General features: G+C 70.7%; 50 protein-coding genes and 1 pseudogene. 24 read left to right on the top strand and 27 right to left on the bottom strand.

The window, feature by feature from the left end; genetic code table 11:
- The first annotated feature begins 92 nt into the window (after positions 1–92).
- Positions 93–1,193 carry a pyridoxal phosphate-dependent aminotransferase gene (locus AC1U7O_RS13540; RefSeq protein WP_479895329.1) on the top strand — a complete coding sequence of 367 codons (1,101 nt, stop codon included), beginning with the start codon at positions 93–95 and terminating at the stop codon, positions 1,191–1,193.
- Entirely contained in the window at positions 1,190–2,290 is a 1,101-nt protein-coding gene (locus AC1U7O_RS13535; protein ID WP_479895328.1) for a DUF2252 family protein, read from the top strand. Before AC1U7O_RS13540 ends, AC1U7O_RS13535 begins: the two co-directional genes overlap by 4 nt.
- Before the next feature lies 1 nt (position 2,291).
- Here the strand turns inward: AC1U7O_RS13535 and AC1U7O_RS13530 are convergent, their stop codons facing one another.
- Positions 2,292–3,314: an AAA family ATPase gene (locus AC1U7O_RS13530; protein ID WP_479895327.1), complete on the bottom strand. Its 1,023-nt coding sequence runs from the start codon at positions 3,312–3,314 to the stop codon at positions 2,292–2,294.
- A gap of 124 nt (positions 3,315–3,438) precedes the next feature.
- Here AC1U7O_RS13530 and AC1U7O_RS13525 point away from each other — a divergent pair, with 124 nt between their 5' ends.
- Complete coding sequence (locus tag AC1U7O_RS13525; RefSeq protein ID WP_479895326.1) at positions 3,439–4,797, top strand: APC family permease; 1,359 nt, start codon at positions 3,439–3,441, stop codon at positions 4,795–4,797.
- 9 nt (positions 4,798–4,806) lie between these two features.
- Here the strand turns inward: AC1U7O_RS13525 and AC1U7O_RS13520 are convergent, their stop codons facing one another.
- A complete protein-coding gene (locus tag AC1U7O_RS13520; protein WP_479895325.1) occupies positions 4,807–4,977 on the bottom strand; it encodes a hypothetical protein in 171 nt (56 codons plus the stop codon).
- 203 nt (positions 4,978–5,180) lie between these two features.
- Here AC1U7O_RS13520 and AC1U7O_RS13515 point away from each other — a divergent pair, with 203 nt between their 5' ends.
- Positions 5,181–5,354, top strand: a complete 174-nt coding sequence (locus tag AC1U7O_RS13515; RefSeq protein ID WP_479895324.1) for a hypothetical protein — start codon at positions 5,181–5,183, stop codon at positions 5,352–5,354.
- A gap of 58 nt (positions 5,355–5,412) precedes the next feature.
- Entirely contained in the window at positions 5,413–5,754 is a 342-nt protein-coding gene (locus tag AC1U7O_RS13510) for a hypothetical protein (RefSeq protein WP_479895323.1), read from the top strand.
- Between the two features lie 149 nt (positions 5,755–5,903).
- Here the strand turns inward: AC1U7O_RS13510 and AC1U7O_RS13505 are convergent, their stop codons facing one another.
- From AC1U7O_RS13505 to leuC, 4 genes are all read right to left on the bottom strand, one after another.
- Positions 5,904–6,227 carry a hypothetical protein gene (locus AC1U7O_RS13505; protein ID WP_479895322.1) on the bottom strand — a complete coding sequence of 108 codons (324 nt, stop codon included), beginning with the start codon at positions 6,225–6,227 and terminating at the stop codon, positions 5,904–5,906.
- Entirely contained in the window at positions 6,224–7,015 is a 792-nt protein-coding gene (locus AC1U7O_RS13500; protein ID WP_479895321.1) for a 3'(2'),5'-bisphosphate nucleotidase CysQ, read from the bottom strand. Before AC1U7O_RS13500 ends, AC1U7O_RS13505 begins: the two co-directional genes overlap by 4 nt.
- Positions 7,016–7,076: 61 nt before the next feature.
- On the bottom strand, positions 7,077–7,694 hold the full coding sequence (gene leuD / locus AC1U7O_RS13495; RefSeq protein WP_479895477.1) for a 3-isopropylmalate dehydratase small subunit: 618 nt from the start codon (positions 7,692–7,694) through the stop codon (positions 7,077–7,079).
- A gap of 5 nt (positions 7,695–7,699) precedes the next feature.
- Entirely contained in the window at positions 7,700–9,103 is a 1,404-nt protein-coding gene (leuC, locus tag AC1U7O_RS13490) for a 3-isopropylmalate dehydratase large subunit (RefSeq protein ID WP_479895320.1), read from the bottom strand.
- Between the two features lie 233 nt (positions 9,104–9,336).
- Between leuC and AC1U7O_RS13485 the strand changes: the two genes are divergently transcribed.
- The 3 genes from AC1U7O_RS13485 to AC1U7O_RS13475 all read left to right on the top strand — a co-directional run bounded on the left by AC1U7O_RS13485 (position 9,337) and on the right by AC1U7O_RS13475 (position 11,303).
- Positions 9,337–10,062, top strand: a complete 726-nt coding sequence (locus tag AC1U7O_RS13485) for a dioxygenase family protein (RefSeq protein ID WP_479895319.1) — start codon at positions 9,337–9,339, stop codon at positions 10,060–10,062.
- Between the two features lie 383 nt (positions 10,063–10,445).
- Positions 10,446–10,847 (top strand): DUF3568 family protein, encoded by a 402-nt coding sequence (locus AC1U7O_RS13480; protein ID WP_479895318.1) that lies wholly within the window; start codon positions 10,446–10,448, stop codon positions 10,845–10,847.
- Between the two features lie 12 nt (positions 10,848–10,859).
- Positions 10,860–11,303, top strand: coding sequence for a GNAT family N-acetyltransferase (locus tag AC1U7O_RS13475; RefSeq protein ID WP_479895316.1), 444 nt, complete (start codon positions 10,860–10,862; stop codon positions 11,301–11,303).
- On the opposite strand, the gene AC1U7O_RS13470 is transcribed toward AC1U7O_RS13475, so the two are convergent.
- The 5 genes from AC1U7O_RS13470 to AC1U7O_RS13450 form a co-directional block, all read right to left on the bottom strand.
- Positions 11,300–12,454: a RuBisCO large subunit C-terminal-like domain-containing protein gene (locus tag AC1U7O_RS13470; RefSeq protein ID WP_479895314.1), complete on the bottom strand. Its 1,155-nt coding sequence runs from the start codon at positions 12,452–12,454 to the stop codon at positions 11,300–11,302. The genes AC1U7O_RS13475 and AC1U7O_RS13470 overlap by 4 nt on opposite strands.
- Positions 12,455–12,757: 303 nt before the next feature.
- Positions 12,758–12,961: a hypothetical protein gene (locus AC1U7O_RS13465; protein ID WP_479895313.1), complete on the bottom strand. Its 204-nt coding sequence runs from the start codon at positions 12,959–12,961 to the stop codon at positions 12,758–12,760.
- Between the two features lie 94 nt (positions 12,962–13,055).
- Entirely contained in the window at positions 13,056–13,190 is a 135-nt protein-coding gene (locus AC1U7O_RS13460) for a hypothetical protein (RefSeq protein ID WP_479895312.1), read from the bottom strand.
- A 49-nt stretch (positions 13,191–13,239) separates the two neighbouring features.
- Entirely contained in the window at positions 13,240–13,368 is a 129-nt protein-coding gene (locus tag AC1U7O_RS13455) for a hypothetical protein (RefSeq protein ID WP_479895311.1), read from the bottom strand.
- A 382-nt stretch (positions 13,369–13,750) separates the two neighbouring features.
- Positions 13,751–13,966 (bottom strand): DUF1653 domain-containing protein, encoded by a 216-nt coding sequence (locus AC1U7O_RS13450; RefSeq protein ID WP_479895310.1) that lies wholly within the window; start codon positions 13,964–13,966, stop codon positions 13,751–13,753.
- A 51-nt stretch (positions 13,967–14,017) separates the two neighbouring features.
- Between AC1U7O_RS13450 and AC1U7O_RS13445 the strand changes: the two genes are divergently transcribed.
- Complete coding sequence (locus AC1U7O_RS13445) at positions 14,018–15,472, top strand: TldD/PmbA family protein (protein WP_479895309.1); 1,455 nt, start codon at positions 14,018–14,020, stop codon at positions 15,470–15,472.
- Entirely contained in the window at positions 15,469–16,812 is a 1,344-nt protein-coding gene (locus AC1U7O_RS13440) for a TldD/PmbA family protein (protein ID WP_479895308.1), read from the top strand. The genes AC1U7O_RS13445 and AC1U7O_RS13440 overlap by 4 nt, the downstream gene beginning before the upstream one ends.
- Here the strand turns inward: AC1U7O_RS13440 and AC1U7O_RS13435 are convergent.
- The 3 genes from AC1U7O_RS13435 to AC1U7O_RS13425 all read right to left on the bottom strand — a co-directional run bounded on the left by AC1U7O_RS13435 (position 16,790) and on the right by AC1U7O_RS13425 (position 18,921).
- Positions 16,790–17,344, bottom strand: coding sequence for a sirohydrochlorin chelatase (locus AC1U7O_RS13435; protein WP_479895307.1), 555 nt, complete (start codon positions 17,342–17,344; stop codon positions 16,790–16,792). The genes AC1U7O_RS13440 and AC1U7O_RS13435 overlap by 23 nt on opposite strands.
- 71 nt (positions 17,345–17,415) lie before the next feature.
- Positions 17,416–18,189 (bottom strand): exodeoxyribonuclease III, encoded by a 774-nt coding sequence (gene xth, locus AC1U7O_RS13430; RefSeq protein ID WP_479895306.1) that lies wholly within the window; start codon positions 18,187–18,189, stop codon positions 17,416–17,418.
- A 9-nt stretch (positions 18,190–18,198) separates the two neighbouring features.
- Positions 18,199–18,921: an SDR family NAD(P)-dependent oxidoreductase gene (locus AC1U7O_RS13425; RefSeq protein ID WP_479895305.1), complete on the bottom strand. Its 723-nt coding sequence runs from the start codon at positions 18,919–18,921 to the stop codon at positions 18,199–18,201.
- Positions 18,922–19,081: 160 nt separating this feature from the next.
- Between AC1U7O_RS13425 and AC1U7O_RS13420 the strand changes: the two genes are divergently transcribed.
- Positions 19,082–20,284 (top strand): hypothetical protein, encoded by a 1,203-nt coding sequence (locus AC1U7O_RS13420; RefSeq protein ID WP_479895304.1) that lies wholly within the window; start codon positions 19,082–19,084, stop codon positions 20,282–20,284.
- Positions 20,285–20,396: 112 nt separating this feature from the next.
- On the top strand, positions 20,397–23,645 hold the full coding sequence (locus AC1U7O_RS13415) for a hypothetical protein (RefSeq protein ID WP_479895303.1): 3,249 nt from the start codon (positions 20,397–20,399) through the stop codon (positions 23,643–23,645).
- 13 nt (positions 23,646–23,658) lie between these two features.
- Here AC1U7O_RS13415 and AC1U7O_RS13410 read toward each other — a convergent pair whose 3' ends face one another.
- Complete coding sequence (locus tag AC1U7O_RS13410) at positions 23,659–24,255, bottom strand: DedA family protein (RefSeq protein ID WP_479895302.1); 597 nt, start codon at positions 24,253–24,255, stop codon at positions 23,659–23,661.
- A gap of 101 nt (positions 24,256–24,356) precedes the next feature.
- On the opposite strand from AC1U7O_RS13410, the gene AC1U7O_RS13405 reads away from it, so the two are divergent.
- Complete coding sequence (locus tag AC1U7O_RS13405) at positions 24,357–27,170, top strand: ATP-binding protein (RefSeq protein ID WP_479895301.1); 2,814 nt, start codon at positions 24,357–24,359, stop codon at positions 27,168–27,170.
- 4 nt (positions 27,171–27,174) lie between these two features.
- On the opposite strand, the gene AC1U7O_RS13400 is transcribed toward AC1U7O_RS13405, so the two are convergent.
- Positions 27,175–27,936 (bottom strand): sulfite exporter TauE/SafE family protein, encoded by a 762-nt coding sequence (locus tag AC1U7O_RS13400; protein ID WP_479895300.1) that lies wholly within the window; start codon positions 27,934–27,936, stop codon positions 27,175–27,177.
- 135 nt (positions 27,937–28,071) lie between these two features.
- On the opposite strand from AC1U7O_RS13400, the gene AC1U7O_RS13395 reads away from it, so the two are divergent.
- The gene (locus tag AC1U7O_RS13395) at positions 28,072–28,308 is read left to right on the top strand and encodes a hypothetical protein (RefSeq protein ID WP_479895299.1); all 237 of its coding nucleotides are present in this window, start codon (positions 28,072–28,074) and stop codon (positions 28,306–28,308) included.
- Between the two features lie 6 nt (positions 28,309–28,314).
- Here the strand turns inward: AC1U7O_RS13395 and AC1U7O_RS13390 are convergent, their stop codons facing one another.
- The 9 genes from AC1U7O_RS13390 to AC1U7O_RS13350 all read right to left on the bottom strand — a co-directional run bounded on the left by AC1U7O_RS13390 (position 28,315) and on the right by AC1U7O_RS13350 (position 38,364).
- Complete coding sequence (locus tag AC1U7O_RS13390; protein ID WP_479895298.1) at positions 28,315–28,806, bottom strand: DUF7974 family protein; 492 nt, start codon at positions 28,804–28,806, stop codon at positions 28,315–28,317.
- A gap of 104 nt (positions 28,807–28,910) precedes the next feature.
- On the bottom strand, positions 28,911–30,164 hold the full coding sequence (locus AC1U7O_RS13385; protein ID WP_479895297.1) for a S8 family peptidase: 1,254 nt from the start codon (positions 30,162–30,164) through the stop codon (positions 28,911–28,913).
- A gap of 1,064 nt (positions 30,165–31,228) precedes the next feature.
- On the bottom strand, positions 31,229–32,704 hold the full coding sequence (locus tag AC1U7O_RS13380; RefSeq protein ID WP_479895296.1) for a proteasome accessory factor PafA2 family protein: 1,476 nt from the start codon (positions 32,702–32,704) through the stop codon (positions 31,229–31,231).
- Between the two features lie 22 nt (positions 32,705–32,726).
- Entirely contained in the window at positions 32,727–33,533 is an 807-nt protein-coding gene (locus AC1U7O_RS13375; protein ID WP_479895295.1) for a proteasome subunit alpha, read from the bottom strand.
- On the bottom strand, positions 33,526–34,305 hold the full coding sequence (locus AC1U7O_RS13370) for a proteasome subunit alpha (RefSeq protein WP_479895294.1): 780 nt from the start codon (positions 34,303–34,305) through the stop codon (positions 33,526–33,528). Before AC1U7O_RS13370 ends, AC1U7O_RS13375 begins: the two co-directional genes overlap by 8 nt.
- A gap of 146 nt (positions 34,306–34,451) precedes the next feature.
- Positions 34,452–34,628, bottom strand: coding sequence for a ubiquitin-like protein UBact (locus AC1U7O_RS13365; protein ID WP_479895293.1), 177 nt, complete (start codon positions 34,626–34,628; stop codon positions 34,452–34,454).
- A 101-nt stretch (positions 34,629–34,729) separates the two neighbouring features.
- Positions 34,730–36,265 carry a proteasome accessory factor PafA2 family protein gene (locus AC1U7O_RS13360; protein WP_479895292.1) on the bottom strand — a complete coding sequence of 512 codons (1,536 nt, stop codon included), beginning with the start codon at positions 36,263–36,265 and terminating at the stop codon, positions 34,730–34,732.
- Positions 36,266–36,284: 19 nt separating this feature from the next.
- Positions 36,285–38,033 (bottom strand): AAA family ATPase, encoded by a 1,749-nt coding sequence (locus AC1U7O_RS13355; protein WP_479895291.1) that lies wholly within the window; start codon positions 38,031–38,033, stop codon positions 36,285–36,287.
- A gap of 115 nt (positions 38,034–38,148) precedes the next feature.
- Positions 38,149–38,364: a hypothetical protein gene (locus AC1U7O_RS13350; RefSeq protein ID WP_479895290.1), complete on the bottom strand. Its 216-nt coding sequence runs from the start codon at positions 38,362–38,364 to the stop codon at positions 38,149–38,151.
- Between the two features lie 687 nt (positions 38,365–39,051).
- Here AC1U7O_RS13350 and AC1U7O_RS13345 point away from each other — a divergent pair.
- Entirely contained in the window at positions 39,052–39,606 is a 555-nt protein-coding gene (locus AC1U7O_RS13345; protein WP_479895288.1) for an arylesterase, read from the top strand.
- A 91-nt stretch (positions 39,607–39,697) separates the two neighbouring features.
- Here AC1U7O_RS13345 and AC1U7O_RS13340 read toward each other — a convergent pair whose 3' ends face one another.
- Positions 39,698–39,880: a hypothetical protein gene (locus tag AC1U7O_RS13340; RefSeq protein ID WP_479895287.1), complete on the bottom strand. Its 183-nt coding sequence runs from the start codon at positions 39,878–39,880 to the stop codon at positions 39,698–39,700.
- 330 nt (positions 39,881–40,210) lie between these two features.
- On the opposite strand from AC1U7O_RS13340, the gene AC1U7O_RS13335 reads away from it, so the two are divergent.
- The 9 genes from AC1U7O_RS13335 (at position 40,211) to AC1U7O_RS13295 (ending at position 54,727) form a co-directional block, all read left to right on the top strand.
- Positions 40,211–40,423 carry a hypothetical protein gene (locus tag AC1U7O_RS13335; protein WP_479895286.1) on the top strand — a complete coding sequence of 71 codons (213 nt, stop codon included), beginning with the start codon at positions 40,211–40,213 and terminating at the stop codon, positions 40,421–40,423.
- A gap of 151 nt (positions 40,424–40,574) precedes the next feature.
- Positions 40,575–41,192, top strand: coding sequence for a hypothetical protein (locus tag AC1U7O_RS13330; protein WP_479895285.1), 618 nt, complete (start codon positions 40,575–40,577; stop codon positions 41,190–41,192).
- Between the two features lie 10 nt (positions 41,193–41,202).
- Positions 41,203–42,378 (top strand): L,D-transpeptidase family protein, encoded by a 1,176-nt coding sequence (locus tag AC1U7O_RS13325; RefSeq protein WP_479895284.1) that lies wholly within the window; start codon positions 41,203–41,205, stop codon positions 42,376–42,378.
- A 20-nt stretch (positions 42,379–42,398) separates the two neighbouring features.
- Positions 42,399–43,043: a L,D-transpeptidase gene (locus tag AC1U7O_RS13320; RefSeq protein ID WP_479895283.1), complete on the top strand. Its 645-nt coding sequence runs from the start codon at positions 42,399–42,401 to the stop codon at positions 43,041–43,043.
- A gap of 83 nt (positions 43,044–43,126) precedes the next feature.
- Positions 43,127–43,744: a hypothetical protein gene (locus AC1U7O_RS13315; protein WP_479895282.1), complete on the top strand. Its 618-nt coding sequence runs from the start codon at positions 43,127–43,129 to the stop codon at positions 43,742–43,744.
- A gap of 304 nt (positions 43,745–44,048) precedes the next feature.
- Positions 44,049–51,758 carry an RHS repeat-associated core domain-containing protein gene (locus AC1U7O_RS13310; RefSeq protein ID WP_479895280.1) on the top strand — a complete coding sequence of 2,570 codons (7,710 nt, stop codon included), beginning with the start codon at positions 44,049–44,051 and terminating at the stop codon, positions 51,756–51,758.
- A 429-nt stretch (positions 51,759–52,187) separates the two neighbouring features.
- Complete coding sequence (locus AC1U7O_RS13305; protein ID WP_479895279.1) at positions 52,188–53,036, top strand: RHS repeat-associated core domain-containing protein; 849 nt, start codon at positions 52,188–52,190, stop codon at positions 53,034–53,036.
- A 673-nt stretch (positions 53,037–53,709) separates the two neighbouring features.
- Positions 53,710–54,213 carry an IS630 family transposase gene (locus tag AC1U7O_RS13300; RefSeq protein WP_479895278.1) on the top strand — a complete coding sequence of 168 codons (504 nt, stop codon included), beginning with the start codon at positions 53,710–53,712 and terminating at the stop codon, positions 54,211–54,213.
- Positions 54,197–54,727, top strand: coding sequence for a transposase (locus AC1U7O_RS13295; protein ID WP_479895476.1), 531 nt, complete (start codon positions 54,197–54,199; stop codon positions 54,725–54,727). Before AC1U7O_RS13300 ends, AC1U7O_RS13295 begins: the two co-directional genes overlap by 17 nt.
- Positions 54,728–55,537: 810 nt before the next feature.
- Here AC1U7O_RS13295 and AC1U7O_RS13290 read toward each other — a convergent pair.
- Positions 55,538–56,645: pseudogene (locus AC1U7O_RS13290) on the bottom strand (IS3 family transposase).
- Positions 56,646–56,702: the final 57 nt, after the last annotated feature.

Below are 56,702 nucleotides of genomic sequence, written 5' to 3'. Positions count from 1 at the left end.
GTGGACAGCCTGCATCCGGTTCGGTATCCTGCACACCCATGCGCGACTGGAGCCGAAGAACCGCAGGGCTGGAGCAGTCCGAGATCCGGGCCATGACCATCGCGTGCGACCGGGTCGAGGGCATCAACATGGCCCAGGGCGTCTGCGACACCGGCGTGCCCGAGGCCGTGCGGCGGGGGGCGCAGCGCGCGATGGACCGCGGCCTGAACACCTACTCCCGCTTCGACGGCCTCGCCGAGTTGCGCGAGGCCATCGCCGAGAAGGCGGCGGCCTACAATGGCCTCCGCGTGGACCCCGAGACGGAGATCACGGTCAGCGCGGGCGCGACTGGAGCCTTCCACTGCGCCTGCCTCGCCCTCTTGAACCCCGGCGACGAGGTCGTCCTCTTCGAGCCCTACTACGGGTACCACGTCAGCGCGCTCCACGCAGTCGAGGCGGTGCCCCGCCTCGTGCCGACCCGTCCGCCCGGCTGGACCTTCTCGCCGGCCGACCTTGACCGCGCGATCACGCCCCGCACGGCGGCCATCGTCGTCAACAGCCCCGGCAACCCCTCCGGCAAGGTGTTCGGCCGGGAGGAGCTGGAGGCGATCGCCGAGGTCGTACGCCGCCGCGACCTGCTCCTCTTCACGGATGAGATCTACGAGTACTTCCTCTACGACGGCCGGACCCACGTGAGTCCCGCGTCGCTCCCCGGCATGGCCGAGCGCACGATCACGATCTCGGGCTACTCCAAGACCTTCGCGATCACGGGCTGGCGGATCGGCTACAGCCTCGCGCCGGCGCGCTTCGCCCGGGCCATCGGCGCGATGAACGACCTGCTCTACGTCTGCGCCCCCACGCCGCTCCAGGCGGGGGTGGCGGCCGGCATCCGGGAATTGGGCCCGGACTTCTACCGCGCGCTGTCGGCGGACTACCAGCGGAAGCGGGACCGGTTTTGCCTGGCGCTCCAACGGGCCGGCCTCCCGCCGCTGGTGCCGCAGGGCGCCTACTACGCGCTCGCCGACGTCTCGCGGTTGCCCGGCGTCACCGGCCGGGAGCGGGCCCTGCACCTCCTGACGGAGACGGGCGTCGCCGGCGTGCCCGGGGAGGCCTTCTACGCCGGCCCCGAGGGCGCGCGCCTCCTCCGCTTCTGCTTCGCGAAGACCGACGCGGACCTGGAGGAGGCCGCCCGGCGCATCGAGAAACTCGGATGAGCCCACACGACGCCCCATCCATCACCTTCGGCGAGACCACCCGGCGCTACGAAGCCTGGCTGGCCAAGCAGACGCCGCTCCTGCCCGCCGACGTGACCCTCAAGCACCAGCGGATGAAGGAGGACCTCTTCGGGTTCTTCCGCGCCACGTTCTACCGCTGGATCCAGGTCTGGCCGGAGCTCGGCGCCGCGCTCGCGGCCGCGCCGGCCGTCCTGGCGGTCGGCGACCTGCACGTCGAGAATTTCGGGACCTGGCGGGACGCGGAGGGACGGCTGAACTGGGGCATCAACGACTTCGACGAAGCCTACCCGCTCCCCTACACGCAGGACCTCGTGCGGCTGGCGGCCAGCGCCAGGCTGGCGATCAAGGCGGATCATCTGCAGACCCAGCCCAAGGAGGCGTGCGACGCCGTCCTGGAGGGCTACACGGAGGCCCTCGCCCACCAGGGCCGGCCCTACGTGCTGGCGGAGAAGCACGCCTGGCTCGGCGCCATCGCCAACAGCAGCCTGCGGGACCCGGTCCGCTTCTGGCAAAAACTGGAGGGCTTCCCCGTCATCGTGGGCCAGGCGCCGCCGGAGGTCGCCAAGGCCGTCGAGCAGCTCATGCCGGAGCCGGGGCTGAGCTACAAGTTCCGGCACCGCGTGTCGGGGCTCGGCAGCCTGGGCCGCCCGCGGTACCTGGCCGTGGCCGACTGGCACGGCGGGAAGATCGCGCGGGAGGCCAAGACGCTCACGCCGTCCGCCTGCGTCTGGGCGCAGAACGGAACGGGCTCGACGAAGATCTTCTACCAGAACGTCCTGGACCGCGCGGTGCGCTGCCGCGACCCCTTCGTCCGGCTCTGCGGGCAGTGGATCGTCCGCCGGCTCTCGCCCCACTGCTGCCGCATCGAGCTGACCTCGCTGCCCAAGGAGCGGGACGAGCTGCGGATGTTCTACGCCATGGGCTGGGAGACGGCGAACATCCACCTCGGGAGCCCCGACGCGATCGAGGCCGTCCGCCGGGACCTGGCCAAGCGGCCCCCCGACTGGCTGCGCGCGGCCTCGAAGGCGATGGTGGAGCAGACGGTGCGGGATTGGGACGCCTGGCGGGCGGAGTGACCTACGCCTTGTCGACCGCGGGAGTGCTCCGCCCCGCCCGGAGCTGGAGGGCTCGCCGGGAGACGTAGCGCCGGAGCGCCTGCCGGATGTCCTCGGTCGTCACCTGGCCCACGCCCCGGAGCGCGCAGACCTTGCGGATGGACAGGCACACCCGCTCCGCGTCGGCGAAGGAGCCGGCGCCGAGCGCGTGCGCGATCGCCACCACCTGCTCCTCCCCGTGGAGCAACGGCTGGAGCTGGTGGCGGATGAAGGCCCGCTGCTGCTCCACCGTCGGGCGCTCGAACCGGATCACCTCGTCGAAGCGCGTCCAGAGCGCCTGATCCAGCCCCTCCTCGAAATCCGTGGCCGCGATCAGCAGGGCCTGTTCGTGGAAGTCGTCGAGCAGCTTCACGCAGGCGTTGACCACGCGCTTGTGGTCGCCGAGCTCGGTCGGATCGTCGCGCGATCGGCCCAACGCGTCGAACTCCTCGAACAGCACGACCCACCGTCCCCGCGCCGCATAGGCGAAGACCTTCCGCAAGTTGTTGACGGTCCGGCCCAGGCTCGTCGCGAGCAGGGCGTCGAGCCGGACGGTGACGAGCGGCGTCCCCAGGGCGTTGGCCAGCGCCTCCGCGGCGGCCGTCTTGCCACAGCCCGACGGCCCGCAGAACAGGACGCGGTGCAGGGGGGACAGGCCGGCCCGCGCGAGCACGTCGCCCCCGCGGAATTCCGCCACGAGCCGGTCGAGCGCGCTCCGGGTCTCCTCGCGCAAGATCAGGTCGTCGAGGGACCGCTGCGGCCTCGACAGGTCGAGGAGGGCACCCTTCGTCTGGGGGTCCAGCGGGGGCGGCGGCAGGTCGGCCGGCGGCGCAGGGGGCGGCTGGACCGCGACGTCCCGGAGAATCCCTTCGAGTTCGCGGGCCAGGGTTTCGTCCCCCTGGTTCCGCACCTCCTGGATCAAGCCCCTGGCCGCGGCGAGGACGGCCGACTCGTCGCGGCGCCGCACGCCCAGGAAGAGTTGCTTGAGAAGCTCGGACGCCGACATGGGCTTGCCCCCCGCGCGCGGTCCGTGCCCATCTTAAACCACTGCGCTCCCCCTGTTAAGCCCTAATTTCCTCCTACCGCTCGGCATTTGACGCGACGGCCGCCCCCGTTGTTCACTCGGGACGATGAGGAGCCAGCCGACACCGGCGAGCGGGGAGATCGTGCCGCAGATCGGCGGCTTCACCGCCGCCTGCGTCCTGGTCAGCAACGTCGTCGGGAGCGGCATCTTCAGCACGACGGGCTTCCTGGCCCGGGACCTCGGCGATCCCGCGCTCATCCTGTCGTTGTGGCTGGTCGGCGGCCTCTTGGCCCTGGCCGGCGCGATGTCCTACGGCGAGCTGGGCGCGGCGCTCCCCCAGGCCGGCGGCGACTACGTCTATCTCCGCGAGGCCTACGGGCCGCTGGTCGGCTTCCTGAGCGGCTGGGCCTCCTTCACCGTGGGGTTCGGCGCCGCGATGGCGGCCGCCGCCGCGAGCTTCTCCTCCTATGTCCTGCAGCTCGTCCCCCTGGCGCCGGAGTCCGGTCCCGCCGCCAAGGCGGTCGCGATGGCCCTGGTCTGGGGGTTGACCGCCGTCCACGTCGCGGGCGTCGGGCCCGGCGGCTTCGTCCAGCGCCTGCTCACCTCGTCGAAGGTGGCGGCGGTGCTCCTGCTGATCGTGGGCGGGCTGGCCTACGGGGAGGGAAGCTGGGACCACCTGGCGGCGGCAGGGCCCTCGGCGGGACCGGGCGCGCCGGTCGTGGGACTGATCTTCATCCTCTACGCCTACACCGGGTGGAACGTGGCCGGCTACATTGCGGGCGAGGTGGCGGAGCCCCGGCGCCTCCTCCCGCGCATCATGGTCGGGGGCACGCTCTTCGTCATGGCGCTGTACCTCGCCCTCAACCTGCTCTATTTCTACGCCCTGCCGGTGTCCGGCCTCGCCGCACCGCCGCTGCTGCCGGTCGCGGAGAAGGCCGCCTCGGCTCTCCTGGGCCGGCCCGGCGCGCTGCTGGTCGGGGTGACGCTCTGTGTCTCGATCGCCGGGGCCGTGAGCGCGATGGTGTGGGCGGGACCGCGGGTCTACCTGGCGATGGCGCGGGACGGGCTGTTGCCGGCGGCCTTCTCGCGCACCGGCCGGACGACGGGGGTGCCGGGCCGGGCGATCGTCCTGCAGACGGCCTGGACGACGGTGCTGATCCTTTCGGGGACCTTCGAAGAGCTCGTGGTCTACAGCGGGGTGGTGCTGGCGGCGTTCGGCGCGTTGACCGTGGGCGCCCTGATCGTGCTCCGGCGGCGCCGGCCCTCGCTCCCCCGGCCCTACCGGGTGCCCCTCTATCCCTGGGTGCCCGGCCTCTTCATCGCCGCCTGCCTGGTGATCGTGGGCTACAGCCTGGTCGCGCGGCCCGGCGAGGCGGCGCTCGGCGCCGCGACGATCCTGGCGGGCCTGCCGCTCTATCTGGTCTGGGGCCGGCGGGGGAGAACCAGCCCGCCGGCGTCGGAATGAGGCCCCTTCTCAGAGCCGAGGCCGGCGCGGCGCGGCGCCGGCCGCCGCCAGCTCCCGATTCTTACGGATCAGATCGTCGAAGATCCAGCCGCAATTGACACACCGCCAGACGCAGGCGTCGTCGAGGGACTCGAAGAACCATTCGGCGACCATCAGGCCGCGGCAGCGTCGGCATTCCATGGTGGCCTCCATCCTCGGAGAGGAGTCGCGCGGGGCCGAAGGTCCGTTCCCGCCCGTCGGTCCCCGTTGCACGGGCTGACGGTAGCGCCCCGGGATGAAGGATGGGTTAAGGCAGGATTAAAAGTTCCTTACGCGCGGCGGGCTCAGGTCCGGTTCCGAATCGGCCGATACACCGGACAGAGGCGCGGGAGGGAGGAGCGGACGTGGAGATGCAGTTCCTGGTCAGACCGGCGCTGGACGCCTTCCTGGAGTGGCGGAGCGGCATCCTCATCACCCCGACGCGCACGATCCGGCTCACGGACTCGCACAAGCGGGAGGCCGCCTGGTTCTTCTCCGCTCCGGCCCTCTTTCCCGACCTGCCCATCCCGGAGGAGTAGCCGGGTCCTCGTGGCTTTCCTGCCCGGTTTTCCTGCCATAGGGCCGCCGGGGAGCCCGATGCCGTCCGTCACGGAAGACGAAGTCCGCCCGCTCATCCACGCCCGGGGCCGCCTTCAGGACGATCACGCCGGCCCGCCGGCGTTCCTCCCCATCATCGCGGAAGAGGGGTTCGAGCTCCGGTTCGGGGACAACCGCTGGCTGGGCGACGCGGGCCTGGAGGGACACCAGGAGTTGAAGCGGCGGTTCTTCGACGAGACCCACATCTACCAGTGGATCGACGTGCGGACGTCGGAGGAGCAGGCGGAGGCCACGTCGGTGATGCAGTGGGGGGAAGCGTCCGCGAGCCGCCGGCGCCGCGCAGCACACGGATCAAGACGGTCCTGCACCATTCCTGGCTGATCAAGCGGTCGCCGCGGACCGGCAAGCCGGTGATCGTCCGCCGCGTCGTGGACTCGTTCAAGGACGTGCCGGGGTTCGAGCCGGGCCCCCTCTCCGAGCCCGCCCCCCACCTCGCGCCGCCGAAGTGACGACCGCACGCCCTCCGGCCATCAGTCGCAGTCCTGCTGCTTCCAGTCGGTGAGGACCCGCCGCTCGTCGAAGGTGAGCAGGTATTCCGAGCAGTCCGGGTTCTTCCCGGCCACCTTTCCCTCCACGATCTCGGTGTAGAACTTCCCGGCGAACGAGTGATAGAGCCACTCGCTGCCGCCGTCCTCCAGGGTGCGGGTCAGCGTCGGCGTGCCGAGCCGCTCCCGGACGTCGGCCTGGGTGGCCGTGTTGACGTTGGCCTTCAGGTAGTCCGCCGGCCAGGGCGAGCAGGCCGCCTCGCAGAGCAGCAGCCCGGCCGTCATCATCACGAGCGCTCGTCTGCTCACGCGCCCCTCCCTCCCCGGCCCACGCGGGCCAGCAACGCCTCGACGAGCGGCCACCGGCCCGGTCCCGCCGCCAGGACTCCGCGGAGCCCCGGGTCCGGCCGATTGAACCGGAGCGGCTCGCCCCCGCCGCCCGCGGCGACGCCGCCCGCCTCCTGGACGAGCAGGACGCCCGCCGCCACGTCCCATTCGCTCAGCCGCTCGAAGTTCACCGTCGCGTCCGCCCGCCCCGCCGCCACCAGCGCGAGCGTGTAGGCGATGGAGCCCATCGGCCGGCAGTCGGCGTGCGGCGCGTAGGCCGCGAACGTCCCCCGCTCCAGGGCCGGCGGGTTGACGAGCACGACGAGCCGCTCGCCCGCCGGCGGCGGGACCGGCACCCGCACGCCGTTCAGCCTCGTGCCCAGGCCCCGCGCCGCGCCGAACAGCTCGTCGGTCGCGGGGTTGAAGACCGCGCCCGCGACGACCGTGCCCTCCTGCACGAGGGCCGCCGACACCGCGAACTGGGACTCGCCCCGCATGAAGTACTTGGTGCCGTCGATCGGGTCCACGACCCACACGCGCTTCTTCTCCAGCCGGATCGGATCGTCCGCGGTCTCCTCCGACAGCCACCCGTCGTCCGGGAAGGCCGCGAGCAGCGCCTCGCGCAACATCCGGTCCACCGCCAGGTCGGCCGTTGTCACGGGTGAGCGGTCCGGCTTGATGAAGGTCTCGAAGCCGTCGCGGCGCAGTTCCATCGCACGCAGGCCGGCGCGCCGGACCGCCTCGCAGAGTAGGGTCAGTTCTCGTTCCATGCGTCCGTGGGAAGGAGGCGCCCGCTTTCGGGCGGTGATGGGCGGCGGGCCGGCCGCCGGCTCACCGGTCGGTGAAGAGCCACGGCGCCTCGGCCTTGCGCCGCGCCTCGTAGGCGGCGATGACCGGCTCGTGCTGCAGGCTGAGCCCGACCGCGTCGAGCCCCTTGAGGAGGCAGTCCTTGCGGAAGGGGTCCACGTCGAAGCGATAGACGGCGCCCTCCGGCGTCGCGACGGTCTGGGCCGCCAGGTCCACCGTCAGCCGGTAGCCCTCCCGCGCGGCCACGGCCTGGAACAGGGCCTGGACCTCGTCGGCCTTCAGCACGACGGGCAGGATGCCGTTCTGGAAGCAATTGTTATAGAAGATGTCCGCGAAGCTCGGCGCGATGACGCAGCGGAAGCCCTGGTCGAGCAGGGCCCAGGGGGCGTGCTCGCGCGAGGAGCCGCAACCGAAGTTGTCCCGCGCCAGCAGGATCGTCGCGTCGCGGTAGCGCGGCTGGTTCATGAAGAAGTCGGGGTCGGGCGTCCCGTCCCGCCTGCGCCGCCAGTCCAGGAACAGGCCTTCCTTCAAGCCCGTGCGCTGCAGGGTTTTGAGGAACTGCTTGGGGATGATCTGGTCGGTGTCCACGTTGACCCGATCCAGCGGCGCGACGAGTCCGGTCAATGTCGTAAAGGGTTGCATGCCGCTCACGCCCACGTCCTGATGTCCACGAAACGGCCCTCGACCGCGGCGGCGACGGCCATGGCCGGGGACACCAGGTGCGTCCGGCCGCCCTTGCCCTGCCGCCCCTCAAAGTTCCGGTTGCTCGTCGAGGCGCACCGCTCGCCCGGCTGGAGCACGTCCGCGTTCATCGCGAGGCACATGCTGCAGCCGGCCTCCCGCCACTCGAAGCCGGCGTCCTTGAACACCCGGTCGAGCCCCTCCGCCTCGGCCTGCAGCTTGACGAGCCCGGAGCCCGGCACGACCATCGCGTGCACACCCTTGGCCACCTTTCTGCCCTTCAGGTACCGCGCGGCGAGCCGCAGGTCCTCGATGCGGGAGTTGGTGCAGGAGCCGAGGAAGACCCGGTCGATCCGGATCTCCGTGATCGGCGTCCCGGGCTTGAGCCCCATGTACTCCAGCGCCTGCTCGGTCGCCCGCCGCGTCTTCTCGTCCGGCATCTCGCACGGGTCCGGCACCCGGCCGCCCACGCCGGTCACCATGCCGGGGCTCGTCCCCCAGGTGACCTGCGGCTCGATCGCGGCCGCGTCCAGCGTCACGACCGCGTCGTACGCGGCGTCGGGATCGGTGCCGAGCGTCTTCCAGGCGGCGACCGCGCGCGCGAACAGCTCGCCCTTGGGCGCGAGGGGCCGTCCCTCCAGGTAGGCGAACGTCCGCTCGTCCGGCGCCACCATCCCCGCGCGCGCTCCGCCCTCGATGGACATGTTGCAGAGCGTCATCCGCCCTTCCATCGTCAGCGCGCGGATCGCCGCGCCGGTGTACTCGACCACGTAGCCCGTGCCACCGGCCGTGCCGATCGTGCCGATGATCGCGAGGATGATGTCCTTGGCCGTGCAATGGGGGCCGAGCGCGCCGTCCACGCGGATCTCCATCGTCTTCGGCCGCTTCTGGAGCAGGCACTGGGTCGCGAGCACGTGCTCCACTTCGCTCGTGCCGATCCCGAAGGCCAGGGCGCCGAACGCGCCGTGCGTCGAGGTGTGGGAGTCGCCGCAGACGATCGTCATGCCCGGCAGCGTGAAACCCTGCTCGGGGCCGATCACGTGGACGATGCCCTGGCGGACGTCGTTCATGCGGAAGATGGGGATGCCGAACTCGGCGCAGTTGTCCTCCAGCGCCCGGACCTGCCGCGCGCTGATCGGGTCGGCGATGCCGAGGCGGCGGTCCGTGGTCGGCACGTTGTGGTCGGGCACGGCCAGCGCGGCCAGGGGACGGCGGACGCGCCGCCCGGCGAGCCGCAGCCCCTCGAAGGCCTGGGGCGAGGTGACTTCATGGACCAGGTGCCGGTCGATGTACAGGAGCGTCGTGCCGTCCGGCTCCTCGCGGACCACGTGCGCCTCCCACACCTTGTCGAACATCGTCTTCGCCGCCATGCCGCCGCTCCGCGAATTGAAGGCGGCATTATACCAGGCCGGCCCGCGATTCTGCACCCGGCCGGCGGTGGGCCGTGGAGCCCCGGGCAGGCGGCCGGGACATGGGACCGCCCCGCGCCGTGGAGGCACCGAGTGTGGGCATGGCGCTCCCCCTCCTGTTCCTGGGCCCGGGGCCGACCCGCCGTGAGCCGAGCCTAGTGTATGATGGAGCCGCCAGCCGGACGGAGCGCAACGTGAACGAACGGCGTCTCGCCCAGGCCCGATCCGAACTGCCGAGGCTCGCGGCGGAATGGCGCGACGCCGCGCCGCGGTCCCGGCGGCAGCTCTTGATCTCGCTCGCCGGCATGGTCTGGGGCCTCGCCGTCCCGCGCGCCCTCGTGCAGCCCGCGCAGGACGCCTGTCTGCTGACGCCCGCGCAGACGGAGGGGCCCTTCTATCCGGTCCGCGACCAGGCGGACAAGGACAACGACCTGACGCAGGTCGCCGGGGCCTCCGGCCGCGCCGAGGGGCCGGTCATCGTCATCACGGGCCGGGTCCGCGACCTCGCCTGCCGCCCCGTCGCCGGCGCGCTCGTGGAAATCTGGCAGGCGAACGCGAAGGGCCGCTACCACCATCCCGACGACGCCCGCCGCGACGCCCCCCTCGACCCGAATTTCCAGTACTGGGGGCTGCACCGGACCGACGCGGAAGGCCGGTATCGGTTCATCACCGTCCTCCCCGCGCCCTACCCCGCCGGCTTCCTCTGGACGCGTCCGGCCCACGTTCACTTCAAGGTGCGCCGGGCCGGCGCACCGGTCCTCACGACGCAGATGTACTTCGCGGGGGATCCCTACCTCGCGCAGGACCGGATCTTCCAGGCCATCCCGCCGCCTCAGCGGCCGAGGGTCGTCGTGGCGCTGGAGCCGTCCCCGACGGAGCCCGCCCGCCGTCTTTGCCGCTTCGACATCACGGTGGGGTAGGATCGTGACCGAGATGGGGAGGAGGACGTGATGATGTGGCCGGACGGGCAGGCGGCCCGGCTCACGCCGGGCCGCCCGTTCCCCCCGGGCCCCAGAGGGGGTTGCTCTGCACAAGCCCGGAGGAGACTGTTGGGATCGCCCCATTCCCTACGGCATCCGCCCTGCCACGGCAAGCGCGAAAAAGCGAGGGCGCCGATGGGTCTGACGGAAAGCGGCCGGGGCAGATGTCCCTTCCACCTGTCCCTTGAGACCTCGGGCCGGGCTTCACCCGTCCATCCCGACGGCAGCCGGCCGCCGCGGTCGAAGGCCGGCGAGCCCCCATGCCAAGGTTGTGATGGTGCCCTGGGCGCCAGGCGGTGCGATTGACCGGATGAGGTGATCCGATGCCACACGCCCGAGCCCTGCTGTTGATCCTGGCCCTCGCCGGCCTGACCGGACCCCTGGCCGGCTGTCTCCTGCTGTGGGCCGGCGCGGCGGGTGGTACCGCGGGCATCGTGTACGTGAACGGGCGGCTGCAGGAGGAATTGGACGCGACCGTGCCCGCCCTGCACCGGGCCGCGATCGCGGGGCTCAAGGAGATGGGCTTGCCGGTGAAGGAGGAAAAGGGGGACACGCTGAGCGCCCACGTGCACTCGGAGCTGTCGAGCGACACGAAGGTCTGGATCACGATCGAGTCCCTGACCGACGCTCGCTCCCGGATCACCATCCGCGTCGGCGTCATGGGCGACGAGGCGAAGTCGCACCGGATCCTCGACGCGACGAAACGGCACCTCGCCCCCTCGTGACCGAGGACCCCGATGTCCGGCGAACCGGCCTGGCTGGTGGAGCTGCTCGACTGGGCGACCGCGTCGCCGCTGGCCCGGCCCATCCGCGAAGCGGTCTTCATCCGCGAGCAGGGCGTCCCCGTCGAGCTGGAATGGGACGAGGAGGATCCCCGCTGCCTGCACGCGGTGGCCCGGTCGTCGGACGGGACGCCGGTCGGCACCGCGAGGCTGAAGCCGGACGGCACGCTCGGCCGCATGGCCGTGCTCAAGAAATGGCGCCGGCGCGGCATCGGGAGCACGCTGCTCGGAGCCCTGGTGGCGGAGGCGCGCCGCCGGGGGCTGGCGTTCGTCCGGCTCTCGGCCCAGACCCACGCGCTTGCGTTCTACGGGAAGCGCGGCTTCACGGTGACGAGCGACGTGTACCTGGACGCGGGCATTCCCCACCGCGCGATGATCCTCGACCTGACCGACGTCTAGCCACCGGCCGCGCGGGCAAACCGCCGGCAGTTCTCGATCAGGTCCGGCCCCGCCAGCCGCAGCCGGCTCCCGATCAGGAAGACCACGTCCCGCCCGTAGAACTCGCGCAGCTCCGGCAGCCGGTCCAGGCCGATCCCGCCCCCGGCGACGGGAAAGCTCGGCCGGCAGGACCCGAGCGGCTCGCCGGTCCCCTCCACGATCTCGCGGCAGTCTTCCCGGCCGAAGGCGAAGCGTCCGCCGAAGGTGGGAAAGATGACGGCGTCGGCGCCGGCCAGTCGGGGGAGCCGGCCGAAGAGCAGGCCATGGGCGAGGCCGTGTCGCCGGTCGGCGACGAAGGTCCCCAGGAGCGCCGGATGGCAGAGGACCGGCAGGCCAGGCCGCGCCGCCGCCGCCAGCTCCCGCAGTGCGTCCCAGCCCGCGAGGCCGGGGCTGACGACGAGCCCGCCGGCGCCCGCCGACGCGGCCGCCAGGGCCCGGGGCAGCGCCTGGCCGGAGGGCGCGGTGACGTTGGCGATATAGAGGCTCCGGCGGCCGGTCTCGCGGTTGGCCTTCGCGACCGCCTCGGCGCAGCGCGCCACCCGCTCCGCGAAGGGCGAGCAGGCCTGGTCGGCCAGGCCGTGGTCGTCCTTGATGAGGTCGATCCCGCCGACGGCGAGCTGGTAGGCCATCGCCGCCAGGTCCTCGGGCGCCAACCCCATCGGCTTCAAGGCCGAGCACAGGAGCGGCCGGTCCGCCGCGCCCACGAGGGCGCGCAGCCCCTCGCGCCCGAATCGCGGCCCCGGCAGCCAGGCGAAGCCGCCGGGCGGCGGCTCGACCCGCGCGACGCGGACGCCGGGGATCAGGCTCGCGTTCCCGAAGACCACGTTCAGCAGTTGCGGGAGCTCCGCCCCGGCCGTCTCGACGGCGAAGCTGATCGCGGCCGCGAAGGCGCCGGAGGACTCCGGCTCGAAGCGCTCGACCCGGCCGACCAGGTGGTCGCGGATCGGCCCCGGCGGCACCACCTCGCGGTGCACCTCGACGGTCTGCTCGTAGCAGAGGTCCTCGGCGAGCGCACGGGCCCGCGCCTCGGGCCCGCTCACGTGGTAGGTGACGGTGAACCGGCGGCCGGAGGGCTCCGCTCTCGCTGTGTCGCGGCTGGTATCGGCGGGCAACGACGGCCTCGTCGGAATTGGGCCTGAGGCTAGCATCGGCCCGAAGGAGCGTCAATGGCGGGGGTCGCGGCGGCGGCGAAGGGGAAGGCCCCGGCGTCATTCGGGGATGCCGCCACGACGGGGCACCACCGTCCACTCCTGACTCGCCCGCAGCGGGGGACCGGCCTCATCGGCCGGTCCCCCGCCCGGCAGCGCCTCCGGTGGTCGCGCGGGCCGGCTATCCCCGTCGCCGTTGCCTGGGGGGCCTGGCGCCGAGGCGGCTCGCCCGCGCCCGGATGCCGGCGCGCGCCGCAAACGGACCGCTCAGGCGATCCGCGTCGTCTCGCCTTCGGACAGGGACTTCGTCGCCTCTTCCCGCGCCATCGCCTCCGCATAGGCCAGGGCCTGGCTGGTGATCGCCAGGCCGCAGTGGTCGCAGGTGGAAAAGGCGCCGGTCGGATGCAGGACACCCCGCCGGCAACAGGGACAGGACCGCCGGCGTCCGCCCTCATGTGGCTTTCGGTTCATCGTCGCCTCACCCGGCTTCGCAGGGCCGGGCGGAGGCTCCTAGGAGGTGGAGCCCCCGCCCATCGGACGGGCGGCACAGACCCGTCCGCCCCGCTTAGGCCGCCTTCTTCATCTCACGCTTCGACGTCCCGTCGGCCTCGGTCGTCTCCGACTCCATCTTCACCGAGGCCACGAACAGCGCGAGCATCCCGAACAGCGTCACCGCCGCGATGAGAATTCCCCACGCCATGGTCCAGCCCTCCTCTGATGCGGAGCGGATCGTCCGTGCGCCCCTCCGGTTACGCCGCCTTCGTGAATTCCCGCTCGACCGTGCCCACCGCCTCGGTCGTCTCCGACTCCATCCGGAGCGACGCGATGAGCAGACCCAGCATCCCCAACACCGTGACCGCCGTCATCATGATTCCCATGGCCCCGCCCTCCTCGGTGATTGATGGTTGGTGAACCGACCGTCCTTCCCGTCTTGTCCGTTCTCTTTCCGTCCGTCGTTCACGCTCCTCCTGTTGAGCAACGGCGATACCAGGACGGACCACGGCCGTGCCGGCTCATGCCAGACGCGCGCAATCCATTGATCTGCAACGAATTGTTCTCGCCGATCCTGGGAGGACTCGCCCGGGGCGTCATCGGGCCGGGGAACGGACACCTATCTGGAAGGATAGGTCGGCCTATCCGGGAAGGCCGCTTGACAGCCCCTTCGCCGATGGATTAAGCGTGGGCCCGCCGGGAGCGGGAAACGGAACGGCAGGAGACGCGGGCACCGCGCCGCCGTGCCGAGGGGCAGCCAGGGCGGGGCTAGCCGGCGGGCTCGATGAGCGCAAAGCGGGGCACGCGCCGCCCCTCAACCAGGACCGACTCCAGGAACATCGCCGTGGGTCGAACCCAGAGGCCCCGCTCCCCGTACAGGGCCCGGTACACGACGAAGTCTTCCTCGGTCTCGCTGTGCCGGGCGCAGCCGATCACCTCGTACTCCCCGCCCTTGTCATGCCGATACCGACCCGGTGTGACCATGGCGCGGCACTATAGGACCGGCGCTTCCCGCGCGCACGGGCGGTCCCCAGCGTGAGCCCCTGGGACTGGGACGAGCTGGCCGAGGCCGCGCTGGCCCGCCTGCGCGCCGCGGGGGCGGACTACGGCGACGTCCGGTTCCTGACCGGCACGACGCAGGTCGTCCGCGGCGAGGACCGGCGGATCGCGGCGATCCGCGACGGCGTGGACAGCGGCTTCGGCGTCCGCGTCCTCTACCGCGGCGCCTGGGGCTTCGCCGCCAGCGCGATCATTTCGCCGGAGGAGGTCCCGCGCGTGGCGGACCTCGCGGTGGAGCTCGCCAGGGGCGCGGCCGCCCTCGCGCACGAGCGGGTCCGCCTCGCGCCGGAGCCGGTCCATCGGGACACCGTCGTCACCCCGCGCCGCCTCGATCCCTTCGCGGTGCCGCTCGACGAGAAGACCGGCCTCCTGCTCGACCTGATGGAATACGTCCAGCGGCAGCCCGGCGTCGTCCGCAGCGCGGCGAGCCTCTGGGCCCGCCGCGACCTCAAGCGGTTCGTCTCGACCGAGGGCACACGGCTCGACTTCGACCTGCTCGCGGTCCACGGCGAGTTCGAGGCGACCGCGGTCCGCGACGGTCGCGTCGCCGTGCGCCGTTGCTCGCTGCCCCCGCTGCGCCGCGGCTACGAGCTGATCGAGGAGGCCAATCTGCCCGCCGAGGCGCCGCGGGTCGCCGCCCAGGCGGTGGAGAAGGCCATGGCGCCGCCGGTGGAGCCGGGCCGCTACGACCTCATCCTCGACCCGGAGCACCTCTGCCTGACCATCCACGAGACCTGCGGCCACGCGAGCGAGCTGGACCGGGCCCTGGGCTACGAGGCGAACGACGCCGGCACGACCTTCCTGACCCCGGAGAAGCTGGGCGCCTTCCGCTACGGCTCGCCGCACGTGACGCTCATCGCCGACGACACCGAGCCGGAGACGCTGGCCGCCACCGGCTACGACGACGAGGGCGTGGCCTGCCAGCGCTGGGACATCGTCCGCGAGGGGCTCTTCGTCGGCTACTCGACGAGCCGCGAAGTCGCGCCGCGGATCGGGGAGGGGCGCTCCCGCGGCTCCTGCCGCGCGGACGGCTGGGCGCACGCGCCGATCGTCCGGATCGCCAATGTCGGGCTGGCGCCGGGCCGCGGCTCGCTGGACGACCTGCTCGCCGGCGTCGAGCGCGGGCTCTACATCGAGGGGCAGGGCTCCTTCAGCATCGACCCGCGGCGCGAGAACTTCCTGTTCGGCGGCGACGCCTGCTGGCTGATCGAGCGGGGCCGGCGCACGCACATGGTCCGCGACGTGATCTACCAGGGCCACACGCCGGCCTTCTGGGGAAGCTGCGACGGCGTGGCGGGACCGCAGACGCGGCAGCGCCACGGCCTCCTCACCTGCGGGAAGGGCCAGCCCGGCCAGTCCGGCTGGACGACGCACGCCGCCTCGCCGGCCCGCTTCCGGGGCGTGACGGTCCTCCGGGGGGCGGCCGGATGAGCCTCGACCGCCCCGACCCGACCGCCACGCTCACGAGCCGCGACGAGTTCCGCTTCCTCGCGGAGCTCATCCTCGCGCATGCGACCGGCGACCACACCCTGGTCGCGCTCCACGACCGGCGCGGCGGCACGACGCGCTTCGCGAACGACGCGATCGTCCAGAACGTGGACCAGCGCCGCGTGACGCTCGCCGTGACCGCCGCCTTCGGCCGACGGCAGGGCACGGCGACGACGAGCGACCTGACGGTCGGCGGCGTACAGGACGTGCTCAAGCGCGCCGAGGCCGTCGCGCGCCTCTCCCCGCCCGACCCCGACGCGCTCCCGCCCCCCGAGCCGCAGGACTACCCGGTCCTCCCGACCTGGCGCGCGGACACCGCGGCGGCCGGGCCGGCCCGCCGCCTCGAAGACGCCCGCGCGGCGATCGAGCGGTGCGCGGCGCGCGGCTGTACGGCCGCCGGCTTCGTCGCCTCCTCGGTCGCGACGGTCGGCCTCGCGGCGGACACCGGCCTCTTCGCCTTCGAGCCGAGGACCGAGGCCCGGTTCAGCCTGACCGCGACCAGGGGGAAGGCCACCGGCTGGGCCGCCTCGGCCCACCGCTCGATGGACGGTCTCGCCGCGGCCGAGCGGACCGAGGCGGCGATCGCCAAGGCGGAGCGCGCCGGCGAGCCGAGGGAGCTGCCGCCCGGCCGCTATACGGTGATCCTCGAGCCCGCCGCCGTGGCGGGTCTGTGGAGCTGGGTGCTCCACCACCTGGAGGCGAAGGCCTACGAGGCGGGCGCGAGCCCGCTCGCCGGGAAGCTGGGCCGGCCGGTCGTGGACCGGCGGCTCTCCCTCCGCAATCAGCCGGACCATCCCGATCTGTTCGGCGTCGGTTTCACCGGCGAAGGGCTGCCGACCCGGCCCTCGACCTGGATCGAGGCGGGCACGCTGCGGCAGTTGCGGTACGATCGGTTCACCGCCAAGCGACGGGGCGTCGAGCCGATTCCCACGCTGGACGCACCGATCCTCGCGGGCGCGGCGCCGACCGCGGGCGGGATCGAGGACCTGATCCGCGCGACGAGCCGCGGCGTCCTCGTGACGAACTTCTGGTCCATCAGGCCGGTGACCCAGTCGGACCTGACGCTGACGGGGGTGACGCGGGACGGCACCTTCCTCGTGGAGGACGGGCGCGTGACGGACGCGGTGCGGGACTTCCGCTTCCACGAAAGCCCGCTCGCGGCCTTCACCCGACTGGAGTCCTACACGCCCCCGAGGGAGGCGCAGACCGCGGAGGGCGGCAAGCTGCTCGTCCCGGCCGTCACGCTCCGGGACTTCCCCTTCACGAGCGTGGCGGGATTCTGACCACGCCCTCGAACCGCGCCACCTGCTCGGCGAGCAGGCGGGCGACATCGGCCGGGTCGAAGGGCCAGGCGTAGCCGATCTCGACGGCGGGATGCATGGTCCGGAGTCGATCCAGGATGGCGGGAATCTCCTCCTGCGAATGGCTCCCGCCCGGCGTGAGCATCGAGGGCACGACGGTGAGCCGGGTCACGCCGGCGGCGATCAGCCCCTCCACCGCCTCCTCGACGTCCGGCGCGCAGAATTCGTTGTAGGCCAGGGCGAAAAGCGCGCCGTGGAGGTGGGGCCGAAGCGCCGTGGCCAGCGCTTCCAGGCCCGCCTGGTAGGGATCGGTGTCGGGCGTCCGCGGCCAGGTCCGGAGCAGCCGGTCGAGCTCGATCTCCTCGGCCGAGGGGCCGCGGCCGGTGCCGCGGCGTTGCGCCTCCAGCGCCTTGAGCCTGGCCAGCCGCTCGCGGGGAAAATCCTTCGGCACGCCCCCGTGCCCGACCAGGACCACGCCCCGCCGCGTCGCCGCTCTCTCCTCTTCCCTCCTCACGCCTTCCGTCTCACGGTTCACGTTTCCCGTCTCACCCCTTACTCCTGCCCCCCCGCCTCACGTTGCCCGTCTTACGCCTTGAACTCCGCCCAGAGCACCGTGTGGTCCGAGGGGTTGGGCCCGCGCCGCGGCTCCACGTCCACGTCCGCGGCGATGCAGCGCGCGGCGAGCGGCGGCGTGGCGAGGATGTGGTCGATCCGCCACCCCTTGTTGGCCTCCAGCGAGCCGGGCGCGCGGTAGTCCCAGAAGGTGAACTGCTGCCGGTCGGGGTAGAGCTTGCGGAAGACGTCCACGAAGCCCCAGGCGACCGTCTCCTTGTAGGCCCGCCGGGCGTCCTCGTGGAAGCAAACGTGGGTGAGGTGCTTCTCCGGGCTGTGCACGTCGATCGGCTCCGGCGCCACGTTCACGTCCCCGCACCAGACGGCGGGCTTGTCCGGCGAGAGGTGGCGCTCGAAGTAGCGGCGCAGCCGCTTATACCAGTCGAGCTTGTAGGCGTACTTGGGCGACTCGATGAGGTAGCCCTGGGGCACGTAGGTGTTGACGATGGGGATGCCGTCGATCACTACGCGGATCAGCCGCGCCTCGTCCGGCTCGCCGCCGTCGTCGAACCCGTAGAAGGCCGCCTCGGGGGCCTTCCGGCTCAGGACCGCGACGCCGTTGTAGGCCTTCATGCCGCGGAAGGTCACGTGGTAGCCCGCGGCCTGGAGGTCGAGGAGGGGAAAGTCCCGGTCCTGGATCTTGGTCTCCTGCAGGCAGAGCGCGTCGGGCTTGTGCCGCGCGAGCCAGTCGAGGACCACCGGCAGCCGGCGGCGGATCGAGTTCACGTTGAAGGTGGCGATCTTCATCCTGCTCCCTTATGACCAGTCGGCGCCCAGCCGGTCGAGGACGACGCGGTGAACGACCGTGTTGGGCCCGAGCGTGGCGAGGTAGACCGCCGTCTCCGCCACGTCGAAGGGGCTGATCTTCCCGCTCCGCTCGATCTCGGCCGGCGTCGCGTCCACCAGCTCATCGGCCACGCCGCCGGGACAGATCGCGGAGACCTTGATCCCGCAGGACCGCCCCTCGTCCGCCAGCGCCTTGCTGAGCGCCAGGATGCCGTGCTTGGACGCGCTGTAGGCGGCCGTGCCGGCCCAGGCATCCACGCCCGCGACGCTCGACATGTTCAAGATCACGCCGCCGCCCTGCCGGGCCATCTGCCGGAAGCCGGCCCGGCAGCAGAAGAAGGTCCCGCGCAGGTTCGTGTCGAGGACGCGGTCGAAGTCCTCGGTGCTCATGTCGGCGACCCGGCCCCCGCCGCCGATGCCCGCGTTGTTCACCAGGATGTCCAGGCGGCCGAAGCGCCGGACGGTCTCGGCGATCAGCCGCTCCACCTGCGCCTCGTCGGTCACGTCCGTCGGCACGGCGACGGCCTCCCCGCCCCCCTCGCGGATGCGCGCCGCGACCCGCTCGCAGAGGTCGGCGCGGCGCGCGGCGACCACGACGCGCGCGCCCTCCTCGCCGAAGCGCAGCGCGATCGCCTTGCCGATCCCGCTGCTGCTCCCCGTGACGATCGCGACCTTGCCGGCCAGACGTGCCATCGCGCGGGAGTATAGCAGAACGGCCGGGCATCAGCTCCCATTCCAGGGCCCGCTTCCGATCACGCACATTGTCCGGCTTGTGCCGTCGCGAGGAGGGCCGTACGGTTCGCGCGCTGGTCCAGACCCTCCACCGCCAACGCTCCAGGGAAGGAGGACGGCCATGACGCACCATCGGCGTGACGGCGACGCGAAGCAGGACCGACGAGGACGGAACAGGAAGGGGACGGGCGCCACGTCGAGACGGGCCTTTCTCCTGGGCCTGGGAGGCCTGGGCGCGGCCGGCGCCGCGGCGACGCTCGGCGGCCTGCTCCGGCCGGCGCACAGGGCGGAGGCGGCTCCCTCCCCGCCCGGCTGCATCCACCATTCGGGACGGGTCCGGATCTTCGAGGGCGACGCCCGCGAGCTGGAGCCGGTCCTCGCGCAACTGGCACAGGACCCGGAGGTCCAGGCCTTTCTCGACGAGATTCGACCCCTCCTACGCGACTTTCCCGCGGGCCTGGAGGCGACCGCGTTTTCCCCGCCGGGGCCCCCGCCGACCGTCACCCTCTCCGCCGAGGACCAGGCTTTTATCCGGCAGAAGGTGCGCGAGGCCCTGCCCGCCTTCCTGGAGGCGCGCCGCGGGGAGAACCCCGACCCGGACCCAGCGCTGCTCGACGAACTGGTCGAGACCGCCGTCCAGACCGTTCGAGCCCGGTACGCGAGCCCCGACCGCGACCCCGCCCTGGACCTCTTCAACCAGAGCAGGGACTTCACGGCGGCCGTCGTCGGGAACGTCTACAGCGCCTTCGATAACCAGGCGAAGAGCCTGATCGTGCTCGCCCCGATGATCCCGGCCGACGGGGGAGGCGGCGGCGGGACCGGCCGGCCGCAGGACCCGAAGGACGACCCCAAGGTCTACGACGACGAGGCGCTGATCCTGCTGGCCGTGTCCTTCCTTGTCGAGATCCTGGGCCTCCTCGCCTCGCTGGCCGGCCTGACGCTCCCCAACGTGCCGCTGGGGAAGCTGGCTGAGGCGGTGCGGGGCTCGCTGAAATCCCCGTCGGTCCGCGAGGCCTTCAAGAAGCTCCTCAAGGTCCTCGGCGACGCGCGGGGGACGGTGGCCGGCAAGGCCGAGGCCATCATTGATTTCCTGACCGTGCTCGGCGCCTCCGGCGCCCTGAGCGAGATCGTCGCGGAGGTGCTCGATGAGCTGAGCTGGTTCGATTACGTCAAGCTGGGGCTGCAGTTCGCCGCGTTCATCGCGAGCTTCCTGCTGCCCGCCACCGCCGGCGCGCGGGTCGCCCGGATGGTGATCGCGCTCGCCGCGGCGCTCACCGCGCTCGTGGAGAAGGTCAAGCGCATCGTCAAGATCACAGGAGGGTAGGGCCGGCCCGGCGGCCCCCCTCACTATAGGTGATTGCGGAAATCGCCTCGTCCTGTAACTGTTCCCGCGCACACCGGGCCGGCGCAGCCGGCCCGGCCCACCGGGAACCAGCATGGCGGCGGACCGGAGCGAGCCCAAGCTGCCCGTTACGACCCTCGTCGCCCTGCTGGCCGTCGTCGCGGGCGGCATCTGGATCACCCACAGCCCCCTGCAGACTTCCCGCCCGATCGGCGCCCAACTCGAGAAGCGCGAAACGCCGATCCTCCACCGCGTCCCGGCCCGGCTCTGGCAGGACCCCATCGCGGCGGCCGAGGAGCAGCACCGGAAGGAAACGTCCGAGGTCAGGCTGCTCGTCGCGCCGGATCACCGTCACGAGATCGACCGGCTCGCCGTCGAGGTCGCGGACCGGCTGAGCGAGCCGGCCGGGCAGGGCCGGCCCGTCACGTTGTTGCTGGTCATGACGGCTGGCAGCCTCTACGAAGAGGGCGGCGAGCTCCGCGTCAGGGACCGCTACGCCGTGGTGTCGGCCCTCGGCGTCGCCTGCTTCGTGCCGGAGGATGCCGAGCACATCGGCTATGTCGCCTGGACGCCGGCGGCATCCCGCCCGTCACCCACCCCACCGGCCGGGCCCGCCCTCCTCCTGGCCTACGAGTGGTACCGCACGCGCCGGCTCTCCCGTTGCGACGCCCCCGGCGCCGAGGAGCCGGCCTCCGCCCCCGCGCAGTCGGTCCTCGTCCTGTGGCTCAAGGACGAGGCGATCGCCGACCACCTGCCCGGCGGGGCGCTTTCGGCGCTGCACACCTTCCTGTCCGACCTGGCCGAGGCCCTCGCCACCGCCTGCCGCGCCCCGACCATGGACGGCTGCCGGTCCCCTTCCTCGTCGCTCCGGTTCACGCTGATCGGGCCCCGCAGCTCCACGACGCTGCGCGCCATGCTAGCCGACGCCCTCGGCCCCATGCGAGGCACCCGCTGGCCGACCCCGGACGGGCGGCTGCCGCTCTACTCGCCCTGGGCCACCGCGATGCCCGGCCTGCTCGCCCGCAGCCTGACGGACCGCACCGGACCGCAACCGCCGCCCGACGACGAGTGGACCGCCGAGCGCCTGGCCGCGGCGCTCGGAGAGGCCGGCGTGACTCTGGCCCACACGACTCCCTCCGACGACCGGCTGGCGACGGCCCTGGTGGACGAGCTGGAGCGGCGGGGCGTGACGCCGGGCGACCCGACGCAGCTGATCGCTCTGGTGTCCGAATGGGACACCTTCTACGGGCGCACGCTCCCGTTGGAGTTCGCCGCAGCCGCCTGCGCGAAGGCCTCGGCCCTGGCGCGGGCGCGCGCGGAGCCGCCGATCGCGGGCTGCGCCACTCCGACCGAGGCGCTCGGTCGGCTGATCGAGCACCGGGCGGAATACCCCATCCCCTGGATTCACCGCTACAGCTACCTGCGCGGCCTCGACGGCGAGCTGCCGCGTGACAACGACGGGAAGCCGGCCCCCCGTCGGAAGCCCGCCCAGGAACGAGACCGCCGGGAGCAGGACGAGGACCGGCGCACGGACTTCTCCGCGCTGGAGCGGCCGGAGGGACAGGCCCAGCTCGACTACGTCCGCCGGCTTGCGACGCGGATGGAGACCTTCGCCGCGGACCTCCGCGCCGAGGGCAAGGAGTTCCGCGCGATCGGCGTCCTGGGCTCCGACGCCTACGACAAGCTCCTCATCCTCCAGGCCCTGCGCCCGCGGTTCCCCCGCGCGCTGTTCTTCACCACCGACCTGGACGAGCGCCTCACCCATCCCCGGGAATACGCCTGGACGCGGAACCTCATCGTCGTGTCCCACTTCGGGCTCCGCCTGCACGACGACCTGCAGCAGGACGTGCCGCCCTTCCGGGACAGCTACCAGCCCTCCGCCTTCCTCGCGGTCCTCCGCGCGCTGGGGCACGTCTGGCCGGACGGCGCGACGGCCTCGCCGCTCCACGCGGCGCTCTCGGCGCGGACGTTCGACGGCGCGCCCGCGCCCCGGGTGTTCGAGGTCGGCCGGCTGGGGCCGGTGGACCTGTCGCTCGACGACCCGGCCGCCGCACCGACCGGTCTGCACGCGCCCAGGCCCCCCCTCGTCAACGTAGGCGTGCCCATCGCCCTCGGCCCCCTCCGCTTCCATCTCGGCCTGCTCCTGACCGCGGGGAGCCTGCTGCTCGCGGCCGCAGTGGCGGCCCTGCTGACCGTCGGCCCTTGCCAAGCTGCGGTGCGGCGGGGGTTCCATGCCGTCACCGCCGGGCCCGGCCGGCTCAGGGCGCTCGCCGCCGGCACCCTCGCGGTCTCGGCGATCCTCACGTGCGTCCTGCTGCTCCGGCGCTGGCTCCTCTCGGACGGGCCGGCCGGCGAGCCCTTCTCCCTCCTCGACGGGGTCAGCACCTGGCCGACCATCGCGCTCCGCGCTCTCGCCGCCGGCCTCAGCCTGGGCCTGCTCGTTCGCGCGGTCGCGCTCCTCCGCCGAAGCGAGCGGGACCTGACCCAGGCCTATCGCCTGGAGGGTCCGGCGGCACCCGCGCCGCGAGGGGCCTGGCTCCGCTGGATGTGCGCGCCCCGGCCCGCCGGGCCGGTGGACGCCGCTGCGCTCTGGGCCGAGTACCGCGCAGCCGGCGCGCTGCGGCACCGCGTCCGACGGGTGCTGCTGCTCGCCCTTCCCTTCTTCGCGATCGCGGCGCTGCTGTTCCGCTCGCTCGGCGCCGGCGTCTCCCCCTGCCGCGGGGCGGTCAACTGCACGACGGATACCCTGGTCCTCGTCGCCGGCGTCCTCGCCCTGACGGCCTTGATGCTCTTCGTGTTCGACGCCACGCGCCTCTGCAAGAGCTTCATCGACAAGCTGGCCGCAGGGCTGACCCTCTGGCCCGCGGACCTGCTCGACGCGCGGGCGCGGGAGTGGAACACGGCGCCAGTGGACCTGGCCGACCGGCTGGACATCGAATTCATCGCCGCGCATACGGCGGTCGTCAACCGGCTGATCTACTACCCGTTCGTCGCCCTGTTCTTGACGGTCGTCGCGCGCCACCGCGTCTTCGACAACTGGGACCTGCCCCTGGCCCTCATCCTGGTCTGGGGGCTCCTTTCGGCGACGGCCGTCGCCAGCGCCCTGCTCCTGCGACGCGCCGCGGAACAGGCGCGGGCGGCGGCCCTCGCGCGGCTCCGGCGCCGGCTCTTCGCCCTCGCGGGGGCAGGAGAGAGCGACCGCCCGCCCGCCGAGCAGGTCCGGCTCCTGATCGAGGAGGTCGCGGCCACCCGCGAGGGCGCCTTCGCGAGCATCCTGAACCAGCCGGCCGTCACGGCCACGCTCCTGGGGCTGGCCGCGGTCCTCCAGCAGTTCGTCCTGTGAGGGGGAGGATGGCTCAGGGCGCCGGGACACGACGGCGCAGGACCAACCCGGCGACGAGCAGGCCCGCGGCGACGACGCCCGCGAGGATGAGCAGGATGCGGTGCAGCGCCGCCGACATCCGTGCCCACTCCTCGCCGAAGCCGTACCCGAGGAGGATGAAGGTCAGCGACCAGACCAGCCCGCCCGTGTAGGCGAAGAGGGCGAAGAGGGGGAGCGGCAGGCGCGCGCTGCCGGCCACGAAGGCGACGAGGTGCCGGACGCCCGGCACGAAGTAGCCGAGGAAGAGGGCGTAGCGCCCGTGGCGGCGGTACCAGGCCTGCACGCGGTCCAGGTGCTCGGGCGTCACGCGGAGCCGGTGCCCGAAGCGGCGGACCGCCCCCGGCCCCAGGCCCCGGCCGAGCCCGTAGCTGAGGGTGATGCCGCAGGTCGTGCCGAGGAAGGCCGCCAGCAGGGTGGCCGGCAGGCCGAGCGTCCGCTTGAAGACGAGGTAGCCGGCGAAGGCCAGGAGGGTTTCGTCCGGCACGGGCAGGCCCACGATGCCCAGCATCAGCAGGACGAAGAGGCCCGGATAGCCGTAGGCCTCGAGCCAGCCCTCGACAGAGAAGACCATGACCGCCCGCCCCCCATCGGCACGGGCCGGATTATAGCACCGGCCGTTTCCATCGCGGGCGGATGGAGGTATGATGGGGACCCCGGCGAGGGGGCCGCCCAATGTTCGACTTCAGGCGCTTCACGCTCAAGGAGATGACCGAGTGCGGAGCCGCCCTGCGCCGCCTGGGCGAGGGCGCCGGCTCGCTCGACGAGGTCGCCGACCGGATCACGCGGTTCTTCCACGACGGCCTCCTGGACGGGCGAACCGGCCAGCCGGCCTGCCCGCTGGTCCGCCTCTTCAAAACCCACCCCTACGAGCGGCTGAACCACGACGACCAGGCCCTGGCGCGCGCCGTCCTCGGCGGGGCGCCCGATCCGCCCTCCATGCGGTGCTTCACGCTCCTGGCCTCCACCGGCCGGCGCCCGGAGTGGAACGATCCCGCGAACTCCCGCCGCTACCGGGCGATCCCGCTGGCGAGCAAGCAGTTCCTCGACCAGTTTCCGATGTTCTCCCAGCTCTTCCTCCAGTTCGGCGTGGAGGTGAGCGCGCTGCTCCGGCCGTCCACGGACCTGCTCGTGGACGTCCAGCAGCACACCTATAACGTGTTCTACGTCCCGAGGGCCGTGGGCAGCCCCTACGTACCGGTGCAGCGGGACTTCGTCATTCCCTACGGGGTGAGCTCCGTGCTGGGCTTCGGCGGCCTGCTGCCCGGCCACGAGGTCTTCGCCGTCATCCTCTTCTCCGGGGTCCCCATCGGGCGGGAGACCGCGGACCTGTTCAAGACCCTCGCGCTCTGCACCAAGATCGCGCTGCTGCCCTTCGCGGACGGCGACGTGCGCCGACGGCGGACGGGCGTCGTCGTGGTCCGCCCGCGCTCCCGGCTCGCGGCCGTGGAGGAACTCCTGTCCACCCACGAGGAGACGGTGATCGAGCAGGCGGGCCGTATCGAGGAGGCACGGCGGCAGATCAGCGACCAGGCGGAGGCGTTGCGCGCCATCGTCGCCGGGACCGCCTCGGTCACGGGCGAGGATTTCTTCCGTTCCCTGGTGACCCACCTGGCCTCGGCGCTGCACGTGCGCTATGCCGTGGCGGGGGCGATCAAGGACCCGGAGCGCGGCCGGATGGGGACGCTCGCCGTCTGGGCGGGCGACGGCATCTTCCCGAACTTCGAGTACGACATCGCCGGCTCGCCCTGCGCCGACGTCGTGGCGGGCGGGGCCTGCCACCTCGAGGAGGACGTGCGCGGGCGGTTCCCCGCCCACTGGCTGGTCACGCAGCTCGGGGTGGCGAGCTACTGCGGGACGGCGCTCCGGGACCGGTCGGGGCGCGTGATCGGACTCCTCGCCGTCATGCACGACCGGCCGATGAAGGCGGCGGTCGAGGTGCGGGACGTGCTCACGATCTTCGCGGCGCGGGCCGCCGCCGAGCTGGAGCGCACGCGCGCCGCGACCGAGCTGGAGCACTCGCTGTCGGTCCTGCGGGCCACGTTGGAATCCACCGCGGACGGGATCTTGGTGGTGGACCTGGAGGGCCGCATCGTGAGCCACAACCGGCGGTTCGCCCAGATGTGGCGCATCCCCGAGTCGGTGCTCGCCGCGCGGGACGACCGGCAGGCCATCGCCTGCGTGCTGGACCAGCTCAAGGACCCCGAGGGCTTCCTCGCGAAGGTCCGGAGCCTCTACGGCCAGGTGGAAGCCGAGAGCTACGACCTCCTGGAATTCAAGGACGGCCGTCTGTTCGAGCGCATCTCGTTGCCCCAGCGCATCGGCGACCAGTGCATCGGCCGCGTCTGGAGCTTCCGCGACATCACCGTGCGCCGGCAGATGGAGGAGCGCCTGCGACAGGCGCAGAAGATGGAGGCCATCGGGCGGCTCGCCGGCGGGATCGCCCACGACTTCAACAACCTGCTGACGGTCATCAAGGGGTACAGCCAGCTCCTGCTCGCCCGCCTGACCCCGGAGGCGCTCTTCTACGGGGACATCCGCGAGATCCACAAGGCCGGCGAGCGCGCGGCCGCGCTGACGCAGCAGCTCCTGGCCTTCAGCCGCAAGCAGGTGCTGGAGCCCAGGGTGCTGGACCTCAACGCCGTCGTGAAGGACATGGAGGCGCTGCTCCGTCGCCTGCTCGACGGGCCCATCGTGCTGACCACCGTCCTGGACCCCGCCCTCGGCCGGGTGAAGGCCGACCCCAGCCAGATCGAGCAGGTGACGATGAACCTCGTCGTCAACGCACGCGACGCCATGCCGCAGGGGGGGACCATCACGATCCGCACGGCCAACGCGGCGACCCCGGCCGGCCCCTACGTGGTGCTCTCCGTGACGGACACCGGCTCGGGGATGGACCCGCAGACCCAGTCGCACCTGTTCGAACCCTTCTTCACGACCAAGGAGGTGGGCCAGGGCACGGGGCTGGGCCTGGCGACGGTGTACGGGATCGTCGAGCAGAGCGGCGGCCACATCGAGGTCACCAGCCGCGTCGGGCAGGGGAGCACCTTCGCGGTCTACCTGCCGCGGATCGACGCCGAGGCGGACACGACGGAGGAGATCGAGCCGCTCGGCCTGCAGAGCGCCGGCTCGGAGACGATCCTGCTCGTGGAGGACGAGCCGACCGTGCTCAGGTTCGTGCGGACGATCCTCTCGGTGAGCGGGTATCGGGTGCTGGAGGCGGCCACGCCGGAGGAGGCGCTGGCGCTGGCGGGCGGACACGAGGGGCCCATCCACGTGCTCCTGGCGGACGTGGTGCTGCCCGGCATGAGCGGGCCGCGGCTCGCGGAGCGGATCACGGCCGACCGCCCCGAGACGAAGGTGCTGTACATGTCGGCCCACACGGACCCCGCGCGGCTGAGGGACGCCGGCGCGCCCGGCCACGGGTTCCTCGCCAAGCCCTTCGCGCCCGAAGCCCTGCGCCGCAAGCTCCGCGAGCTGATCGGCTAGCCGCTCAGCCTCCCACCCACAGCTTGATCGCGAACGCGACCACCGTCGCCGTCACCACGCCCTTGACCCAGGCATGGCCCTTCCGCAGGGTCAGCCGGACGCCGATCAGCCCCCCCGCCAGCATGCCGACCGCGAGCGCGACCCCCTCGGCCCAGTGGATCTGGCCGGCCCAGGCGAACAGGGCGAGCGAGACGGCCGTGAACAGGAGCACGCTCAGCACCTTGACGGCGTTGCCCCGGACCAGGTCCAGCCCCGCCCACGTCGTCGCCGCCAGCGAGAGGAAGCCGACCCCCGCCGACACGAAGCCTCCGTAGAGGCCGACGACGAAGAAGCCGATCCCCAGGGCCGCGCCGGCCGGGCGGACCGGCGCCCGTCCCGCCGCGCCGCGCTCGGCCCGCTCCGCGAGGGGATCCCGGAGGGTCCAGAGCGCCACGACGACCATGAGGATCGCGAGGGCCTTCGTGAAGGCCTCGTCGCCGACCGTCAGCGCGGCCCAGGTGCCGAAGACGCTCCCCAGGGTCGCGGGCCCCGCCGCCCAGCCGAGCGCGCGCCAATCCAGGACGCCGGACCGGTGGAAGCCCCAGACCGCGCCGACGCTCTGCAGCAGGATCGCCACCCGGTTCGTCCCGTTGGCCTCGGTCGCCGGCAGGCCGAGGAAGATGAGCAGGGGAAGGGTCAGAAAGGACCCGCCGCCCGCGACGACGTTCAGCACGCCGGCGACGAGGCCCGCCGCGACGAGCAGGAGACAGCCGGGCCAGGCGTCCATCAGTCCCCCCTGCCCGGCGCCGCGCCGCGCGCCGGGTCGGACGGTTTGCCGTTGCAATCCCCGGCGCGGTCTGAGACGATCGGTCCCTCCGCGCGGCGTCGCGCGGACGCCGGACGGCGAAGGGAGGGGCCGGACATGGACGAGCGGCGGGACCCGGAGGGGAAGGCCTCGCGGCCACGGATGCCCGCCAACATCCTGGTCGCGCGCACGGTCGGCATCCTGTGCATCGCGGCCGGGTTCGTCGCGGGCATGCAGGGGCTGGAGGAGCGGGAGTCCTTCTGGCTGCCGACGGCGTTGGGCCTGATCGTCACGGGCATGCTCGCGCAGGCCTATGCCTTCGTCTGTCTCTTGCGGCGCCGCCTCGGCAAATAGGCCCCTCTACTTGACCGTGACGATCGTCCGGTCCGTGAGCGGCCCGCCCTCCGCGACGATGTCGCCGCGCACCCAGTAGAGGCCCGACGCCAGGGTGCCCGTGAACGCCGCCGAATAGGCGCGCGACTCGCCGGGGCCGACCGTCTCCTCCGCCAGCGCCATCGTGAAGACCTTGCCCTCGGCCCAGCGCCAGACCACCGCGCCCGTCTTGTCCTGGATCGTGAGGTCGAAGCGTTGCCCGCTCCGGAAGACGAGCCGCGCCGGCTTGGCGGCCCTGTTGGTGAGCGTGAGCGTGAAGTGCACGGGCTGGCCGGGGCGGTAGCTCGTGCGGTCCGTGTCGAGCGACACCGACAGGCCGGGCGGCGCCTCGTCGGCGATGGTGGTCGAGCCGACGGCCGACGGCCCCACGACCAGCGCCGGCAGCCAGACGGCCGCCCCCACCGCCCGCAGCCACCGCCACCTCGCCCCGGAGTCCTGCCCGCCCCGCCGGCTCGCCATGGGGTCGGATCATACCCCGCGGGCGCGCCGGTGCGCCAGCCCGTCCCCCGCGGAGCGTCGGGCAGCGGGCGCGCCGACTTCCTCCCCGTGTGCGAGGCCCTCCGCTAAGATCGCGAGGCGTTGACGAGGCGGATGGGGCGGCCGTCCTTGCTGGCGGTGCCGGGCGCGACGGCGTCGAACTTGAGCTGGCCTTCGACGAGCGGGGCCGTGAGGGTGCCGTCCTGGTTGAGCAGGAGCGCCGCGACGCCCGCCGCGTGGGGCGAGGCCATCGAGGTGCCGGACATGGTCGTGGTCCCGCCGCCGTTGCGGGTGGAGAGGATGGACACGCCGGGCGCCCAGAGGTCCACGCAGGGCCCGAAGTTGCTGAAGGAGGCCTCCCGGTCGGCCTGGTCGGTGGCGGCGACGGTGATGATGCCGTTGTTCGTCCCGGCGCCGGCCCGCGCCGGAGAGCCGGTGCAGGCGTTGGCGCCGCTGTTGCCAGCCGCGACGGCGTACACGATCCCGCTCTGGGCCGACCGGCGAACGGCGTTGTCCAGCGCGTCGCTCGTCGAGCCGCCGAGGCTCATGTTGGCCACCGCCGGCTTCCGCCCGTTCGCCGTGACCCAGTCCACCCCCTGGATCACGGTGGAGGTCGCCCCGGTCCCCAGGCAGTCGAGCACCTTCACCCCGGTGAGCTTCACGCCCGGCGCCACGCCGACCACGTCGGCAGCGTCATCCCGGGCCCCGACCGTGCCCGCCACGTGAGTCCCGTGGCCGTGGCAGTCCTGGTTGCCCCCGCCGAGCAGCCCCGTGAAATTGACGTGGTTGACCACGTTGAGGTCGGGGTGCGTCCGGTCGATGCCGGTGTCGATGATGTAGGCGTTCACCGTCTCGATGGCGCCGCTCCCGTCCCCGGCCCGGGTCGAGCTGAGGTCGGCCTCCACGCGATCCACGCCCCAGGGCAGGGTTTGGACGATCGCGGTCATCGTGCCGTCCGGCTCCACGGCGGCGACCCAGTCATGCTCCTCCAGCCGCTGAATCTGCTCCGCCGTCAGGCGCGCGGCGAAGCCTTTGATCGTCGCGCTGTAGACGTGCTCGGCCCGGAAGCCGTGGACGGCCTCGAGCTCTTGGACCGTCCCGGCGACGGCGCGATCCACGTAGCCCCAGATGTCCGGGCGGGCCCGCGCCCGCTCGTCCGGCTGGAACCGCGGCCGGTACTGCTCGAAGGGGGCCTCGTCCTCCAGCACCACGATGACGGGAAACCTCGCCGCGGCCCGGCCGCCGAGCTTCGCGCCGTGCGTGAGGAAAACGCGGCCCAGGAGGACCAGGGCCACGATCCCGACGATCGCCGTCAAGGACCACAGAGACCTGCGCGTCATGGGGGGCCTCCTTTCGATCGGGCCTCGGGCAGGAGGACTCTTCCCCAAATCCGATGTCGGAACAATCCATCAGAGGGGGCAAGCCGTTTCGGTGTCGTCCCGTGAGGCCAGCCGGGCCGCGCGTTCGGCTCGACCAGCAGCCCCTGAGTCCGCGTCAGCCGCAGTACGCGCTTCCGATCGAGCGGCCGCCCGTCCACGCCCGCAGGTGCGCCCAGAGGCGCCGATAGCCCAGAACAGGGGCTCGGCCTTCAGCGCCTGGGTCCGCGGGGCGCGGGCCGGTCCGGGATCAGGGTGGTGCGCTCTTCGGCCTCGCGCCTTCTCGGCGCGACAGGCCCGGGATCGGTCTGGACGCCCGCACGGCACGCTCCGCGCCTCCCCCATGGAGAAGCAGATTCTGACCCAGGGGCGCACGTCTTGGACGCATCGGAAGCCCTGATGGTTGTCCCTGTTATCAGGTGTCCTCTTAGCAGGATGCTGACAACGTCCGCCAGCGGCGTGCTCGCGTCGCTCGGAGCCTCATCGGACGGCCAAGAGTACGCCTCGCCTCTTCGCTCGCCGCCCGCCCGCCGACAGGCAGGCGGCCTTGCTGGATGGCCTGTTTGACCATCCTGCGACGTGGCCTGGTATCGTCGGTGACGCGGTCTCCCCGGGCATTCCAGGCGGCGCAAGACGGTTTTTCCACAACCCGTTCGTGTCGTGTCCCGTAATTGTCATTCCGGCCAAGGCCGCTGAGCGGCCGCGAGCCGGAATCCAGGGCCGTGGCAGGATCCTGGATGCCGGCCCCGGATTGAACATGTCCGGGGTCAACTTCCGCCGGCATGACGAGGCCACGAACTTGTGGGACGCAGCATTAGCCGTGCAGAGCACATTTCTACCTCGGCGAAAGCGGACATTATCATGCTGGGATGACAGAGGTCGTCCCGGCCCACCTACCCCGTCCGCCGGCGCCAATACGCCGAATACGGTATGGCGGCGTTCAGCAGGTGGCGCCCGTCGTCGCGGAGGAGGCCGAGCGATTCGTCGTCGTGGAGGACGGATGCCCGCCGCCGGGCTGAGCGGGGCGCTCAGCCCTCCAGGTGGGTCCGCACTTCCTGGACGTAGGTCTTGAAGGGGTTGGGCATGGGGAAGGGCGGCCGGCCGCGCAGTTGGAAGACCGACCAGTTGATGACGTAGGGCGGGAACAAGCGCTCCTCACCGCCGGCGGCGGGCTCGGCCGGGCGCTGGGCCAGCAGGTGCCGCACGAGCTCGCCCCGTCCGAAGGCCCTCGTGTTGCGCGGCGGGTGCTCCTGCGCGAGCGCGACCGCCGAATCCGTCGTCAGGCGCGGTGCCCGGCCTTCTTGCTCCAGGCCGAAGTAGAGCCCCTTCATGGGGTCGAGGTTGTGGTACTCCATGTCGAGGCTCTTGAGCCAGGGGTCGTCCCACCCGACCTGCTCGGCCTCGCGGAAGGTCTCCAGCAGCCAGAGCTTGGAGGCCCAGTCCACCCGCCCGACGAGCTTCGTGTAGTCGCCCCGCAGGTCGCACAGCACGGCCTCCCACTGATCCAGCACCCAGTCGGTCTCCTCGTCCTGGCCCCGGCAGTGCCGCACCGCCGCCTCCAGGTACTGCTCCTGCACATCGATGGCGGACAGGGTCCGGCCCGAGGCGAGCGTGATGCGCCAGGTGCGGTCCTGGTCGCGCGAGATCTCCTGCAGGTCCTCGACCGGCTCCCGGAGCTCCAATCCCTCCGGCGCATGGCCCTCCTCGATGAGCTGCAGCACGAGGCCGGTCGTGCCGAGCTTGAGCGCCGTCGCCGTCTCCGCCATGTTGGAATCGCCGAGCAGCAGATGGATGCGCCGGAACCGGTTGGGGTCGGCCAGCGGTTCATCCCGCGTGTTCACGATGGCGCGGTTCTGCTGTACCCACTCGAAGAAGTCGTTGACGATGTGGTCCGCCCGCTGGGAGAGCTGGAACGTCACCCCCGGGTCGCCGGCCGGGCCGCGCAGGCCGGCGCGCGGCACGATGAGCCGGTCCATCTGGACCCAGCCGTCCGGCGACTGGGCGGCGCCGACGCGCCCGGCGCCGGCGAAGACCTGCCGCGTGACGAGGAAGGGGACGAGCTGGCCGAGCCCCCGACGCGTGAAGGGAAAGCGGCGGGTCACCAGGTAGTTTTCGTGGCAGCCGAAGGTCGCGTCGGTCTCGTGGTCCACGTTGTTCTTGAAGAGGGCCACGCGGTCGCCCAGCTCCAGCGCCTCGATCGCCTGCTGCAGCAGCCGGTCCCCCGCCCGGTCGGCGGCGAGGAGGTCGAAGAGCGTGCCGCACTCCGGCGAGGCATATTCCAGGTGGCCCATGTCCAGGTAGACGCGGCCGGCGTTGGTGAGGAAGCCGCCGTTGCCCGGCGGCTCGTCGTGCCCGCGGTGATGGAGGTCGAGGACGCCGCGCTGCTGGACGTGGAAGAGGTGGTCCCGCACGCGGCGCGCCAGCCAGGAGGGCGAATGCTCGGGCCGATCCTCGTTGATGAGGAGGCCGTATTCGGTCTCGAGCCCGAAGATGCGGTTCAGCATGGACGACCCGGAGGATCAGGGCTCAGGGCGCGGCGAGGGGCAGGCAGAGGGAAAGCTCCGCCGCGGTCAGGGCGCGGTACTTGGAGGAGCCGGGCATCCGATGTTCCAGAACGGCGCACTCGATCGTCCGGTCCGCGAGCACCTCCCGCAGGTGGGCGAGCAGCGCAGCCTCGTCCGGCTCGACCTCGGCGGGCGCGGCGGCCCGGCCTTCCTTCTCGTCACCCTCCCGCGGCTCGGCGGCCTGCGTGAGCGAGCCGAGCGCCCAGGCGCGGCCGGCGAGGCCCAGCGCCTGCTCCAGCGAGGCAGGCGCGGCTGGCCTCGTCCGCTTGAGGTAGGCGAGCATCGCGGCCTCGATCGCCGGCGTGGCGGCCAGGACGGCCGCCTGCGCGGCCTCCTCGAACGCGCCGTCGTAGTTCACGGTCAGGAACGCCTCCCGGCCCGGCTTCGTGCCCAGCTCCGCGAGCAGCAGCTTGACGATGAAGGGCGCCTTGAAGATCTCCTCGAAGGCCTGTTTGACGACGGGGGCGAGGCCGTACTTGACCAGCCTCGCGGCGGTCACGTCCGAGGGCGAGCGGTTGAACCCCTCCACGTGCGCGAGGTCGAGCAGGCTGAAGCGCAACTTCTCCAGGTCGGCGGGATGGCCCATGCCACCCAGGCCGATGCGGTCGTAGACTTCGTAGAGCTTGGGCGTGCCGCGGCTGACCGTGAACAGCAGGAGCCCTTCCGCGTAGGCGAGGCCGACGACCGGGCTGCCCCGCTTGAACTGCTCGTCGAGGTACGACCGCCGGTTGCCGACGGCCTCCACCCACCGGTAGGGCTCTTCATACATGGCGGGCCACCTGCGTTGCGAAGAGATGCTTGAGCCGGTCGCCCGGCACGGTCGCGAGGCCGCTCGCCGTGATCAGCTTGACCACCGGGTAGAGGTCGGCGTCGCGATTGACGCCGCCCGTCGCGCTGTCGAACTCGGCTGCGCAGGTCAGCAGCCGGAGCGCCTGGATCACCGCCTCCTCCTCGGGGAGGGCGGCGAGCGGCCGCCCGCTCCAACTGTTCAGATAGTGCAGGATGCCCCGGATCGTCGGCGACCCGGAGCCGGACACGGCGTACTCCGCGCCCTCGAACTCCGCGCCCAGGATGTCGTAGAAGAAGATCTTCGCCGCGCCCTGGTCGAGGTCGTAGCCCGCGAAGATCGGCGCGACCGCGCCCGTGCCGGCCAGCGCCGCGGGCACGTTGTCCTTGAGCAGCTTGGAGACCGCGCGCAGCTTGCCCTCGAAGCTGAGATCCTGGAGCTGGCTGCGGCGGTAGTACTTGAAGGAATGCTCCAGCACGCGGGCCATCTCGTAGGCGGTGGCCGGGACGCCGGCGATCGCCATGACGCTGTGCCGGTCCAGCTCCAGCACCTTGTCGGTGCGGTCGTACATCACGGTGGTGCCGGCGGTCGCGCGACGGTCGCCCGCCACGAGCACGCCGTCGCGGTACTTCACGGCCAGGATCGTCGTGCCGCTGGGGAACTCCGACGAGGCGCCCGGCGCGCCCCCGTCCGCGGCCGGCAGCCGGTAGCCCTGCTCCTTCAACAACCGGAGAAAATCGCCCTGCATGCCCATCTGAATCACCGTGAAATGTGAACCGCGAACCGTGAAATGTACGCTACGAGGATCGGGACGGTGCGGCCGCTCGCCATCCCCCTGACCCTGTGCGCCGTTCTCCCGTTACCGTTCACCTTTCGCCTTTCACGCTTCACCGTTCACGCTTACTCCCCGGTCCGTTGCCGGTAGCGCTCCGCCTGCTTGGGGTCCACGCGGCGCATGCGCTTGAGGAGGTTGTCCCGCTCGGGCGAGCCGGCATCGGGCCGCCGTGGCCCGCCCTCTTCCTCCGAGGGGCCGGTCGGCTTCGGCATCGGGTCGAACGGCCGCTCCCGTCTTTCCATCGCAGCGGGAGGGGGCCCCGCGGAGCGCGCCCCTCCCACACCCCTCGCAGCGGGAGGGGGCCCCGCAGAGCGCGCCCCTCCCACACCCACCATCGTCCTGTTCATGGCGACGACTCCTTTCCCTGCTTCCGTTGCGCCCAGGCGTCGAGCGCCTCGGCCGGCGTGGCGCTCGACGCCAGGATGCGGTTCAGCGCGGCGACGTCCTCCGGCTCGAAGAGGCCGTCCATGTTCAACAGCCCGCCGCCCGCCGCGCCGCGGAACCGCACCGACTCCCACTGCACCGACTCGATCTCGCCGCCGAACCGGCTCACGCAGAGCCCCCGGCTGCCGCCGCGCGTGTCCTTTGGGCCCGCGGCGACGGCCGCCTCCACCTCCGCATCGGTCGTCAGGCGCCGGGCCCGCCCCTCCGCCTCCAGCGCCAGGAACAGGCCGCGCGCCGGGTCCACGTTATGATACTCAAGGTCGAGGCTCGCGAGCCAGGGATCGTCCCAGCCGATCCGCTCCTCCCGCACGAAGGTCTCCAGCAGCCACTGCTTGGTCACCCAGTCGAGGCGGCCGACCAGCGCCCCGCGATCGCGCGAGAGCAGGCCCAGCGTCTCGTCCCACTCGCGAAGGACCCAGTCGGTTTCCTCATCCCGTCCGGCGAGATGGGTCATGGCCGCCGCCAGGTAGGCGGATTGCAGTTCCACGCCGGAGATCGTCCGCCCGTCGGCGCGACGGACCACCGCCTTGAGCTCGGGATCGCGCGAGAGGACCTTGACGGCCGCCACCGGGTCTTCCAGCGCGAGCGGCGGCGCGGCGCCGGCTGCGATCAGGTCCAGGACCAGCGCCGTCGTCCCGACCTTGAGCGCGGTGGCGACCTCGCACAGGTTGGCGTCCCCGACGATCAGGTGGAGCCGGCGCCAGTGCGTCCGCTCGGCGTGGGGCTCGTCGCGGGTGTTGAGGATCGGCCGGTTGTGCATCGTGTCCACGCCGAGCTCGGTCTCGATGAAGTCCGCCCGCTGGGAGAGCTGGAACCCGCCGAGCTGGAGCCGGCCGTTGCCGGTCTCGATGCCGACCTTGCCGGCCCCCGCCAGCACCTGCCGGCTGACCAGGAACGGCAGCAGCCCCGCCGCGAGCGCCGGGAAGGGCACGGATCGCGGAACGAGGTAGTTGTCGTGGCAGCCGTAGCTGTGGCCGTGGAAATCCGTGTTGTTCTTGTAGAGCTGCACGTGCGGGCCCCCGAGCGCCCGGTTGCGCCGCTCGGCCGCGAGCCGGACGATCCGCTCGCCGGCCCGGTCCTGGGCGACGAGGTCGCGGAGGCGTCGGCATTCCGCGGTGGAGTATTCGGGGTGGGTGTGGTCGTTGTAGAAGCGCGCGCCGTTGGGAAGGACGAGGTCGCTCTTCATCTCGTGGAAGGAGTAGGGCCGCTGTGCGTCCTGCCCGGCGAACTCCCGCTCCTCCTCGTCCTGCTGGAGACCGGCGACCCGGAAGCCGCGCGCGTCCTGGTGCGGGTCCTCGCCCCGGTAGTCCCAGCGCCGCTCGAAGGGCGCGGCCAGGTAGGCCCGGACCAGCTCCGTGGACTCGACCACGGGGTCCACGGTCTCCTGGTCGTCCCGCGTGATGCCGTACTCGGTTTCAAGGCCGAAGAGGCGCATGGGGCCGTGCCGATCCCCTTCAAATGATGTGGCCGACCGGTCGTTCCTCGCCGGCGCGCCCTGCGCGGAAGGACCTGACGCCGACGACCTGATCCGGATGGTGGTCGAGCAGTTTGAGCCACTCCTCCGCCGCCTCGTCCGGCGGGAGCACCTCGCCCTCGCGATACTCGGCCTCCAGCGACGCGAGCAAGTCGTCGGCCGTCAGTCCGGCGCCGGCCGCCCCACCCACTTCCCGCTCGATGGCCCGCTCCTTCGCCCGCTGGACGATGGAGGCGAGGATGGCCCCGCTGACCAGGTCGCCGCGATAGAGCAGCCGGCTCTGCCCGTTCCGCAGCCGGATCGCCAGCAGCCGATTCGCGTCGGACCGCTTGAAGAGGGAATCCGCGACGAGCGACGCCAGCGCCGCCACCACCGCCGCCCGGTCCCCGCCGTGCCGATCGAGCAGGGCCCGGTCCAGGGGCAGGTCCGGCGTGAGATACACGCGGAGGATCTCGGCCGCCTCCTCCCGCCCCGGCCGCGCCACCTTGATCTTGCGGTCAATGCGGCCGGGCCGCAGGACAGCAGGGTCGATCAGGTCCGGCCGGTTGGACGCGAGGATGATGACGACGTCCCGCAGGGACTCGACGCCGTCCATCTCGGCGCAGAACATCGGCACGAGCGTGTTGGTGATGTTGAAGGACCGCATCGCCCGCCGCGTCCCGAGGATGGATTCGGCCTCGTCGATGAAGATGAAGGGGAGGTAGCCCGCCCGCCGCCGCTCGCGGGCCCGCGTGAAGAGGTCGCGCACCAGGCGCTCCGATTCGCCCAGCCACATGTTCAGGATCTCGGGCCCCTTCACGTGTAGGAAGAGGCCGCCGGCGATCGGCGGGCGACCGGAGGGGCCTGGATCGGCCGCGGCCCCCCGCCCGCCGGCCTCCGTCACGAGCTTGGCCAGGCTGGCGGCGGCCGCCTGCCCGATCATCGTCTTGCCGCAGCCGGGCGGCCCGTAGAGGAGGAAGCCCTTGGGCTGGGCGAACCGGTACCGGTCGAACGTCTGCCGGTGCAGGAGCGGGGCCTCGATGGCGCGACGGATGGCGGCGATGGCCCGCTCCTGGCCGCCGATCTGCTCCCAGGTCACCGTGGGGGTTTCGTCCAGCAGATGGGTCCGGGCCTTGCGCTCCTCCATCCGCTCCAGGGCAATCCGATGGCCGGGGTCGACGCGGACCTCGTCGCCGGCCCGAAGCTCGACGCTGGCCAGGTCGGTGGAACGCGGGAGGATCAGGGACTGCCGTCCCCCCTCCTGCTGGAAGCGCAGCCGTCCGTCCGGCAGACATTCCGCCACGGTCAGCACGGGCCCGCTGAGGTCATAGCCCAAGGCCTTGATCACCGCGAAGGCCTCGTTGACCAGGACCTGCGCGCCGACCTTCAGCTCGCCGGACTCCACGCGGGGATCAACGTTGGTGTAGTATTCGGCCCCGCCGACCACGACGCGGGCCAGGCCCTCGGCCGGGAGATCCAGCAGCGTCCCGACCCGGTTCGCCGGCGTGGTGAGCTTCTCGACGACGGCGGTGAGCTTTCTCAATTCCGCCTCCCGCTGTTGCTGACCCGCCGCCGCCTGGGCTAACTGGTGGCGCAGCCGGTACAGGAGGCGCTGGCGTGGGTCGTCAGGCGAGAGGGCCGCCAGACATTCGTCCAGGAGCAGGAGGGGGTCCGTCGAGCCGCCGGATGCTGCGCCCTGGCCGCCCGGCCTGTCGCCGCTACGCTCCTCGCCCCGCCGATGGTCGCTCATGGTTCCTCCTGGCAGGCTCGCCCCTACGCGGGGGTATGCTACCACAGGTGACAGGGTCCGGTCCGCTGAGGAAAGGGCGAGGCAGGCGGCTGGGGGAACGAGGCGATGGGAAAGATTACCGGTGGCCCCTCCCGGCGCCGGTCGCCAGGGGAGCCTGCTCCGACTCGGAGGAGGAGCCGAGCAGCTCGCGCGAGAGCGCCTGCTCGGTGATGGCGAAGCGGCAGCTCGCGCAGGCCCAGTACACGCCGGTCGGAACCAGCGAGGGTTCCAGGCAGCGGGGGCAGGACCGCAACTGGGCGGTTCGGCGGCGCGAGCGAATGCGACCGATCACGGACGGCTCGGGGGATTCCGGCAGGGGGCGATCGGGGACGTCAACCGGCGCGCGGAGATCCCGCCCCACCTCCTCCTGAAGGGAAAGGCGCTCTCTCCGCTCGCCTGTCTGGTGGTCGGTCTTGACCATCGTCGGTTCGTGGGGCCGGTGAGGCCTGTGGAGACTGTCTAGGCGAGTGCAAATGCTAAGCAATCCTCGTGCCAGGATAGCGCGTCTGGGGCTTCTGGGGGCTCTCTTCTCCAAATCACGAGAACTTCTGTCCCTTTTCCATGGAGGAACTCCTGAGCTCCGGTCCACTGACCTGGTCACCTGTGGCAAAGTGGTGTCACTGTTTCTCGAATCGGTACCCGATTGCCACAGCCTCGGGTATCCTCCGGTCATGCGACCCAGCCTGAGATGATACCGCCATGCAGCGGGTGCTCGATGCCTGAGGATGCCGGTCAACGTGCTTCTACGCAGGGCGTGCCGGGGCTGCCGCGCCGAGCCGTCCTCCGCGCCGTGACCCTGGTCTGTTTTCTCGCCGGAGGGCTGACTCCGGGCCTCGGCGGTTGCGACCGTTCCCCAACCGACGAGTCGGCCCCCGCGCCGACAAGCGCTCCCTTAAAAAACCAAGAAGGCCGGAGTTCGCTGGCCGAGCCGACGGAGGCCCCAGATCGCCTGCAGCCCGCCGAGGGCCGTCCGCGGATCGTGGCGTTCGGCGACAGCCTGACGGCGGGGCTGGGCGTGGCGGCCGAAGACACGTACCCGGCGCAGTTGCAGCGCCGGCTGAACCAAGCCGGCTACCGCTACGAGGTCGTCAACGCGGGTGTCAGCGGCGAGACGACCGCCGGAGGGCTGCGCCGCGTGGACTGGGTGCTCAAGAGCCGACCCGCCCTCGTCATCGTGGAGCTGGGCGCGAACGACGGCCTGCGCGGGCTGAGCCTCGACGCCACGAGGACGAACCTAGATGAGATCGTCGGGCGCCTGCGGGCGGCCGGCGTGACCGTGGTCCTGGCGGGCATGAAACTCCCGCCCAATTACGGCAGGGACTACATCGGCCAATTCGAAGGGATCTATCCGGACCTGGCCCGCCGCCACGGGGTGGCGCTGATGCCCTTCTTTCTGGAGGGGGTCGCGGCCCAGCCGGCCCTGAACCAGCCGGACGGCATCCATCCGACCGCCCAAGGCTACAAGCTGATCGTGGATCGGCTGTGGCCGATCCTGGAGCCGCTGCTGACGAAGGAGGCGGCGCGAAAGACCTGAGGGGACGCCGCGGAAAACGAAGGGGCCGCGCGTCACGCCTTGGTTCAGGCGACGCGCGGCCCCCGCTGCGCCGGTTCTGCCATCGAAGTCGTCAGGACTTCTTGATGAAGGTGTCGTACACTCCGTAGCCCAGGATCAGGCCGATCAGCGTGTAGTACATGTAAGAGATGCCGGAATAATCCGGAGCTCCCCCCTTCGGCTCGTTGGCCAGGGCGACCGCCGCCGTGGCCAGGACAGGAACCATCGCCGCCAGAACGCTCAGCACTCTTCTCATCGCCGCAACCTCCTTGGCTGGGCCCGGCCGCTTTCCTGGACCGGGCAAACGGGGCGGATTCTACTGGATGTCCATCGACTCGCGCAACCCAATCCTTGGGCAACGTCACCGCCGAGGGAGAAGGGCCCCCCTGGGGCGTTTTGGCAGGGGCTCAACCAGTCCGCCACAGTGCCCCAGCTTTTCCCCATCCAAGTCGGCATCAGAACAGATTGAAATCGCCCGGTTCTCCCATGGAAAGTACAGCGACCATCGTGGAACAGCTCTTGCTTGGCAGCCCGCCTGCACCGACGAGGTGCAGATATCCCCCCTTGGAAAGGAGGTGAATACCCCATGACGAAGATGTTGCTCTCCATGACGGCGTTGGCGATGACCCTGGGCTTCTCAACGGTCGTGCTGGCCGGCGACAAGCCGGCGGCTCCGGCGGCTCCGGCGGCCCCGGCCGCGGCGGCTCCGGCCGCTCCCGCGCAGCCTGAGGCGAAGGACGCGAAGAAGGACGCGCCCAAGGCCGAGAAGAAGGACAAGAAGAAGGCCGACAAGAAGTAATCCGGCGTAGCCCGAGGACGGGGCCCTTCGGGCCGGCCGACGCCGGCTCGAAGGGGCCCCGGACCCGGTCGCAGTCGGCGGCATTCCGACAGTGCTTCCGCCGATCCTGGCTCACACCCAGCCACCACAGCCGAGAGAAGGAGACCCCCTGATGAAACGATTGCTGCTGTTCGCATTGGCCCCCGTCGTGCTCCTCGCCGCCTGCGCGAAGGCCCCCACGGAAAAGGTCACCGCCGCCGAGAAGGCGGTCGAAGAGGCCAAGACCGCCGGCGCGCCGACCTACCTGGCGGAGGACTTCGCCAAGCTCGACGGGACGCTCGCGAACGCGAAGAAGGAGATCGCCGAGCAAGACGGGAAGTTTGCGTTGCTGCGCGACTACGGCAAGGCCGAGCAGCTCCTCGCCTCCGTCCAGACGGACGCCGGCCGCGTGGCGACCGAGGCCGCGAAGAAGAAGGAAGAGGCCAAGCAGGCCGCGGTGAAGGCGCAGCAGGCGGCGCAGGAGTCGGTGAAGGCCGCGCAGGAGCTGGTCGCCAAGGCGCCGGTCGGCAAGGATCGCGCGGCGCTCGAGGCGATCAAGGCCGACGCGGAGGGGTTGACGGCCTCCCTGGCCGACGTGCAAACTGCGCTCGACAAGGAAGACTACCTGGGTGCCCAGGCGAAGGCCAAGGCCATCCAGGACAAGAGCCAGGCCCTGTCCGCCGAGATCGAGAGCGCCCTCGCCAAGGTCAAGGGCGGGAAGGGCACGCCGGCTCCCAAGAAGAAGTCGTGACGAAGCCGTGATGACGCACTCCTGGCGATCGGGCCGGCCGGTGTTCGGGGCGGGGCTGCTCCTGTGGGCCGCCGCGTCGGCCTGCGTTCAGCAGCCCCCGCCCGATCTCCTCCAAGCCATCGAGGCCCTGGACCGCCGGCTCGTGGCGGTCCAGGGCGCGGAGTTCGCGCCGGAGGAGTACGCGCAGTTCGTCGAGCAGTGGGTGGCGATGCGGGGCCGGCTGATGTCCGAGGAGGACGTGATCCGCTGGCCCTGGGAGCCCAACACCCTCCTCGCGGACCTGCACCGCATCAAGGAACAGGGAGACCGCGCGGCCGCGATCGCGGCGGAGCGCAAGGAACGGGAGCGGCTGGCCGCCGAGGAGCTGATCCAGGCGCTCGAACGACGGCTGGCCCTGTTCACGGAGAACGTCACCGCGATCGGCGGGCGCGTGGTCCTCGGCCGACGGCCGGTCGAGACGGACCTCCTCGTCAAGCAGGCCCGCTCCCACTTGGAGCAGGGGCAGTTCGCGCGGGCCCTGCAGATCGGCCGGCGGGCGGACGAGCTGCTGGACGCCCAGATCGACTTCCTGGCCGACCAGCTCGGACACTACGCGGACGAGCGGCAGGTGGCCGCCTGGAGCCGCATGGCTCGCAGGACGATCGAATGGTCGCGCGCACACCGCGCCACGGCCATCCTCGTCAGCAAGGCCGACCGGCGGCTGACCATCTACCGGAACGGCCGCGCCGTCGCCTCCTACCCGGCCCAGTTCGGTTTCAACGGGGTAATGGAAAAACGGTACCAGGGCGACGGAGCCACGCCGGAGGGTTACTACCGCGTCGCTCGGAAGAAGGACCGCGGGGACACCCTGTTCCACCGGGCGCTCTTACTGGACTACCCCAACGCCGAGGACCGCCGCCGGTTCAAGGTCGCGCGCACCTCGGGGCGGCTGCCCCGGCAGGCCAGCATCGGCGGCGAGATCGAGATCCACGGCACCGGCGACCTCCAGCTCAGCCAGACGATGGGCTGCGTGATGCTGGACGACCACGACATGGACGCCGTCTTTGCCGCCGTGGCCGCCGGCACGCCGGTGACGATCGTCGGCGCGACGGCGCGCGACAACGCGGTGGCCGCGGCCCTGGCGGAGTTGGAGCGGGAGAGCCACCGCACGGGCCGGCGCGGCTCCCCCGGCGCGCAGAAGGTCTGACCCGTCACGGAGGAGCCCCGATGTCGCAGCCCCCGGCGATGGTGTGGGGAAGGCGCCTGGGCCTGGCCGCGCTCCTGGCCGCGATCGGCTTCCTCGCCGCCCCCGCCTCACAGAGCGGCGACCTGCGGGAGGATGGGCCGCCCGCCGGGGTCCAGCCCGACCCGCCGGCCCACCGCGCCCGCCTCGCGTCCCTCCAGCGACAGCTCGCCCAGCAGGCGCCGGGCGGGATCTACATCGTGGTGGACACGGCGCGCAACCGGCTCTACGTCAAGCGACGCGACGAGACCCTCCTGACCGCCGTCGCCTCCACCGGCAGCGGCACGATTCTCGACCATCCCGGCCGTCCCGGCACCCAGTGGATCTTCGACACGCCCCGCGGCGTCTTCTTCATTCAGTCGCGCCTGACCAACCCCGTCTGGGTCAAGCCGGACTGGGCTTTCCTCGAAGAAGGCCTGGAGGTGCCGAAGGACCAGGCCGATCGCGTCGAATCCGGCATCCTCGGGGAATATGCCCTCGGCTTCGGGAAGGGCTACTTCATCCACGGCACCCTCTACACGCGCTTGTTGGGACGCAACGTGACCCATGGCTGCATCCGCCTGAACGACGAGGACCTGCGCACCGTGTACCGGCTGGCGAAGGTCGGAACCCCGCTGCTGATCTTCTAGCCGTTTCCCGCATGCCCCTTCCTCACCCGCCCTTCCGACGAGCCCGGCCGCGCCGGGCCCGACCCGGACGCCTCGGCCTGTGCGTGGTCTTGGCGTGGGCGCTCGCGTCCCTCGCCGCGTGCGAAGGGGAACCGGCGCCGGACCGCGACCCCGACCGGTCCGGAGCCGCGGCGATTCAGGCCGACACCCGCCTGCTCGAGCAGGAACTCCCCCTCGCGGCCGGCTCCCAGATCTACCTGCTCGTGGACCTCGCCGAGGGAGCCATCCTCATCAAGGGACGGGGGCTCGAATTGCACCGGCTCCCGATCCTCTCCTGGCGCGGCGCGGCCGACGGGTCGCCGGCGTCGCCCTTCCGCCTGCGCATGCGCCCGCCCGTGATCCGGCCCAAGGCGGCCGGCGGACCCGACGCCGAGCTCGACCCCATCGAGCTGGAAGACATGCCCGCGGCCTACGAGCTGCAGTTCGATCCCCCCTTGGTCATCGCGGTGTCGCCGCCGCCGCGCGAGAGCTTCTGGCTCTGGAGCAAGAGCCTGCTCGTGGAAGCCTGGGGCCGCCTCTCGGCCGGCGCCACCACGCTGACCGGCGGCGAGCCGGTCCCGCCCAGGCTGCGGCTCGCCCTGTCGCGCGAGGATGCCCGGTCGCTCGCCTGGGCCGTCACCGAATCCATGCCCCTGCTCATCCGCCGCCCCGGCCCGCGCTGAGCGGCAGCGCCGCCGCCTTTCACGTCACGCCTGAGTCAGTTCACCTGGTGTGGCGTCCCGTCATTCAGTTCGTCATTCCGGCCGAGGCCGCTGCGCGGCCGCGAGCCGGAACCCAGCGTCGTAGCACGATCGTGGATGCCGGCGTCCGCCGGCATGACGAGGCCACGCACGTGTGGGACGCCGCACTGGGACACATCGTCCCGCCGCCAAGTTGGGGACATTAGCGCTGCCTCTCAATTGACCTTTTGTCGGCCCGCCGCGTTTCCGGTATAGCAGGCGCCGCCCACGTGAGGGGAGCGCCCCGATGTCCTGCCGGGATCAGCCGCCGCGCCGTGTCGGGATCGTTCGACGCCTCTGGTCCATCGCGCTGCTCCTCCTCGCTTTTCCGGCCGCACCGGTCGTCGCCGCCCCCCAGTCCCGACCGGTCTTCGAGGAAGAGCGCTTCGACCGCACCGGCGGCGCGCCGAACGCCTACGACCGTGCCTTCTTCGTGCCCGCCTCCGTCGGCCCGCCCTTCACCCTGCGGATCGTCAACGGCGCGACGGACCGTCGGGGGCGCGGCAGCCTCGACGGGGCGGTGTCCAGCGGCCGCGTGTGGGTGGACGGGGTCGAGGTCGTCTCGCCCGGCGCCTTCTCCAAGACGACGGCGACGATCGAGCGGTCGCTGCCCCTCGCGCCGGGCCCGCACAGCCTGACCGTCGAGCTGGCCGGCAAGCCGGGCAGCTTTCTCCGGCTCTCGATCGCCGGCACGATCGCGCTCGACGACCTCACCGAGCCGCGCGCCGGCCATAGCGCCACTCTGCTGCCCGACGGCCGCATCCTCCTCACCGGCGGACTGTCGGCAGGCCCAGGCCCCGAGCCCCTCGCGACGGCGGAGCGGTTCGACGGCGTGACGCTCCGGAGCCGGGCCCTGGACCTCTCCCTGCTCACCGCCCGCCGGGCCCATCGCGTCACTCTGCTGCCGGATGCCTCGTTCCTGGTCACCGGCGGGGAAGATGCCGTCGGGCCGCTGTCCTCGGCCGAGCACCTGCGCCGCGACTTGGGCGCGGCCGACCCCCTGCCCGCCGCCCTGCACCATGCGCGCGCCGGCCACACGGCCACGGTGCTGCCCGACGGCCGCGTCCTGCTGCTGGGCGGGCTCGATGTCTCGCACTTCGCCCTGACGGAAGCCGAGCACCTCGACGCCCGGCCGGACCCTCTCAGCGGCGCCCTCTTCGATCCCCGGGCCGGCACCTTCACGCCCCTGCCGGAGGCGCTGCAGGTCCCCCGCACGGCCCACACGGCGACACTCCTGCCCGACGGCCTGGTGCTCGTCGCCGGCGGGCGGAACGCAGAGGGCGAGCTGGCCTCGGCCGAGCTGTTCGACCCCGCGACCGGCCACAGCACGCCGCTGGCCTCGCCGCTGACGACGCCCCGCGCCGGCCACGCCGCGCTGCTCCAGCCGGACGGCTCGGTCCTGCTGATCGGCGGCCGGCAGGGCGGGACCTGGCTCGGCTCCCTGGAAGTCTTCCTCCCCGCCCGCCGGAGCTTCGCTCCCGTCGCCGCGATGCTGCGCGTCCCGCGCGCCCGCCACACGGCCACGCGACTGCCGAATGGAGAAATCCTGGTGGCCGGCGGGGAGGGCGCGGGCGGGGTCCTGTCCCATACCGAGCTGCTCGGCCCGCCGCCGCCCGATGCGGCGTCCCCAAAGGTCCAGGCCATCAGTCCCGCCCCGGACACCCTGTTTGTCCCGCGTAACCCCCTCGTCACCGTGCTCGTCTCCGAGCCGCTGCGTCCGGCGAGCGTCACGCCAATGACGGTCATGCTCACCGGCCCCGGCGGGCCGGTCCCGAGCTTCGTCGCTCCAGCGGAGGAGGGGTTGCTGGTCATGGTCGCCCCCACCGTCCGGTTGGAGCCGGGCACCACCTATACCCTGTCCCTCAACGGGCTCACGGATGCCGCCGGCAATCCGCTGCCCGAGACCACGAGCCGGTTCACCACGTTCCCCCTGCCGATCATCACCGGCTTGGCCCCGACCGGCGGCCCGCCGGGCAGCGCTGTCACCCTCACCGGCCGGCACCTTGGGTTGGACCCGGTCCACCTGCGCGTCACGCTCGCCGGCCTGCCGGCGGTCGTCACCGACGCGACCGCCACCACGGTGACGGTCCTCATCCCCGAGGCCGCCCAGAGCGGCCCGCTCACCGTGACGACGCCGGGCGGGACCGCGACCAGCACCCAGGTCGTGACGGTCCTGCGGCCGCCGGTCATCACCGGCCTGTCGCCCCTCGCCGGAGCCGTGGGCACGGCCGTCACCGTCGCCGGAAGCCACTTCCTCGGCGTCCAGGCAGTCGCGTTCGGCGGAGTGCCCGCCGCCTTCACGGTCGCGAGCCAGGGGACGCTGACGGCCGTCGTGCCGTCCGGCGCGCGGAGCGGGCCGGTCACCGTGACGACGCCGCAGGGCACGGCGGCGAGCCCTGAGCCCTTCACCGTGCTCAACAGCCCGCCGGCCTTGACGCCCATCGGGAGCCGCGTCGTGCCCCTCGGCACGACCTTGCGCATCACCGTCGGGGCCACCGATCCGGACGGCGATCCCATCGCCTTCGCCGTCACGCCGCTCCCGCTGCCCGCCCACGCCGCGTTCCACAGCCGGACCGGCGAGTTCACCTTCACCCCGGACGCCACGCAGGCGGGAACGTTTACGCTGAGCTTCACGGCGAGCGACGGCGTGCGGGCGGCTTCGGAGACGATCACGATCACCGTCACCGGCACCCCGCCCGGCGGGACGACCGGCGTCGCCGGGCTGGTCACGGACGGCGCGCAGCCGCTCGCCGGCGTACGGGTCATGCTGAAGGCCACCGGCCAGGCCGCCGTCACCGACGCGCAGGGCCGGTTCTTCCTGGCCGGCGTCCCGAGCGGCCGCCAGCAGCTCGTCGTGGACGGCTTCGCCGCCGGCTATGCCATTCTCGTCGCGCCGGTGGACCTGATCCCCGGCGTCACGACCCACCTCGCCGCACCGCTCACCCTGCCGACCATCGACACCGCCCATGCCGTGCCGGTCACGCCCACGGCCGCGACCGTCGTGACCAACCCGGACCTGCCCGGCGTGAGCCTGACGATCCCCGCCGGCACGGCGCGCGGCGCGAACGGCTCGCTCTACAGCGGGACGCTCTCGATCAGTCCCGTCCCGGAATACGGCCGGCCGGAATCGCGGCCGGTGGAGCTGCGGCCGGGCCTGTCGGTCACCATCCAGCCGGCCGGCGTGCGGTTGGACCGGCCCGCGCCGCTCACCCTGCCGAATGTGGACCGGCTGCCGCCGGGCAACGAGCTGGACCTCTGGTCGCTCTCGCCGGACACGGGCACGTTCAACCTTGTCGGCACGATGCGCGTGAGCGACGACGGGGAGCGGCTGGAGACGATCAGCGGCGGCGTGCGCGCGACGGCCTGGCACTTCGCCCTCGCGCCCAACCCGCAGCCGGGCCAGGCCGCGAACGATCAGGCGATCGGCCGGTGCACGACCTGCAAGCTCGGCTCGGAGGCAGACCTGGAGGAAGGCGCGTTGTCGCTGGACCAGGCGATTCCCGGCGTACGGACGCTCGGCGTGGCCCGCGACCTCACGCTCCACTACCGCTCCACCTCGGCGGACGTCCAGCCGATCCTGCCGGTTGATGCCGCGCTGAGCGTCCGCGCCGCCGTGCCGCGAACCTTCTCCGCGCGGCTGACCGTCGGCGGCCTCCAGCAGGGCGACGAGCTGTTCTGGGACGCCGCGGGCCTGCCGGAGGACGCGGATTCGGTGTCGCGGCTGGGCGTTCCCTTCGACGGCTCCGGCCTGCCGACCGGCCGCTATCCCTACGAGCTGATGCTGTTCTCCAACTACCCCTTCTCCAGCATCGGCGGCGCGACGCGGCGCCAGCTCCTGCTGCGCAACGAGCGGCGCAGCCCCTTCGGGGCGGGCTGGACGCTGGCCGGGGTGGACCGGCTCTTCCCCCAGGCGGACGGCTCGGTCGTGCTGGCGGAAGGCGCCGGGGCGACCACGCTCTTCGCCGCGCAATTGGGGCTGATCCAGGCACGGAAGATCACGACGGGCGTGCCCGGCCGTCCGGCCGCCCGCGGTGAGGTCTTCCTCGATCAGACCTTCGACTTCGAGCTGCCGGACGCATTCGAGGTGTGGCTCCTGGGCGAGGCCGGGACTCCGCGGATCGCCCCCACTCAGGTTGACGACCTGCTGGAGCTGACCGTCCTGCGCGCGGACGGGACCAGCGCGAGCTTCCGCCATGATTACAGCAACGGCTGCCGCGTCGTGAGCGAGCTGCCGCCACGGGACCTGACCACGTTGTTCCAGCCGGGGCTCAACCGGGTCACCGTGCGCCTCATCGACGGCTGCGGCGGGGGGCTCGGCAGCAGCGCGATCGTCCTCCTCGCCGATCATCCACCCCAGGAACTCTACAGCGCCACGTTCGAAGCCGGCGCCGGCCCCGAGTGGACACCGGCCGCCGTCGCGCTCACGCCGATCGGCGCCCACCCGTTCCTCGGCGAATTCGGCAACGATCCGGTGCGGCTGACGCTCCGGGACCTTCCGCCCCATCGCGGTCTCCGCCTCGCCTTCGACCTGCTCGTGCTCAAGACCTGGGACGGCGACGGGGCCTTCTGCTGCGGCCCGGACGCCTGGGACCTCCGCGTGGAGGGCGGCGCCACGCTCCTGCAGACGACCTTCAGCACGACGGGGTTCGCCGGCAACAACCAGGCCTACCCGGGTCCCCATCCCACGTCGCGCAACCCCGCCCGCACCGGCGCCGCGGCCAACGACAACTTCGGTTACCTCGGCGGGAACTCGGTCTACCGGATCACCGCGACCGTGCCCCACGTCGCGGAGGAGGTCACGCTCGTCTTCCGCGGAGAGGGCCTGCAGGGCCTCGCGGACGAGAGCTGGGGGCTGGATCGCGTGAAGGTGGGCCTGTTGACCGAGGCGGCGCCCGAGCTCGTCAGCCCGCCCGGCGACTTCTCGACCCTGCGCCGGAACCCCGACGGCACCTTCACCCGGCGGCTCAAGGACGGCACCACCATCCAGTTCGACGCGCAGGGGCTCCAGACCGCCGTCACCGACCGGAACGGCAACCGCACGACCTACGCCTACGACGGCGAGGGCCGGTTGACGACCATCACCGACCCGGCCGGGCAGGTGACCGCGCTCGGCTACAGCGGCGGACGCCTCGCCGCGATCACCGACGCGGCCGGCCGGATCACCCGCTTCGAGCAGGACAGCGACGGCAACCTCGTGGCCGTGACCGACGCCGACGGCAGCCGCCGGGCCTTCACCTACGACGACCGGCACCGGCTGATCCGGCGGACCGACGCCCGCGGGCTGGTCACGCGCTATGAGTACGACCATGCCGGCCGGCTCGCCCGATCGCTCCTGCCCACGGGCGACGTGCGGACCCTCCATCCCGCGCAGATCGCCGCGGTCCCGAACGTGGCCGCGGGCGAGGGCACGGCCGAGCGTCCGGCGCCGCTCGCCCCGCCGACGACCGTCGCCGCCTTCACCGACGGTCGCGGCCACACCAGCCGGTTCCAGCTCGACGCCTTCGGGCGCGTGACGCAGCAGCGGGACGCGCTCGGCCGCCTCACCACGATCGAGCGGGACGCACAGGGCAACCCCACGAGGATCACCCGCCCCAACGGCGCGGTCACCACCATGACCTACGACGCACAGGGCAACCTGCTCACCACAACCGAGCAGGCCATCGCGGCGACGACCACCTTCACCTACGAGCCGAGCTTCAACCAGGTGACTTCCGTCACCGACCCGGAAGGGCGGCGGACGAGCCTCGCCTACGACGGGCACGGCAACCCGATCCGGATCACCGACGCCGCGGCGCAGGCGACCGTCTTCGCGTACGACGGCCGCGGCCTCCTCACCGCCACGACCGACGCGCTGGGACAGACCACGCGCTTCGCCTACGACGACCTGGGCCGCCTCATCGTCACCACCGACCCGCTCGGCCGAGCGACCGGCTTGGCCTACGACGCGGCCGGGAACGTCGCCGCGAGCACCGACGCGCTCGGCCGCGTGACGCGCTTCGACTACGACGCCGCCAACCGCCTGACCCAGGTCATGGACCCGGCGGGCGGCGTCACCCGCTACACCTACGACGGCAACGGCAACCTCGTGAGTGTGGCGGACGCCAAGGGCCAGACGACGACCTTCGCCTACGATGCGCTCAACCGCCTCGCCTCCACGACCGACCCGCTCGGCCACGAGGAGCGCTACGCCTACGACGGCGCGGACAACCTCGTGGAACGCCTGACGCCGAGGGGCGACCGGCTCGCCTTCGCCTACGACGCGGTCGGTCAACTTCGCACGAAATCCTTGCCGGGCGGGCCGGTCACGTCGTACACCTATGATCTCGCGGGCAACCTCACCGGCGTGACCGATCCGGACAGCCGGCTCACCATGACCTACGACCTCGCCAACCGGCTGACCTCCGTCACCACCGCCGGCGCGCCCGCCCAGCCGGCGGTGACCTTGACCTACAGCTACGACAAGAGCGGCAACCGGCTGACGTTGGGTGATCCCACAGGGACGACGCGCTATGCCTACGACGCCCTCAACCGGCTGACGAGCCTCACGAGCCCGGCCGGCGGGTTCGGCCTGACCTACGATGCCCTCTCCCGCCGGACCAGCGTGACGTTCCCGAACGGCGTGCAGACCACGTATGCCTACGACGCGGCGTCGCAGCTCACGCAGATCGTGCGTCAGCGCCTCGCCCCCTCTCCCCCTGCGGGCGAGGGCGGGGGTGAGGGGAGCCTTGGCGCGATCTCCTACGCCTACAACGCCGTCGGCAATCGGACCAGCTTGACCGATCGCCGGGGCGTCCAGAGCTTCGGCTACGACGTCCTCGACCGGCTGATCAGCGCGGCGCACCCCCTGCTGCTCGAACCCCAGACCTTCGCCTACGACCTCGTAGGGAACCGCACGAGCGACGGCGCCCGGCACAACGCCGGCAACCAGCTCACGGAGGACGCCGGCTTCCTCTACGCGTACGACGCGAACGGGAATGTGGCGCGGAAGACGGGCAAGGGCAGCGGGACCATCACGCGCTACCGCTACGATGCGGAGAACCGGCTGGTGATGGTCGAGGAGTTTGCCGCCGGCGCGACGACGCCGTTCGCCACATCGAGCTACCGGTACGACGGCCTGGGGCGCCGCATCGAGAAGGTCGCCAACGGGCAGACGCGGCGCTACGTCTACGACGGCGAGGACATCCTGCTGGAGGCCGACGGCGCAAACGGCTTGCTCGCCCGCTACACGCACGGCCCCGGCTTTGACGAGCCCCTCGCCGTCACCCGCAGCGGCGCGACGTTCTTCTACCACGCCGACGCCCTGGGCACGATCACTGATCTGACCGACGCCACGGGCGCGGTTACCCGGGCTTACGCCCACGACGCCTGGGGGAACATCGTGCAGCAGACCGGGGTGGTGGAGAATCCGTACACCTACACCGGGAGAGAGTTTGATGTAGAGACTGGGCTCTATTATTATCGAGCCAGGTATTATGATCCGCGGATCGGGCGGTTCTTGCAGAAGGATCCGATCGGACTTGCTGGCGGCTTGAATCTGTACCGATCCGTCCTCAATAATCCAATTAACCTGACCGATCCACTGGGGCTTTCTCCTTGCGGTTGCCCATCGTCAGATTTTAAGACGAACTTTGTCAGGAACCTTGGCACGACCAATGAGTTCTTCTATGGCTTCCCAGCGAATTTTACGAGGACCGGAATAGGACTTGCCGTGGGATCGAGCGCGACGGTTTCAAATACGGTTGGAACTGTGACGCTCGGGCAAGCCTTGAAGTCGGTGGTTCTCCAAGGCAGTGGGGTGGCGAACTTACCCTTCGCTAACACGTTAATCTCTGGAGCAATAAATTCGGGTCTGGGTGCGCTCGCAGTCGGCGTCTCTTTGGAAGCAGGGATTATCACAGGATCGGCCATTGATGCGGCCTTAAAGAGTTTCGGGATTGATTTATCAGGATGCGAATAATGCCCGGTCTTTTAATCGAGAAGTCTTGGTTAGGCAGGACGGGCCAGAGTTGGAAGGCGATCACGTTTCTGTTCCTGGCGTTCGCGGATTTGTGTCTGTTTGTGCTGCTGATCTGGCGGATCAATCATCGAGCAAGTCCGTCTACCTTCATTCCCGACGAGGTCACGTTGAGTTTGTCCTTTGTAGGGCTCGGCGCCGTTGCATTCTCCTGGCTCTGGCTGTCCATTCGATGTTCAGACTGCAAGCAGAGCGTGGCCGGCCATATCTTGAAACACTCGCCGGCAAGTAGCTGGTTTACGACGTTGATGACTCTCGCTGAATGCCCCCATTGTGGTTCCTCCGGGGGCAGCAGACATCACCGCTGACTTGTAATGCCCCCCGATTTCAAGCCACCTCGGCTTCTTGTTGAGGACGATGTCCCCCCCTGCTGTGGGTCGGGTCGGTCGCCGATCGTCGTTCCTGGGGCAAAGGTGTGCGTCGACGTTTCAGACGCGGCGCTACGTCTACGACGGCGAAGATGTTCTGCTCGAATACGACGGAACCAATACGCTGCAGGCGAGATATACCCATGGCCCCGGCATCGATGAGCCGCTTGCGGTGACCAAAGGCAGGAGCACCTTCTTCTATCATCAGGATGGATTGGGCTCGGTCACGGACCTGACCGATTCAGCAGGTGTGACGGCGAAGAGCTACAGCTACGACGCGTACGGGAACATCCTCGAATCCCCTGGAACTGTTGATCAGCCGTATACATATACCGGCCGGGAGTTTGACTCAGAAACCGGCCTCTCCTACTACCGGGCGAGGTACTACGAGCCGCGAATCGGGAGATTCCCAGTCAAAGATCCAATCGGATTCAAGGGAGGAGATACCAACCTCTATGGTTACGTGCGGCAGAACCCGGCCAATCGACTTGACCCTTGGGGTCTTGCGGAAACCTACTGTGGCTCAGGTCGCAAGAAGGCTTTTATTCCAGATTCTTGGTGGGGTCAGTATTCTTTCGCCAAAGCGTGCAAGAACCACGATGAATGCTACGACCGTTGCTTTTCAAGTAAGTCAGGGTGCGACCTTCAATTCATTGATGACATGACAAGTGAGTGCAAGAAATTGGCGGGGTACTGGGCGAACGACTGCTACACAACCGCATCCGTCTATTTTAGGGCGGTACAGCGATTTGGTGATGCCCCATTCAAGGACTCGCAGGACAAGTGCTATTGCCCATCGAGAATCGCACGACAGCTTCAACTCGGCGAACTTCGGTCCCCGCTGCTTTATTAGGTAGCCATGAGCGAATCCTTGGACATCGCATTCTTCCTTGTATTAGCCGTCGCCACGAGCGTCGGTTTTCACTGCTTGATTAAAAGCTATCTGTTTGCCTCAGTTTGGTCAGCCGTTGCCGCAACGCTCGCACTCCAGCTCGTGGACTATTTCGAGGCGGGGTCTCTGGATCCCTTCTTTCTTGTCGCCGCGATCATTAGTTGGCTAGTTGCTCTCGGCATCTCCCTCCTAATCGGTTTACCATTCGTCCTCTGCCGTCGTCGCCGCCCACTGTCTCCTTCACCTTCAACACAGGACACTGACGAATGCTAACCCTCCTCGGCCTTTTCTTCCTAACGATAAGCATCCTTGTGTTTTTCAGCGCAACGCGTTTCAGCCTACTAGCTCGACTCGGAATTGCGGTCGCAGTGTTCATCCTGTTGGCAGCAGCGACCGGGATATGGCTGGCCTACCTTGCCAACGACCTGCCTCCTATGCCTGGCACTCACAATCAAGTTGCCCGAGTCAATCCCATTTTTAGCCTGAATCATGCGTGAAGGGTTGATCGCAAGTCATTGGACGCAGCCAGAGATGCGAATGTGCTTGAAGTTATGCCATCCCACTGAACCCTACCAATTATTGGGTTTTGCATAAATAATGGAAAGTCTCAGCCGAGTTTGCTATTCTATGAGGTATGAGACCTCAAGGAACCGCCCAGCAACTGGAGCGGCGACGCCGGCAGGCCATTCGGCTGCTACGGGCGGGCAAGAATCTGTCGGCGGTGGCACGCGCCGTGAGCGCCTCCGTGAGTTCGGTGTTCCGATGGTACGAGACGTACCGACAAACAGGGCTCACGGGGTTGCAGCCGCGACCGACTCCGGGCCGGCCGCCCAAGCTCTCCCTGTCACAGAAAAAGCGCCTGGTCACGGTGCTCCTGAAGGGCCCCCTGGCGGCTGGCTATCGGACGGATCTGTGGACCTTAAACCGCGTGGCCCAGATGATCCGAAAGCAGTTCGGCGTGGCCTATCATCCCTGCCACGTCTGGAAACTCCTGGGCAGCCTCGGATGGAGCTGTCAGAAACCGGAGCGTCGAGCCCTGCAACGGGACGAAGGGGCGATTGCCCATTGGAAGCGTTACCGTTGGCTGCATATAAACAAACGCCGAGCGACGTGGCGCCCATCTGGTCTGCCTCGATGAATCGGGCTTCCTGCTCATCCCCCACGCGGCCCGCACCGGGGCGCCCACAGGGGACACGCCCGTCGTGCACTACCTCTATAAACAGGATCGGCTCTCGGCCATCAGTGCATTGGCCGTGTCGCCCAAGCGCAGACGGCTGGCCCTCTCTCTTCATCTGCGCACCCGCAATCTCACGGGGCTGGACGTCAGAGCCTTCCTGCAACACCTGCTCCGGCATCTGCGGGGGCCGGGGGTCCCGCTGTGGGATCGGGGCCCGATCCATCGCCGCCGCGAAGTCACCCAGTGGATCACCGCGCATCCACGCCGCCACGTGGAAGCGTGCCCGGCCTACGCCCCGGAACTCAATCTGGCGGAATATGTCTGGGCTCAGGCCGACCACGCCCTAGCCAACAGCGCGCCCATGGACTTGCGCCAACTCAACGGGAGGCTCCGAAACTCGGTGCGCCGCATTCATGGATCGCAACCACTCCTGTGGTCCTGTATCCACGCGTCCGATCTGCCGTGGGCACGGTGAACTTTTCCATTATTTATGCAAAGCTCAATAGTATGGGCCTACTTTTGGCTAATCGATTTCCCAGTCTCTCTACTTCATGTTGGGACACTGATGTTTGTCCCGGATATAGATATCGGAGTACTCCCTAGTAGGCTTCGCGACTTTCATAACCTGTTAGTTCCAGCCGTCGTGTATGGGGTGTTAAGCCCGTTGTGGTATTTCGTAGCGCCTGTAGTGGTCAGTCATACCTTGAACTCCATAAAAGGGCGGCCAGCGGGAGAAGGCTCTTAGGCTGTTTCTGTACCGCTCCAATTCTTGGACATGGGGTTGCGGGTATTCACGCCGCTCCTGCGCCGCATGGAGGTCGCAGCGCACCCGGACCGGGTATCCTGCTCCCCTTGAAACCGCGACCACCTCTACGCCCTGGTCCCAGAGGGGCCCCCGGAGATTCTATGAATAGGGCCCCCTTTACGTTGGTCGACAGTCGAGGTACGAAGGCCCGACTGTCAGGGGTGAACCATCACCACCAACGAAAGGGGGCAACCAATGGTGTATGTCGGATTGGATGTCAGTGGCAAGAGCCTGGTGGCGTATGCGGTCAATTGAGCTTCCCCCCATTGTTTGGACAGTTTTTGCCTGAAAATAAGCTAATGAATTTCTGCCTGGCCACCTCCTTTCGTTCCACGGTCTCCGGGCTCCTTCTGTCGGCCTGGAGCGGGGCCGCACGCCCTGGACCGCCGTTTGGGCTGGAGGGCCGATCAAAACATCGCGCCAGGATCGCTTATACGCCACGATCTCGGTCTGGTCCATACCCTGTGGTAGCCCCCCTGCTCACCCGAAATGCACCTCGGCTGGCGTCCGACGCCCCAGGCTCTGGTGGCGCCGTTCGGTGTTGTAGAACGCAAAGTACTGGTGCAACCCGTGCCAGGCCTCCGCACCGTCAGCGTAGTCCCGCAGGTAGATCTCCTCGTACTTCACGCTCCGCCACAGCCGCTCCACGAAGACGTTGTCCAGCGCGCGACCGCGTCCGTCCATGCTGATGCGCACCCCCGCCCCTTCGACACACGCGAGGACCTCTTGGCTGGTGAATTGTGCGCCCTGATCGGTATTCCAGATCTCCGGGCGCCCGCTGGCCAAGGCCCGTTCCAGCGCCTCGACGCAGAAGCGCGCGTCCAAGGTGTTGCCCAACTCCCAGGCCAGCACGTAGCGGCTGAACCAGTCCATGATCGCCACCAGGTACAGGCACCCGCGCCGCAGCGGCACGTATGTGATATCCGCGCCCCACACCTGGTTGGGCCGCACCACATCGAGATTCCGCAGCAAATAGGGGTACGTCCGATGCGCCGGCTGTGGTCGGCTCGTGTGCGGGCCCGGCAGCACCGCCTGCAAGCCCATGACCCGCATCAGCCGCGCCACCCGCTTGTGGTTGACCCCATGGCCCAGGGTCTGCCGCCAATCGGTCATCCGCGGCACCCCGTAAAACGGCCGCTGCACGTACAGCTCATCGATCAGGCGCATCAGTACGAGGTTCTCTGCGCGCTCGGGCACCGGCTCGTAGTAGTACGTCGAGCGGGCCAGTCCCGCCACCGCACACTGCCGCACGATCGACAACGCGCTGGGTCCAGCATCAATCCAGCCTCGTCGGGCCTCCCGCGGCGCGCGTACAGCTTTTTTTTGAGCCACTCCAACTCCATCTTGAGCCGGCCGATCTCCTGGTACAGCGGGGCCGTCAGTTCTTCCTCGCGGCGGACCCCACCCGCCGGCCCTCGCCGAAACACCTCCGGCGCCCCGTCGACCAGTTGTCGTTTCCAATGCGCAATGACCGTCGGGTGGACGCCGTGCGCCGCACTCAATTCACTGAGCGTCCGCACCACCTTGATCGCCTCCATGCCACCCGCGCTTTGAACTCCTCCGAGTGGGTCTTCCGTTTTTGGGTCATGTGCTGTCAATCATCAGCCGAAGTTGACCCTTTTATTCTGATGTGAAATTGCCCCCT

Source organism: Candidatus Nitrospira neuquenensis (assembly GCF_979578155.1).
The sequence above is the reverse complement of the archived record's forward strand: the minus strand, read 5'-3'. Positions and strand labels throughout refer to the sequence as shown.

Coding starts and splice junctions, on each gene's coding strand:
- AC1U7O_RS13540 (WP_479895329.1), top strand. CDS start 93: ATGACCATCGCGTGCGACCGGGTCGAGGGCATCAACATGGCCCAGGGC.
- AC1U7O_RS13535 (WP_479895328.1), top strand. CDS start 1,190: ATGAGCCCACACGACGCCCCATCCATCACCTTCGGCGAGACCACCCGG.
- AC1U7O_RS13530 (WP_479895327.1), bottom strand. CDS start 3,314: ATGTCGGCGTCCGAGCTTCTCAAGCAACTCTTCCTGGGCGTGCGGCGC.
- AC1U7O_RS13525 (WP_479895326.1), top strand. CDS start 3,439: ATGAGGAGCCAGCCGACACCGGCGAGCGGGGAGATCGTGCCGCAGATC.
- AC1U7O_RS13520 (WP_479895325.1), bottom strand. CDS start 4,977: ATGGAATGCCGACGCTGCCGCGGCCTGATGGTCGCCGAATGGTTCTTC.
- AC1U7O_RS13510 (WP_479895323.1), top strand. CDS start 5,413: ATGCCGTCCGTCACGGAAGACGAAGTCCGCCCGCTCATCCACGCCCGG.
- AC1U7O_RS13500 (WP_479895321.1), bottom strand. CDS start 7,015: ATGGAACGAGAACTGACCCTACTCTGCGAGGCGGTCCGGCGCGCCGGC.
- leuD (WP_479895477.1), bottom strand. CDS start 7,694: ATGCAACCCTTTACGACATTGACCGGACTCGTCGCGCCGCTGGATCGG.
- leuC (WP_479895320.1), bottom strand. CDS start 9,103: ATGGCGGCGAAGACGATGTTCGACAAGGTGTGGGAGGCGCACGTGGTC.
- AC1U7O_RS13480 (WP_479895318.1), top strand. CDS start 10,446: ATGCCACACGCCCGAGCCCTGCTGTTGATCCTGGCCCTCGCCGGCCTG.
- AC1U7O_RS13475 (WP_479895316.1), top strand. CDS start 10,860: ATGTCCGGCGAACCGGCCTGGCTGGTGGAGCTGCTCGACTGGGCGACC.
- AC1U7O_RS13465 (WP_479895313.1), bottom strand. CDS start 12,961: ATGAACCGAAAGCCACATGAGGGCGGACGCCGGCGGTCCTGTCCCTGT.
- AC1U7O_RS13460 (WP_479895312.1), bottom strand. CDS start 13,190: ATGGCGTGGGGAATTCTCATCGCGGCGGTGACGCTGTTCGGGATGCTC.
- AC1U7O_RS13455 (WP_479895311.1), bottom strand. CDS start 13,368: ATGGGAATCATGATGACGGCGGTCACGGTGTTGGGGATGCTGGGTCTG.
- AC1U7O_RS13450 (WP_479895310.1), bottom strand. CDS start 13,966: ATGGTCACACCGGGTCGGTATCGGCATGACAAGGGCGGGGAGTACGAG.
- AC1U7O_RS13440 (WP_479895308.1), top strand. CDS start 15,469: ATGAGCCTCGACCGCCCCGACCCGACCGCCACGCTCACGAGCCGCGAC.
- xth (WP_479895306.1), bottom strand. CDS start 18,189: ATGAAGATCGCCACCTTCAACGTGAACTCGATCCGCCGCCGGCTGCCG.
- AC1U7O_RS13425 (WP_479895305.1), bottom strand. CDS start 18,921: ATGGCACGTCTGGCCGGCAAGGTCGCGATCGTCACGGGGAGCAGCAGC.
- AC1U7O_RS13420 (WP_479895304.1), top strand. CDS start 19,082: ATGACGCACCATCGGCGTGACGGCGACGCGAAGCAGGACCGACGAGGA.
- AC1U7O_RS13415 (WP_479895303.1), top strand. CDS start 20,397: ATGGCGGCGGACCGGAGCGAGCCCAAGCTGCCCGTTACGACCCTCGTC.
- AC1U7O_RS13410 (WP_479895302.1), bottom strand. CDS start 24,255: ATGGTCTTCTCTGTCGAGGGCTGGCTCGAGGCCTACGGCTATCCGGGC.
- AC1U7O_RS13405 (WP_479895301.1), top strand. CDS start 24,357: ATGTTCGACTTCAGGCGCTTCACGCTCAAGGAGATGACCGAGTGCGGA.
- AC1U7O_RS13400 (WP_479895300.1), bottom strand. CDS start 27,936: ATGGACGCCTGGCCCGGCTGTCTCCTGCTCGTCGCGGCGGGCCTCGTC.
- AC1U7O_RS13395 (WP_479895299.1), top strand. CDS start 28,072: ATGGACGAGCGGCGGGACCCGGAGGGGAAGGCCTCGCGGCCACGGATG.
- AC1U7O_RS13390 (WP_479895298.1), bottom strand. CDS start 28,806: ATGGCGAGCCGGCGGGGCGGGCAGGACTCCGGGGCGAGGTGGCGGTGG.
- AC1U7O_RS13385 (WP_479895297.1), bottom strand. CDS start 30,164: ATGACGCGCAGGTCTCTGTGGTCCTTGACGGCGATCGTCGGGATCGTG.
- AC1U7O_RS13380 (WP_479895296.1), bottom strand. CDS start 32,704: ATGCTGAACCGCATCTTCGGGCTCGAGACCGAATACGGCCTCCTCATC.
- AC1U7O_RS13375 (WP_479895295.1), bottom strand. CDS start 33,533: ATGTATGAAGAGCCCTACCGGTGGGTGGAGGCCGTCGGCAACCGGCGG.
- AC1U7O_RS13370 (WP_479895294.1), bottom strand. CDS start 34,305: ATGGGCATGCAGGGCGATTTTCTCCGGTTGTTGAAGGAGCAGGGCTAC.
- AC1U7O_RS13365 (WP_479895293.1), bottom strand. CDS start 34,628: ATGGAAAGACGGGAGCGGCCGTTCGACCCGATGCCGAAGCCGACCGGC.
- AC1U7O_RS13360 (WP_479895292.1), bottom strand. CDS start 36,265: ATGCGCCTCTTCGGCCTTGAAACCGAGTACGGCATCACGCGGGACGAC.
- AC1U7O_RS13355 (WP_479895291.1), bottom strand. CDS start 38,033: ATGAGCGACCATCGGCGGGGCGAGGAGCGTAGCGGCGACAGGCCGGGC.
- AC1U7O_RS13340 (WP_479895287.1), bottom strand. CDS start 39,880: ATGAGAAGAGTGCTGAGCGTTCTGGCGGCGATGGTTCCTGTCCTGGCC.
- AC1U7O_RS13335 (WP_479895286.1), top strand. CDS start 40,211: ATGACGAAGATGTTGCTCTCCATGACGGCGTTGGCGATGACCCTGGGC.
- AC1U7O_RS13330 (WP_479895285.1), top strand. CDS start 40,575: ATGAAACGATTGCTGCTGTTCGCATTGGCCCCCGTCGTGCTCCTCGCC.
- AC1U7O_RS13325 (WP_479895284.1), top strand. CDS start 41,203: ATGACGCACTCCTGGCGATCGGGCCGGCCGGTGTTCGGGGCGGGGCTG.
- AC1U7O_RS13320 (WP_479895283.1), top strand. CDS start 42,399: ATGTCGCAGCCCCCGGCGATGGTGTGGGGAAGGCGCCTGGGCCTGGCC.
- AC1U7O_RS13310 (WP_479895280.1), top strand. CDS start 44,049: ATGTCCTGCCGGGATCAGCCGCCGCGCCGTGTCGGGATCGTTCGACGC.
- AC1U7O_RS13300 (WP_479895278.1), top strand. CDS start 53,710: ATGAGACCTCAAGGAACCGCCCAGCAACTGGAGCGGCGACGCCGGCAG.